53 protein-coding genes, 1 tRNA gene and 1 rRNA gene (1 of these 55 running past the window's edge) are annotated in these 56,387 nt (G+C 62.5%); 26 read left to right on the top strand and 29 right to left on the bottom strand.

Going from position 1 to position 56,387, the window contains the following annotated elements:
• Positions 1-664 carry the 3' portion of a Trk system potassium transporter TrkA gene (trkA, locus tag AB5Y91_RS16195; protein WP_025325334.1) on the top strand. 713 nt of this gene lie to the left of the window's left edge, so only the last 664 of its 1,377 coding nucleotides appear in the window; its start codon lies beyond the left edge, outside the window; its stop codon occupies positions 662-664.
• A 93-nt stretch (positions 665-757) separates the two neighbouring features.
• Entirely contained in the window at positions 758-2,200 is a 1,443-nt protein-coding gene (locus AB5Y91_RS16190) for a TrkH family potassium uptake protein (protein WP_106885271.1), read from the top strand.
• An 81-nt stretch (positions 2,201-2,281) separates the two neighbouring features.
• On the opposite strand, the gene rmuC is transcribed toward AB5Y91_RS16190, so the two are convergent.
• A complete protein-coding gene (rmuC, locus tag AB5Y91_RS16185) occupies positions 2,282-3,613 on the bottom strand; it encodes a DNA recombination protein RmuC (protein WP_368170267.1) in 1,332 nt (443 codons plus the stop codon).
• 49 nt (positions 3,614-3,662) lie between these two features.
• Positions 3,663-3,878 carry a hypothetical protein gene (locus AB5Y91_RS16180; RefSeq protein WP_025325331.1) on the bottom strand — a complete coding sequence of 72 codons (216 nt, stop codon included), beginning with the start codon at positions 3,876-3,878 and terminating at the stop codon, positions 3,663-3,665.
• Positions 3,879-4,015: 137 nt separating this feature from the next.
• Between AB5Y91_RS16180 and AB5Y91_RS16175 the strand changes: the two genes are divergently transcribed.
• Entirely contained in the window at positions 4,016-4,528 is a 513-nt protein-coding gene (locus AB5Y91_RS16175) for a ferredoxin-type protein NapF (protein WP_234691248.1), read from the top strand.
• Between the two features lie 93 nt (positions 4,529-4,621).
• Here AB5Y91_RS16175 and AB5Y91_RS16170 read toward each other — a convergent pair whose 3' ends face one another.
• The 6 genes from AB5Y91_RS16170 to AB5Y91_RS16145 all read right to left on the bottom strand — a co-directional run bounded on the left by AB5Y91_RS16170 (position 4,622) and on the right by AB5Y91_RS16145 (position 11,132).
• Positions 4,622-5,074, bottom strand: a complete 453-nt coding sequence (locus AB5Y91_RS16170) for an Rrf2 family transcriptional regulator (RefSeq protein ID WP_005326180.1) — start codon at positions 5,072-5,074, stop codon at positions 4,622-4,624.
• A gap of 287 nt (positions 5,075-5,361) precedes the next feature.
• Positions 5,362-6,201: a PfkB family carbohydrate kinase gene (locus tag AB5Y91_RS16165; RefSeq protein ID WP_368170266.1), complete on the bottom strand. Its 840-nt coding sequence runs from the start codon at positions 6,199-6,201 to the stop codon at positions 5,362-5,364.
• Between the two features lie 60 nt (positions 6,202-6,261).
• Positions 6,262-7,233, bottom strand: a complete 972-nt coding sequence (locus tag AB5Y91_RS16160; protein ID WP_368170265.1) for a LysR substrate-binding domain-containing protein — start codon at positions 7,231-7,233, stop codon at positions 6,262-6,264.
• Positions 7,234-7,388: 155 nt separating this feature from the next.
• The gene (locus AB5Y91_RS16155) at positions 7,389-8,117 is read right to left on the bottom strand and encodes a glutamine amidotransferase (protein WP_042650122.1); all 729 of its coding nucleotides are present in this window, start codon (positions 8,115-8,117) and stop codon (positions 7,389-7,391) included.
• Between the two features lie 83 nt (positions 8,118-8,200).
• Positions 8,201-9,697, bottom strand: a complete 1,497-nt coding sequence (locus AB5Y91_RS16150) for a CoA-acylating methylmalonate-semialdehyde dehydrogenase (protein WP_139744998.1) — start codon at positions 9,695-9,697, stop codon at positions 8,201-8,203.
• A gap of 103 nt (positions 9,698-9,800) precedes the next feature.
• Positions 9,801-11,132 carry an aspartate aminotransferase family protein gene (locus AB5Y91_RS16145; protein ID WP_368170264.1) on the bottom strand — a complete coding sequence of 444 codons (1,332 nt, stop codon included), beginning with the start codon at positions 11,130-11,132 and terminating at the stop codon, positions 9,801-9,803.
• Between the two features lie 172 nt (positions 11,133-11,304).
• Here AB5Y91_RS16145 and AB5Y91_RS16140 point away from each other — a divergent pair, with 172 nt between their 5' ends.
• The 7 genes from AB5Y91_RS16140 (at position 11,305) to AB5Y91_RS16110 (ending at position 17,805) form a co-directional block, all read left to right on the top strand.
• Positions 11,305-11,847, top strand: coding sequence for a cupin domain-containing protein (locus AB5Y91_RS16140; protein WP_025325324.1), 543 nt, complete (start codon positions 11,305-11,307; stop codon positions 11,845-11,847).
• Positions 11,848-12,045: 198 nt separating this feature from the next.
• Positions 12,046-13,542, top strand: coding sequence for an aldehyde dehydrogenase (locus tag AB5Y91_RS16135; RefSeq protein WP_163148952.1), 1,497 nt, complete (start codon positions 12,046-12,048; stop codon positions 13,540-13,542).
• A gap of 8 nt (positions 13,543-13,550) precedes the next feature.
• Positions 13,551-13,841, top strand: coding sequence for a hypothetical protein (locus AB5Y91_RS16130; protein WP_049828095.1), 291 nt, complete (start codon positions 13,551-13,553; stop codon positions 13,839-13,841).
• Between the two features lie 126 nt (positions 13,842-13,967).
• A complete protein-coding gene (rarD, locus tag AB5Y91_RS16125) occupies positions 13,968-14,864 on the top strand; it encodes an EamA family transporter RarD (RefSeq protein ID WP_111911672.1) in 897 nt (298 codons plus the stop codon).
• A gap of 68 nt (positions 14,865-14,932) precedes the next feature.
• The gene (locus AB5Y91_RS16120) at positions 14,933-15,736 is read left to right on the top strand and encodes a helix-turn-helix domain-containing protein (RefSeq protein ID WP_368170263.1); all 804 of its coding nucleotides are present in this window, start codon (positions 14,933-14,935) and stop codon (positions 15,734-15,736) included.
• An 82-nt stretch (positions 15,737-15,818) separates the two neighbouring features.
• Positions 15,819-16,460, top strand: a complete 642-nt coding sequence (locus AB5Y91_RS16115; protein WP_368170262.1) for a LysE family translocator — start codon at positions 15,819-15,821, stop codon at positions 16,458-16,460.
• Positions 16,461-16,695: 235 nt separating this feature from the next.
• Positions 16,696-17,805: a YeeE/YedE thiosulfate transporter family protein gene (locus AB5Y91_RS16110; RefSeq protein WP_246866507.1), complete on the top strand. Its 1,110-nt coding sequence runs from the start codon at positions 16,696-16,698 to the stop codon at positions 17,803-17,805.
• Positions 17,806-17,870: 65 nt separating this feature from the next.
• Here AB5Y91_RS16110 and AB5Y91_RS16105 read toward each other — a convergent pair whose 3' ends face one another.
• A complete protein-coding gene (locus AB5Y91_RS16105; protein WP_106885282.1) occupies positions 17,871-18,491 on the bottom strand; it encodes a LysE family translocator in 621 nt (206 codons plus the stop codon).
• Between the two features lie 101 nt (positions 18,492-18,592).
• Here AB5Y91_RS16105 and AB5Y91_RS16100 point away from each other — a divergent pair, with 101 nt between their 5' ends.
• Positions 18,593-19,489, top strand: a complete 897-nt coding sequence (locus AB5Y91_RS16100; protein WP_368170261.1) for a LysR substrate-binding domain-containing protein — start codon at positions 18,593-18,595, stop codon at positions 19,487-19,489.
• Positions 19,490-19,505: 16 nt separating this feature from the next.
• Here the strand turns inward: AB5Y91_RS16100 and AB5Y91_RS16095 are convergent, their stop codons facing one another.
• Entirely contained in the window at positions 19,506-20,165 is a 660-nt protein-coding gene (locus AB5Y91_RS16095) for a chromophore lyase CpcT/CpeT (protein WP_174218675.1), read from the bottom strand.
• Positions 20,166-20,427: 262 nt separating this feature from the next.
• On the opposite strand from AB5Y91_RS16095, the gene AB5Y91_RS16090 reads away from it, so the two are divergent.
• Together AB5Y91_RS16090 and AB5Y91_RS16085 are read left to right on the top strand one after the other, a co-directional pair.
• Positions 20,428-21,084, top strand: coding sequence for a hypothetical protein (locus AB5Y91_RS16090; protein WP_111911680.1), 657 nt, complete (start codon positions 20,428-20,430; stop codon positions 21,082-21,084).
• A gap of 75 nt (positions 21,085-21,159) precedes the next feature.
• Positions 21,160-21,609 carry an SRPBCC family protein gene (locus tag AB5Y91_RS16085; RefSeq protein ID WP_171277063.1) on the top strand — a complete coding sequence of 150 codons (450 nt, stop codon included), beginning with the start codon at positions 21,160-21,162 and terminating at the stop codon, positions 21,607-21,609.
• A gap of 232 nt (positions 21,610-21,841) precedes the next feature.
• Here the strand turns inward: AB5Y91_RS16085 and AB5Y91_RS16080 are convergent, their stop codons facing one another.
• A complete protein-coding gene (locus AB5Y91_RS16080) occupies positions 21,842-22,342 on the bottom strand; it encodes a DUF1993 domain-containing protein (RefSeq protein WP_168236183.1) in 501 nt (166 codons plus the stop codon).
• Positions 22,343-22,632: 290 nt separating this feature from the next.
• Here AB5Y91_RS16080 and ydfZ point away from each other — a divergent pair, with 290 nt between their 5' ends.
• The 3 genes from ydfZ (at position 22,633) to fabF (ending at position 24,822) form a co-directional block, all read left to right on the top strand.
• On the top strand, positions 22,633-22,830 hold the full coding sequence (ydfZ, locus tag AB5Y91_RS16075; protein ID WP_106885287.1) for a putative selenium delivery protein YdfZ: 198 nt from the start codon (positions 22,633-22,635) through the stop codon (positions 22,828-22,830).
• Positions 22,831-23,020: 190 nt separating this feature from the next.
• The gene (locus AB5Y91_RS16070; protein ID WP_213345215.1) at positions 23,021-23,548 is read left to right on the top strand and encodes a helix-turn-helix domain-containing protein; all 528 of its coding nucleotides are present in this window, start codon (positions 23,021-23,023) and stop codon (positions 23,546-23,548) included.
• Positions 23,545-24,822 carry a beta-ketoacyl-ACP synthase II gene (gene fabF / locus AB5Y91_RS16065; RefSeq protein WP_234570115.1) on the top strand — a complete coding sequence of 426 codons (1,278 nt, stop codon included), beginning with the start codon at positions 23,545-23,547 and terminating at the stop codon, positions 24,820-24,822. The genes AB5Y91_RS16070 and fabF overlap by 4 nt, the downstream gene beginning before the upstream one ends.
• A gap of 107 nt (positions 24,823-24,929) precedes the next feature.
• Here the strand turns inward: fabF and AB5Y91_RS16060 are convergent, their stop codons facing one another.
• The 4 genes from AB5Y91_RS16060 to AB5Y91_RS16045 all read right to left on the bottom strand — a co-directional run bounded on the left by AB5Y91_RS16060 (position 24,930) and on the right by AB5Y91_RS16045 (position 27,516).
• Positions 24,930-26,306, bottom strand: a complete 1,377-nt coding sequence (locus AB5Y91_RS16060; protein ID WP_368170260.1) for a DUF4397 domain-containing protein — start codon at positions 26,304-26,306, stop codon at positions 24,930-24,932.
• A gap of 298 nt (positions 26,307-26,604) precedes the next feature.
• Positions 26,605-26,892 carry a hypothetical protein gene (locus AB5Y91_RS16055; protein ID WP_111911690.1) on the bottom strand — a complete coding sequence of 96 codons (288 nt, stop codon included), beginning with the start codon at positions 26,890-26,892 and terminating at the stop codon, positions 26,605-26,607.
• A gap of 24 nt (positions 26,893-26,916) precedes the next feature.
• Positions 26,917-27,336: a BON domain-containing protein gene (locus AB5Y91_RS16050; protein ID WP_368170259.1), complete on the bottom strand. Its 420-nt coding sequence runs from the start codon at positions 27,334-27,336 to the stop codon at positions 26,917-26,919.
• A 27-nt stretch (positions 27,337-27,363) separates the two neighbouring features.
• A complete protein-coding gene (locus AB5Y91_RS16045) occupies positions 27,364-27,516 on the bottom strand; it encodes a DUF3309 family protein (protein WP_204356805.1) in 153 nt (50 codons plus the stop codon).
• A 263-nt stretch (positions 27,517-27,779) separates the two neighbouring features.
• On the opposite strand from AB5Y91_RS16045, the gene AB5Y91_RS16040 reads away from it, so the two are divergent.
• Both AB5Y91_RS16040 and AB5Y91_RS16035 read left to right on the top strand, forming a co-directional pair.
• Entirely contained in the window at positions 27,780-28,565 is a 786-nt protein-coding gene (locus AB5Y91_RS16040; RefSeq protein WP_368170258.1) for a hypothetical protein, read from the top strand.
• 289 nt (positions 28,566-28,854) lie between these two features.
• Positions 28,855-29,748, top strand: coding sequence for a LysR family transcriptional regulator (locus AB5Y91_RS16035; protein WP_368170257.1), 894 nt, complete (start codon positions 28,855-28,857; stop codon positions 29,746-29,748).
• 172 nt (positions 29,749-29,920) lie between these two features.
• Here the strand turns inward: AB5Y91_RS16035 and AB5Y91_RS16030 are convergent, their stop codons facing one another.
• The 3 genes from AB5Y91_RS16030 to uvrD all read right to left on the bottom strand — a co-directional run bounded on the left by AB5Y91_RS16030 (position 29,921) and on the right by uvrD (position 34,130).
• The gene (locus AB5Y91_RS16030; protein ID WP_368170256.1) at positions 29,921-30,736 is read right to left on the bottom strand and encodes a DUF3226 domain-containing protein; all 816 of its coding nucleotides are present in this window, start codon (positions 30,734-30,736) and stop codon (positions 29,921-29,923) included.
• Entirely contained in the window at positions 30,733-31,806 is a 1,074-nt protein-coding gene (locus AB5Y91_RS16025) for an AAA family ATPase (RefSeq protein ID WP_216944918.1), read from the bottom strand. The genes AB5Y91_RS16030 and AB5Y91_RS16025 overlap by 4 nt, the downstream gene beginning before the upstream one ends.
• 152 nt (positions 31,807-31,958) lie before the next feature.
• Positions 31,959-34,130, bottom strand: a complete 2,172-nt coding sequence (gene uvrD / locus AB5Y91_RS16020) for a DNA helicase II (RefSeq protein ID WP_368170255.1) — start codon at positions 34,128-34,130, stop codon at positions 31,959-31,961.
• A gap of 409 nt (positions 34,131-34,539) precedes the next feature.
• On the opposite strand from uvrD, the gene AB5Y91_RS16015 reads away from it, so the two are divergent.
• From AB5Y91_RS16015 to AB5Y91_RS16000, 4 genes are all read left to right on the top strand, one after another.
• Positions 34,540-35,538, top strand: a complete 999-nt coding sequence (locus AB5Y91_RS16015; protein WP_042648471.1) for a BMP family protein — start codon at positions 34,540-34,542, stop codon at positions 35,536-35,538.
• A 97-nt stretch (positions 35,539-35,635) separates the two neighbouring features.
• Entirely contained in the window at positions 35,636-37,201 is a 1,566-nt protein-coding gene (locus AB5Y91_RS16010) for an ABC transporter ATP-binding protein (RefSeq protein ID WP_111913265.1), read from the top strand.
• Positions 37,201-38,319 carry an ABC transporter permease gene (locus AB5Y91_RS16005; RefSeq protein ID WP_041206642.1) on the top strand — a complete coding sequence of 373 codons (1,119 nt, stop codon included), beginning with the start codon at positions 37,201-37,203 and terminating at the stop codon, positions 38,317-38,319. Before AB5Y91_RS16010 ends, AB5Y91_RS16005 begins: the two co-directional genes overlap by 1 nt.
• A gap of 2 nt (positions 38,320-38,321) precedes the next feature.
• Positions 38,322-39,287 (top strand): ABC transporter permease, encoded by a 966-nt coding sequence (locus AB5Y91_RS16000; RefSeq protein WP_025325295.1) that lies wholly within the window; start codon positions 38,322-38,324, stop codon positions 39,285-39,287.
• A 60-nt stretch (positions 39,288-39,347) separates the two neighbouring features.
• Here AB5Y91_RS16000 and AB5Y91_RS15995 read toward each other — a convergent pair whose 3' ends face one another.
• Positions 39,348-40,253 (bottom strand): LysR substrate-binding domain-containing protein, encoded by a 906-nt coding sequence (locus AB5Y91_RS15995; RefSeq protein WP_025325293.1) that lies wholly within the window; start codon positions 40,251-40,253, stop codon positions 39,348-39,350.
• A gap of 119 nt (positions 40,254-40,372) precedes the next feature.
• Between AB5Y91_RS15995 and AB5Y91_RS15990 the strand changes: the two genes are divergently transcribed.
• From AB5Y91_RS15990 to AB5Y91_RS15980, 3 genes are all read left to right on the top strand, one after another.
• Complete coding sequence (locus tag AB5Y91_RS15990) at positions 40,373-41,500, top strand: S-(hydroxymethyl)glutathione dehydrogenase/class III alcohol dehydrogenase (protein ID WP_163156332.1); 1,128 nt, start codon at positions 40,373-40,375, stop codon at positions 41,498-41,500.
• Between the two features lie 52 nt (positions 41,501-41,552).
• The gene (gene fghA, locus AB5Y91_RS15985; protein ID WP_368170254.1) at positions 41,553-42,407 is read left to right on the top strand and encodes an S-formylglutathione hydrolase; all 855 of its coding nucleotides are present in this window, start codon (positions 41,553-41,555) and stop codon (positions 42,405-42,407) included.
• 78 nt (positions 42,408-42,485) lie between these two features.
• On the top strand, positions 42,486-42,992 hold the full coding sequence (locus AB5Y91_RS15980) for a DinB family protein (RefSeq protein WP_368170253.1): 507 nt from the start codon (positions 42,486-42,488) through the stop codon (positions 42,990-42,992).
• A 69-nt stretch (positions 42,993-43,061) separates the two neighbouring features.
• Here AB5Y91_RS15980 and AB5Y91_RS15975 read toward each other — a convergent pair whose 3' ends face one another.
• Entirely contained in the window at positions 43,062-43,784 is a 723-nt protein-coding gene (locus AB5Y91_RS15975) for a DUF2807 domain-containing protein (RefSeq protein ID WP_368170252.1), read from the bottom strand.
• A gap of 341 nt (positions 43,785-44,125) precedes the next feature.
• Between AB5Y91_RS15975 and ovoA the strand changes: the two genes are divergently transcribed.
• On the top strand, positions 44,126-46,276 hold the full coding sequence (gene ovoA / locus AB5Y91_RS15970) for a 5-histidylcysteine sulfoxide synthase (RefSeq protein ID WP_368170251.1): 2,151 nt from the start codon (positions 44,126-44,128) through the stop codon (positions 46,274-46,276).
• A gap of 57 nt (positions 46,277-46,333) precedes the next feature.
• Here ovoA and AB5Y91_RS15965 read toward each other — a convergent pair whose 3' ends face one another.
• From AB5Y91_RS15965 to AB5Y91_RS15925, 9 genes are all read right to left on the bottom strand, one after another.
• Positions 46,334-47,305, bottom strand: a complete 972-nt coding sequence (locus tag AB5Y91_RS15965; protein ID WP_368170250.1) for a bile acid:sodium symporter family protein — start codon at positions 47,303-47,305, stop codon at positions 46,334-46,336.
• Between the two features lie 269 nt (positions 47,306-47,574).
• Positions 47,575-49,017, bottom strand: a complete 1,443-nt coding sequence (locus tag AB5Y91_RS15960; RefSeq protein WP_368170249.1) for an amino acid permease — start codon at positions 49,015-49,017, stop codon at positions 47,575-47,577.
• 166 nt (positions 49,018-49,183) lie between these two features.
• Positions 49,184-49,522 (bottom strand): tRNA-binding protein, encoded by a 339-nt coding sequence (locus AB5Y91_RS15955; protein WP_162520097.1) that lies wholly within the window; start codon positions 49,520-49,522, stop codon positions 49,184-49,186.
• Positions 49,523-49,635: 113 nt separating this feature from the next.
• Positions 49,636-51,081 (bottom strand): amino acid permease, encoded by a 1,446-nt coding sequence (locus AB5Y91_RS15950; protein WP_368170248.1) that lies wholly within the window; start codon positions 51,079-51,081, stop codon positions 49,636-49,638.
• Positions 51,082-51,184: 103 nt separating this feature from the next.
• Positions 51,185-51,640 (bottom strand): beta-galactosidase subunit beta, encoded by a 456-nt coding sequence (locus AB5Y91_RS15945; protein WP_368170247.1) that lies wholly within the window; start codon positions 51,638-51,640, stop codon positions 51,185-51,187.
• Positions 51,637-54,705 (bottom strand): beta-galactosidase subunit alpha, encoded by a 3,069-nt coding sequence (gene ebgA / locus AB5Y91_RS15940; RefSeq protein ID WP_368170246.1) that lies wholly within the window; start codon positions 54,703-54,705, stop codon positions 51,637-51,639. The genes AB5Y91_RS15945 and ebgA overlap by 4 nt, the downstream gene beginning before the upstream one ends.
• A gap of 330 nt (positions 54,706-55,035) precedes the next feature.
• Entirely contained in the window at positions 55,036-56,001 is a 966-nt protein-coding gene (gene ebgR / locus AB5Y91_RS15935) for a transcriptional regulator EbgR (RefSeq protein ID WP_139744696.1), read from the bottom strand.
• 155 nt (positions 56,002-56,156) lie between these two features.
• A 5S ribosomal RNA gene (gene rrf / locus AB5Y91_RS15930) occupies positions 56,157-56,271 on the bottom strand.
• Between the two features lie 22 nt (positions 56,272-56,293).
• A tRNA-Thr gene (locus AB5Y91_RS15925) sits at positions 56,294-56,369 on the bottom strand.
• Between the last annotated feature and the right edge of the window lie 18 nt (positions 56,370-56,387).

Raw genomic sequence — 56,387 nt, 5'->3', positions numbered from 1 at the left:
CGGGGGTGGCAACATAGGCGCCGGTCTCGCCCGCCAGCTGGAGAAGCGCTACAGCGTCAAGCTCATAGAGCGCAACCAGAAGCGGGCGGAGCAGCTCTCGGAGAACCTGGAAAACACCATAGTCTTCTGCGGCGACGCGGCGGATCAGGAGCTGCTGGCGGAGGAGCACATCGATCAGATCGACGTCTTCATCGCGGTGACCAACGAGGACGAGGCCAACATAATGTCGGCCCTGCTCGCCAAGAAGATGGGTGCCAAGAAGACAATGGTGCTGATCCAGCGCGGCGCCTACGTGGATCTGGTGCAGGGCGGCTCCATCGACATCGCCATCTCGCCCCAGCAGGCCACCATCTCGGCCCTGCTGACCCACGTGCGCCGTGCCGACATCGCCAACGTCTACAGCCTGCGCCGCGGGGCGGCCGAAGCCATCGAGGCCATAGCCCACGGTGACGAGAACACCTCCAAGGTGGTGGGCAAGACGGTGGGTGAGCTCAAGCTGCCGCCGGGCACCACCATAGGCGCAGTCGTACGGGGAGATGAGGTGCTGATCGCCCACGATCGCACCCAGATCCAGCAGGATGACCACGTGGTGATGTTCCTGGTGGACAAGAAGTACATCCCGGAAGTGGAACGCCTGTTCCAGCCCAGTCCTTTCTTCCTGTAAGCCCTCCATGCAACAGGCTACGACATCCAGACCCGGACATTTCCCAGAGGGAAGGTCCGGGTCTTTTTTCAATCAACGACCAGGTTATCTTGCATGATCAAGCTGCGTCCCATCGTCTTCACCCTCGGGCTGGTGCTATCCAAGCTGGCCCTCTTCATGTGGCTGCCCACCCTGCTGGCGCTGTTCACCGGCTCCGAGGGCTTCGTCGAGTTTCTCAAGTCCGTGCTGATCACCCACGGCGCCGCCCTGCTCTGCCTGCACCATGGGCGCAAGGTGGAGTTTCACCTCGGGGTGCGGGAGATGTTCCTGCTCACCACCTCGGTCTGGGTGGTGGCCTGTATCTTCGGCGCCCTGCCCTTCTTCTTCATCAACCACATCGACTTCACCGACGCCTACTTCGAGACAATGTCGGGGGTCACCACCACGGGATCCACAGTGCTGTCGGGGCTGGACGGCATGGCCCACAGCATCTTGCTGTGGCGCTCCATTTTGCAGTGGCTGGGGGGCGTGGGTTTTATCGTGATGGCGGTGGCCGTGCTGCCCTACCTCAACGTCGGCGGCATGAAACTGTTCCAGACCGAGAGCTCGGATTGGTCAGACAAGAGCGCGCCCCGCGCCAAGACGGTGGCCAACAACATAGTGGTGGTCTATCTGGTGCTCTCCATGCTCTGCTTCCTCGCCTACTGGGTGAGCGGCATGACGCTGTTCGAGGCGGTCAACCACGCCATGACGACGCTGAGCACCGGGGGCTATTCCACCTCGGATCAGTCCATGTCCCACTTTTCCAACTCGGCGCACTGGATTGGCACCCTCTTCATGTTCCTCGGCGGCCTGCCCTTCCTGCTCTATGTGCAAGCCCTCTCCCGCCGTGACAACAGCCTGCTCAAGGATGCCCAGGTCCAGGGCTTCTTCTGGCTAGTGGTCTGGGTCACCGTCGTCGTCACCTTCTATCTCTGGGTAAGGGACATCTACGGCTTTATGGATGCCCTGCGCATCAGCAGCTTCAACATAGTCTCGGTGATCACCACCACCGGCTATGGCCTCGGTGACTTCGGCACCTGGGGGCCGCTGACCAGCATCATCTTCATCATCTTGCTGGCGCTCGGCGCCTGCTCCGGCTCTACCGCCGGCGGGCTCAAGATCTTCCGGATACAGGTGGCCTTCGCCCTGTTCAAGAAGCAGATGCGCCAGCTGATGCACCCCTCGGGCGTCTTCCCCCAGAAATACAACGGCCGTCCGGTCAACGACGCCATCATCCGCTCCATGATCTCCTTCGTGCTGGCCTATTTCGCCATCATCTTGCTGATCGCAGCCCTGCTCGCCGCCATAGGCCTGGATCCCCTGACCGCCATCTCGGGCTCCATCACGGCGGTGGCCAACGTGGGCCCCGGCATGGGGCCCGTCATAGGCCCCAGCACCAACTTTGCCAGTCTGCCGGATACGGCCAAGTGGATACTGTCGTTCGGCATGTTGCTGGGGCGACTCGAGATCCTGACGGTGGCGGTGATCTTCTTCCCCTCGTTCTGGCGCCAATGAGACCGGAGTGGCGGATCACCATGACAAAAAGGGCAGCCCGCGGGCTGCCCTTTTTGTCTGCGTTCGACCGTCGCCCTTGCTTCAGTCGGCGGAGTCTTCCCGCTCCAGCGCGCGGTTGACCAGGGGCTCCGGCAGGGGCTTGGTGACCTCCACCCCCAGCTCGCGAAAACGCTCGACCTGGGCGATCAGGTTGCCACGGCCGTTGACCAGCCGCCCCATCGCCTTGTCGTAGCTCTCCTGCGCCTTGTGCAGGCTGCCCCCCATCTGCTGCATCTCCTCCACGAAGAGCCGCAGCTTCTCGTAGAGGCGGCCGGCCCGCTCGGCTATCTGGCGCGAGTTCTGGTTCTGCCGCTCGTAGCGCCACAGGTTCTCTATGGTGCGCAGCGCCACCATCAGGTTGGTGGGGCTCACCAGCAGTATGTTGTGATCCAGCCCGTAACGTACCAGGGAGGGGTCGGCCTCCAGGGCGGTGAGGAAGGCGGGCTCCACCGCCACGAACATCAGCACATAGTCCAGGGTGCGCACCCCGGGCAGTTGCTGGTAATCCTTGCGGCCCAGCTCGCGGATGTGGTTGCGCACCGAGGCAACGTGCTCCTTGAGCGCCACCGCCTTCTCCAGCTCGTCCTCGGCGTTGTACCAGCGCTCGTAAGCGGTCAGCGACACCTTGGCGTCTATGATGATGTCTTTGTCCTGCGGCAGGTGGACGATGACGTCGGGCTGATAGCGCTTGCCCTTGTCCACCTCGATATTGACCTGGGTGTGGTACTCGTGGCCCTCTCGCAGGCCGCACTCGGAGAGGATACGGGCCAGCACCACCTCACCCCAGTTGCCCTGCTGCTTGCTGTCACCCTTGAGGGCACGGGTCAGGGCCGCGGCCTCTTCGGTCATGCGGGCATTGAGCTCGGCGAGGCGCTCCAGCTCGAACTTGAGGCTGTGGCGCTGGGCCGTCTCCTGAGCGTGGGTCTCCCCCACCTGGCGACGGAAACCCTCGAGCTGCTCTTTCAGCGGAGTCAGCAGCAGATCCAGGCTGTTCTGGTTCAGTTCGCGGAAATTGCCGGAGTTTTGTTCGAAGATACGGTTGGCGAGGTTCTCGAACTGCTGGCTGAGGCGGGCCTCCGCCTGCTGTTGCAGTTGCAGCTTCTCGGCGCTGGCGATGCGCTCGCTGCGCAGTGTGGCTTCGGCATCCTTGAGGCGAGCGGTGAGCTTGAGCAGCAGGGCCTGCTGCTGCTCCAGCTTCTGCTGGCCCAGCATCTTCTCATCCTGCAGCTCGTCGAACCTGTCCTGCAACGCCTGATGGCGCTCCTCGGTGAGCAGTGTCTCCTCCCGGGCCGTGCGACGCCCCGCCAGCCAGCCGAGGAGCAGGGCCAGCAGACCCGCCAGCAAGGCAGGCAGCCAGGTCATCATCGGGATCATCGCCGACTCCGCCGACACAGGAAGTGCTGGACATCAACGCGTGCGGCGATCATCGGCGGCTCCGCTGGCGCAGGAAGAGTTCGAGATAACGGTTGAGCAGCAGCCAGAACAGCACATAGATGAGGTAGGCGGCCAGCACCACCCACTTGTGACTGTTGACCCCGGTGTCGAGCTCGGTGAACTCGATCTCCTTGATGCGGCAGTAGGCCCACATCAGCAGGGGGAAGATATACAGCAGAGAAGCACGCCACAGAAATAACCACATGAGTTCATCAGATCCCGCAAAAAGACTCGCCTAGCTTACACAAGGGCAACCCGGCTTGCGATCCTGGCCGGCGCTATTCTCTGGCTTGCCGGCGGAAAACTGGATAAAATTAACCCCTAATAGGTATAGGGGTGAGCATGACTCATTTTTTCTGTCGCTGGCTGACGCACGCACTGGGGGGCTCCCGCAAACCGGACATGGTTTGCCACGAGGCGCGCCCGCCCTGGGCCATCGAAGAGTCGCAATTCCTCGCTCTGTGCCGCCGCTGCGGCGAGTGCTTCAAGGCCTGCCCCAACGGCCTGCTCAAACCCGCCGACCAGCCCGAATATGTCGGCACCCCCATAGCCGGCACCCCTGTGCTGGATCTCGCCTGCGGCCAGTGCAGCTACTGCGGCAGCTGCGCCAGAGCCTGTCCCACCGGGGCGCTGGACCTGCGGCTCGGCCGCCAGGTGCAGACCCGGGTCAGGATAGAGGCGAGCTGTCAGGCCCGTAAAGGCTTCTACTGCCTGCTGTGTGAGGATGCCTGCCCCCAGCAGGCGATCAAGGCCAGCAGCGAGGGGGTGAGCGTCAACATGGCGGCCTGCGACGGTTGCGGCGCCTGCGGCCTCGCCTGCCTGCACGGAGCCATCACCCTGATCCCCCAGCTCTGACGACTCCGGCATCCCGACGCACTCACATCCGTCCCCGGCATTCATGCCAGACAGCAAAAAGGGCCCCGAGGGGCCCTTTCACCGTCATGACCCTCAGGCCATGGTCAGGATATTGTCCTGCTCGATGCCAAGCAGGTGGCACAGCCGGGTCGGATCCCGCACCGCATCCGCCAGGGTGTACTCCCCCAGCACCTCGAGGAAGGCGTTCATGGCGCGGCGCAGTATCCCCTGGATGCGGCAGCCGCCGGAGAGGCGGCAGTTCTCGCGCTTGCAGTCCACCGGGCAGAGCACGTGCTCCATGTCCATCACCACATCGCGCAGGTTGATGGAGACGGCGGAGCGACCGAGACGGATGCCACCATGCTTGCCACGTACCGTTTCGATGTACCCCTTGATGCCGAGCTGATGCACTATCTTGACCACGTGGTTGCGGGAGATGGCGAAGGTGTCGGCCACTTCCGTGATGGTCGACAGGCGATCACCGGGCTGGATAGCCAGAAAGGTCAGGGTACGCAGGGCGTAGTCGGTAAATCGTGTCAGTTGCATGGTCGCACTTGCCTCTTACTACAAGCCAGAAATCAGGACGACAGCCAGTGGCCAGAGAGGTGAGACTGCACGTGCGCCCGCACAGGTGTCGCTTCTTCAGCCGGGTCGTGGAGTGACAAGGTTAAGAGCAGCTCTGGCGGGTGTCGACGAAGATGTACATAAATCGACACTTTCTTTGATTGATCGCAAACTTGCCGGCTCGGGGCGGGGTTTTGGCCATTTCCGGCGGCTAAATTCCATCGGCAGGCAGGGGGCCACAGTCCGGCGAGCGGGCCGGTTAGAGTCTGTCAGTGGGGATGTTTCAGCCAGGTTTTCAGGGCTTGGGAAGGGATGGAACTCTCGGAGGCGACCGCGAAGGCGCCCCAGTCCACCGCGCACTGCAGGGCATCCCCCATCGCCATGCCGCGGGCCAGACCGTGGATAAGGCCGCCGGCGAAGGCATCCCCCGCCCCCGTGGTGTCGACCACGGACACCGGCCGCGCCGCCACCCGCACCTGCTCCTCGCCGTGGATGGCAACGGCCCCCGCCTTGCCCTCGGTCAGCACCAGCCATTCGAGCTGCTCCCCAGCGAGCTCCCTGGCATGCCGCCAGGGATCGCCCACCTCGGCGAGATCCGCGCGGGAGGCCACCAGCACGTGGCAGGGGCGGCGGGCCTGGCCGCCCTTGGGGTACTGGGCCACCACGAAGCTCTTGCCGAGCATCTGGCGCATGTAGCCGATGATGGCGGTGCCGGGGTAGTTCACATAGAGGCAATCCACCCCCTCCAACGGCAAGTCGCCTGGCAGATCCGGGCGGCGCGGACGCCTTAGAATGGTGCGCTCCCCGGTGGAGTCCACCAGCACCAGCAGCTCCCCCGTCTCGCCGCCAAAGCGCTCCACGTGGGAGCAGTCCAGCCCATGGCCCGCGGCCTGCTCCAGCAGCCAGTCGCCGGTCTCGTCCAGCCCGATGCGGGAGGCAATGATGACCTCATGCCCCGCCCACACCAGCCCTATGCCGGTGTTGGCGGCGCCGCCGCCGAGCCTGCGTCCCTGATCCACGTATTGCATCCGTGCCCCCGCTACCAGGGGTTCGGCCAGGGAGAGCACATGATCACAGTTGAGATTGGCAAGCAGCAGGATGCGGGACATGGGGACCTCGGCAGGGCGGGTCCGGCATCCAGCGACGCCGGACCGATGACGGAAGACGACTCAGTAGACGGGCAGCTCCACCCCGACCAGCAGCTCGTCGATGCGCGCCTGGGTCGGCTGCTGCATCACGTTCTGGATCATCTCCTTGGTGAGATGGGGGGAGAAGGAGCTGATGAAGTCATACATGTAGTTCTGCAGCAGTATGCTCTTGCTGAAGCAGAGCTGGGCCGGGCAGGGCTCGAACAGGTGCTCCAGGTTGATGGCCACCAGGCTGGGGGCATCGTGGTCGTTGGCCACCAAGGATGAGATGATGCCTATGCCGAAGCCCAGTTCCACGTAGCGCTTGATGACGCCCGCATCCATCACAGTCATGTAGTAGTTGGGGCTGAGGCCGGCCGCCTGGAACACCCTGTCCTGCACCTGACGCCCGGTGGCGCCGCTCTCGTAGCTGAGGATGGGGTACTGGCAGAGCTGCTCCAGGGTCGGTTTCTTCACCTTGGCCAGGGGGTGATCCTTCGGCACCACCAGCGACAGGGTCCAGAGGTAGGCGGGCAGCGCGATCAGCTCCTTGTCGAAGCCTATCTCGTGGGCCACGATGGAAAAATCCGAGTAACCCTTGCTGATCTGCTCCTTGGTGGCCGACATCACGGGGTGCAGGTGGAACGAGATCTTGGGGTACTTCTTGGTGAAATAGGTGACGCTTTTCGGCAGCAGGTAGCGGGCTATGGTGTGGGTGGTGTGGATGTTGAGGGTGCCCACTGTCGGATCCAGGTACTCCCGGGAGATGGCCTTGATCTTGCTCTCTATGTTGAGCATGGCCTCGGCGCACTTGATGATCTCCTCCCCCACAGGGGTGATCCTGTGCAGGTGCTTGCCGCGACGCTCGAAGATGCGCACCCCCAGCTCGCTCTCCAGCAAGCCGATCTGCTTGCTCACCCCAGGCTGGCTGGTATAGAGCGCATCGGAAGCGACGGAGACGTTGAGATTGTGGTCCCGCACCGCGATCAGATACTTCAACTGCTGTAGTTTCAAGGTTGCACCCTCACAGGCTGGCGCGGCTGTCATCAGATGGACAAGGCCGCCACAAATGGCGGCCAGTGTACCATCCGAACTCGGCATATCACCGCTTGATCCTTCATTTTGCTACAAAATCTAGCATCTGCCGGGGGGATATGACAAACGGACGCTCAGCGCACTGCGGGGCCGACCGGCAGCATGCCGAGGAACTGCAGCAGCCATTGCATCATGGTGGCCGAGTCCACTTCTCCCTCCAGGGAGGAGAGGCTGCTCTGGTAGTGCTCGTCGGGCAGCCGATCCCGCCGCCGCTCGATCAGCGCCCGGTTGTATTCCACCGAAAACTCTGGATGACCCTGGATGGCGACTATGTGATCCCCCTGCAGGAACATGAAGTTCGGGCAAAAATCGTTGCCCGCCAGCAGGGTCGCCCCCGGGGGCAACTGCTCTACCTGATCCTGGTGACTGGCCAGGATCCTGATGGTCTCCAGCCCGGGCTGCATCCAGGGTTTCGCCTCCTGCATGGGGTGAACGGAGACGCCGAGCCCCCAGCCCTTGGTGGACTTCACCACCTCTCCCCCCAGCGCCTGGGCGATCACCTGATGACCGAAGCAGATGCCGGCCAGCTTGACGTTGGCATCGTGGGCCCGGCGGATCCAGTCGCGCAGCGCCAGGATCCAGGGAATATCGCTGTAGGCATCGTGGCGCGATCCTGTGATGAGCCAGGCATCGCACTCGTTCAAGTCGCTCGGCAGCTCCCCATCGAGCGCCGACCAGACCCTGTATTCCAACGCCGGGGCCAGCGCCCGGAAGCCCTTGATAAACATCTCGGAGTAAACGGGGCCAAAACTCCCAACCAAGTCGGGGTCCAGCCGGTCACAATCGAGAATTCCCAGTCGCATCTGTTACTCCTTCACAGGGATAGCGGGACACGCCGGCGGACTCCTTCCGCCGGGCCATGCCAGGGCTAGCTGCTGCATGTTGATCATTTCATGGTCGGCATGGAGAACTCGGCGCCGGCCCGCAGGCTCTGGGGCCAGCGTGCAGTCACCGTCTTCATCCGGGTATAGAAGCGTACCCCGTCCGGCCCGTGCATGTTGAGCGGCCCGAAGATGGACCGCTTCCAGCCACCGAAGCTGTGAAACGCCATGGGCACAGGTATGGGTACGTTCACCCCTACCATACCGACCTGAACCCGAGTGGTGAAGTCCCTCGCGGTATCCCCGTCGCAGGTAAAGATGGCGGTGCCGTTGCCGTACTCGTGTTCGTTGATGAGGCGCAGGGCCGTCTCGTAGTCCGGCGCCCGCACTATGGCGAGCACTGGGCCGAAGATCTCCTCCCGGTAGATGCGCATCTCGGGGCCGACCCGGTCGAACAGACTGCCGCCGATGAAGTAGCCCTCACCGTGGCTGACACCGCGACCATCCACCACCAGACTGGCGCCCTCTGCCACCCCCTGATCCACGTAGCCACGCACCTTGGCCAGGTGCTCACGGCTGATGAGGGGGCCCATCTCGTTCTCCGGGATCGGACCAAGGCCGGGCCCGACCCGCAGTGCCTCCACCAGCGGCTTGAGCTTGGCCACCAGGGCATCGGCGGTGGCATCACCCACCACCAGGGCCACCGAGATCGCCATGCAACGCTCGCCGGCCGCGCCATAGGCCGCCCCCATCAGGGCGGAGACCGCCTGATCGAGATCCGCATCCGGCATCACCAGCATGTGGTTCTTGGCGCCGCCCAGGGCCTGCACCCGCTTGCCGTGGGCCGAGGCGGTGGCATAGATGTACTGGGCTATGGGGGTGGAGCCGACGAAGGACACCGCCTGTACCCGCGGGTCTGTCAGCAGCACGTCCACCACCTCCTTGTCGCCGTTGACCACGTTGAGCACCCCGTCCGGCAGGCCCGCCTGCTTGAGCAGCTCGGCCATGCGCAGGGCCAGGGAGGGATCCTTCTCGGACGGCTTGAGGATGAAGCTGTTGCCGCAGGCCAACGCCACCGGGAACATCCAGAGCGGCACCATGGCCGGGAAGTTGAACGGCGTGATGCCGGCGCAGACCCCCACCGGCTGCATCATCGAGTGGCTGTCCACCCCCCGGCCCACGTTGAGGGAGTGCTCCCCCTTGAGCAGATGGGGAATACCGCAGGCAAACTCCACCACCTCCAGCCCCCGGGTCAGCTCCCCCTGGGCGTCGGAGAAGACCTTGCCGTGCTCGCGGCTGATGAGGCGGGCCAGCTCGTCCCTGTGCTGCTCCATCAGCTCCTTGAAGCGGAACATCACTCGTGCCCGCACCAGCGGCGGGGTCTGGGACCAGTCGGCGAAGGCGCGCTCGGCGCTGGCGATGGCATCGAGGCACTCGGCGGCGGTGGAGAGGGCCACAGTGCCCTGCTGCTGGCCGGTGGCCGGATCGAAGATGGCGCCGAAACGCTCGCTGCGACTCTCAGTGGTTTCGCCGTCGATGAAGTTGTCGATCCTGTAACTCATAAATCCTCCGTGATGGGTCATTCGCGTCATCCTTGTGCGCGGCCGTGGGCATCAGGCACAGGAAGAGGGCGCCCGGCGGGCGCCATGCAACAAAGGGTAAGTGTCAGTCCTGGGCCTGCAGGACATCCTGCAGCAGGGTGAAGAGGTCGTCGATCTCGCTGCGCTCGATGATGAGGGGTGGCGACAGGGCGATGATGTCGCCGGTCACCCGGATAAGCGCCCCCTTCTCGAAGCAGCGCACGAACACCTCGTAGGCCCGCTTGCCCGGCGCATCCGGCATGGATTCGAGCTCTATGCCCGCCACCAGCCCGTAGTTGCGCACATCCTTCACATGCTTGCAGCCCTTGAGGGAATGCGCCGCCTCCTCCCAGTAGCCCGCCAGATCGGCGGCGCGATGGAGCAAGTTCTCGCTGCGGTAGATCTCCAGGGTCGCCAGACCCGCGGCGGCCGCCACAGGGTGACCCGAGTAGGTGTAGCCGTGGAACAGCTCGATGACGCCCTTGCCGGCGGCCATCATGTCGTCATAGATGTGGTTCTGCACCAGCACGGCGCCCATGGGGATGGCGCCGTTGGTGAGCCCCTTGGCGCAGGTGATAAGGTCGGGGATGACGTCGAACTCCTGGGCAGCAAAGGCCGAACCCAGGCGGCCGAAACCGGTGATCACCTCGTCGAAGATCAGCAGGATGCCGTGTTTGGTACAGATCTCCCGCAGCCGCTTGAGGTAGCCCTTGGGGGGCATGATGACGCCGGTACTGCCGGCGATGGGTTCGACGATGACGGCCGCTATGTTGCTGGCATCATGGAGGAAGACGATCTTCTCCAACTCGTCGGCCAGGGTGAAATCTTCCTCTGGCAACCCCTTGGTGAAGGCATTTTTGGCGATGTTGAGGGTGTGGGGCAGGTGATCTACACCCCCAAGCAGGGAGCCGAACCACTTGCGGTTGCCGGGAATGCCCCCCACCGAGATACCGCCGAAGCCGACTCCGTGATAGCCGCGCTCGCGACCTATGAGCCGGGTGCGGGTGCCCTGGCCGCGGGCCCGCTGCCAGGCCAGCGCTATCTTGAGCGCCGTATCGACGGATTCCGAGCCGGAGTTGGTATAGAAGACGTGGCCGAAGCCCTTGGGGGCTATCTCCACCAGCTGGTTGGCCAACTCGAACGGCAGAGGGTGGCCCATCTGGAACGTGGGGGCGAAATCGAGGTGGGAGATCTGCTGGGAGACCGCCTCGGCAATCTCGCGCCGACCATGGCCCGCGTTGCAACACCAGAGCCCGGCGGTGCCATCCAGTATCTTGCGGCCATCCTCTGAGTGATAATACATCCCCTCTGCCGACTTCAGGATGCGCGGCGCCGCCTTGAACTGCTGGTTGGCGGTGAAGGGCATCCAGAAGGCGGACATGTCGGAAGGGGTATTGATGTCGCTAATCGGTTTCATGGTCACCTCATCCTTAAGGCGTTTAGTAACACTTGGCTAATGCCTATTAAATTAAACACCTGAATCCATAAAAAAGGGCCTTTCATCGCCCTGCTTGGTGTCACCCCCTCGGGGTGGTATAAGATATTTAACACAATTTTAATAATAGTAAACAGTCAAGGAGTGTCTATCGATGGATATCGGTCACCGCCTCAAGGCGGTTCGCACCAAGGCGGCCCTCTCCCAGCGCGAGCTGGCCAAGCGCTCCGGTGTGACCAACGGTTTTATCTCCCAGATCGAGAAAAATCAGGTGAGCCCCTCGGTCGCGTCGCTGCGCAAGGTGCTGGAAGGCATCCCCATGTCGCTCGCCAGCTTCTTCACCGATGAGACGGAGATGGATTCCGAGGTGATCTTCCGCGCGGACGACATGCCGGATCTCGGCACCCACCCCATCAGCTATCGCCTGGTGGGCCACAGCCGGGCCAACCGCGCCATCGGCATGATGCAGGAGGTACTGCCCCCGGGCGCCGACACCGGCGACGATATGCTGAGCCACGAGGGGGAAGAGTGCGGCATCGTCATCCAGGGTCAGGTGGAGGTCACCGTCGGCGAGCAGGTACACCTGCTGGCGCCCGGTGATGGCTACTACTTCGACAGCCGCACCCCGCACCGTTTCCGCAACGTGGGGGAGCAGGAGTGCGTGCTTATCTCGGCCAACACGCCAGCCAGCTTCTGATCCCCATGGGTGACCAGGGCAGCTCGCCCCTCCACGAAACGGCCCCGCAGCCTGGGTAAAGTCCGCCGCAGATCGGGGCCTTTTCTCCGACATTGGGCAGCAAGTGTTTAATGAATTGTTACAAGATGGATTTACAAGCGGCAGGATGTTTAGCATATTGATACGCGGAGACTATCTTTGCCGGTTCAAGGAGTGAACATGAGTGACCTGACCCTGGCCCAGTGGCAACACAAGGCCGCCCATCTGACCCTGCCCTCGCAAGCCTTTATCGACGGCAGCTACCGGGATGCCGTCAACGGCGCCACCTTCGATTGCATCAACCCGGCCAACGGCCAGCTGCTGACCAAGGTGGCCTCCTGCGACGCCGCCGACGCCGAGCTGGCGGTGCAGGCTGCCCGCGCCGCCTTCGATGACAAGCGCTGGAGCGGGCTCTCCCCTAAACAGCGCAAGCTGATCATGCAGCGCTTCGCCGAACTGATGCGCCTCAACCAGGTGGAGCTGGCCCTGCTGGAGTCCCTGGACATGGGCAAGCCCATCGGCGATGCCATGGGCTATGACGCCCCCGCCGCCGCCAACTGCATCGCCTGGAACGCCGAGGCCATCGACAAGATCTACGATCAGGTCGCCCCGGTGGAAGAGTCCGCCCTGGCCCTGGTGACCCGCGAGGCGCTCGGGGTGGTGGCCGCCATAGTGCCCTGGAACTTCCCCCTGGTGATGGCCTGCTGGAAGCTGGGCCCGGCGCTGGCCACCGGCAACTCCGTCATCCTCAAGCCGTCCGAAAAATCCCCCCTCACCGCCCTGCGCATCGCTGGCATAGCGAAAGAGGCGGGCATCCCGGACGGCGTGTTCAACGTGCTGCCGGGCTTTGGCCACACAGTGGGTGAGGCGCTGGCCATGCACATGGACGTGGACTGCATCACCTTCACCGGCTCCACCAGGATCGGCAAGCATCTGGTGCAGTGCTCCGGCAAATCCAACCTCAAGCGCGCCTTTATGGAGTGCGGCGGCAAGAGTCCCAACATAGTGCTGGCGGACGCACCAGATCTGGACGCCGCCGCCAGGAGTGCCGTGGGCGCCATCTTCTACAACCAGGGCGAGGTGTGCACCGCCGCCTCCCGCCTGCTGGTGCAAAACAGCATCAAGGCGCAATTCATGGAGCGACTGCTGGCCCATGCCCGCGAGTGGATCGCCGCCAACCCGCTGGATCCCGCCACCCGTATCGGCGCCATGGTGGACGGCATCCAGATGGAGCAGGTGCTGAACTACATCGCCATCGGCCAGCAGGAGGGCGCCAGACTGCTGCTGGGGGGCAAGCGCACCCACACAGAGAGCGGCGGCTTCTATATCGAGCCCACGATTTTTGACGAGGTGACGCCGCAAATGCGCATCTTCCGCGAGGAGATCTTCGGCCCTGTGCTGGCGGTGACCGGCTTCGATACCTTGGAAGAAGCTATCGCCCTTGGCAACGACACCGACTATGGCCTGGCGGCGGCGATCTGGACGGCGGATCTCAACAAGGCGGTCAAGGGCTCCCGCGCCCTGCGCGCCGGCACCGTCTTCGTCAACAACTGGGATGGGGGCGACATGACGATGCCGTTCGGCGGCTTCAAGCAGTCCGGCAACGGCCGCGACAAGTCATTGCACGCGCTGGAGAAGTACACAGAGCTGAAAAGCACCTGGATCCAGCTCGAATAAGATCAGAAATGCCGCTCACCGATCGAATTGGGGGAGAAATCCCCCTTTTTCATTTTTACCCTTTCCTCAACGGCCTCAATCGATATAATCATCAAATAGACAAGCCCTTAAATATAAAGATAAAAATGCTGTTTTTTCTGGGAAGTGTACTGTTTCTGGTAGTGGGCCTGCCGCTGCTCTTCTTCATGCTGGGCGAGGGTGAGGCCTATGTGACCTGGGGTCCCTGGATCTCCGCCATCGCACTCATGCTGTGGCTGCTCATGGATGTAGAGAAGATCCGCCGCGGTGGCCGGCGCTGAGTCGATTCCATGCTGTAAAAATCTCGCCAAACGGCATTTATTAACTTCTTTCCCCCCAAAAGGATCGCTACACTGATTTTTTTGCGATGTTTTCCAACATCCGACTCTCCAGTGAAGGTTATCCGCATGCAGCAACAGATCCAGCGCCAGGGCATCATCTATGCCCTGTGTGCCTATACCCTTTGGGGCCTGGCGCCCATCTACTTCAAGACCATTTCCGCCGTCCCGGCCGCCGAGATCCTGACCCACCGCATGATCTGGTCCTGCGCCCTGCTGATGGTGCTGACCCTGATCGGCCGCCAGTGGCACAAGGTACAGGTCGTGCTGCGCCAACCCAAGGTGCTGCTCACCCTGGCCTTCACCTCCATCACAGTCGGCGGCAACTGGCTGCTGTTCATCTGGGCCATCAACAACGGCCACATGCTGGATGCCAGCCTCGGCTACTACATCAACCCACTGTTCAACGTGCTGCTCGGCATGGTGTTTCTGAGCGAGAAGCTGCGTCGCCTGCAGTGGTGGGCGGTGGGACTGGCGGTGATAGGTGTCGCCGTCCAGCTCATCGCCTTCGGCTCCCTGCCCTGGATAGCCCTGGTGCTGGCCTCGAGCTTCGCCATCTATGGCCTCATTCGCAAGAAGCTGGCCCTGGATGCCCTCACCGGCCTGCTGATCGAGACCATGATCATGCTGCCACCGGCGGCCATCTACCTGTGGGGATTCGCCGACAGCCCCACCAGCCACCTCACGCAAAACGACTGGCACCTGAACCTGCTGCTGATCGCCGCCGGGGTCGTCACCACGGCGCCCCTGCTCTGCTTCACCGCAGCCGCCACCCGGCTCAAGCTCTCCACCCTGGGCTTCTTCCAGTACATAGGCCCCAGCCTGATGTTCATCCTGGCGGTCACCCTCTACGGGGAAGCGCTGGCGCTGGACAAGATGATCACCTTCGGCTGCATCTGGAGCGCCCTGGTGCTGTTCAGCCTGGACGGGCTGCGCAGCGGCAAGCGGCGTCAGCAAGCCGGTTGAGAAGGCGAGCGCGCGGTCCCTGCAATAATCTACAAGCCAGGGGCCGGCTTTCGGGTTATCAATAGACCATGAGCGCCTCTCCATCCCGCATCCACTACTGGCAATCCCGGCTGCTGCCGGGGGTTGAACTCTCCCACTCCCATCACAGGGAGTTCAGCTATGGCCGCCACGTGCACCTGGACTACCACATAGGTCTGGTGCAGCAGGGCGGCCAGAAGTTCATCCACAAGGGCAGCAGCCACAACCTGGTGCGCGGCGAGCTCTCCACCGTCAACCCGGACGAGATGCACGACGGCCTCAGCCTGCTGCCGGAAGGGTACGAGGTGCGGGTGTTCGCCATAGCCCCCGAGCAGCTGGCCCGCTGGCTGCCAGACAAGCCAGAGCCCTTCTTCGACAAGGGGTTGCAGATCCGCCCCGATCTCTATCAGGGCTTCGCCCGGCTGCACATGTATCTGGATCAGCCCGAGCCCGACGCCCTGCTGGCGGAGAGCCAGCTCTTGGCCCTGCTCGGCGAACTGCTGCACCTGGCACCGGAGCGCCATGCCCTGGCGGATCCCCAGATCAGGTTCCTGCGCGACTACCTGCTGGGCCAGCTGGACGGGCACCACAGCCTGGAGGATCTGGCCGCCCTGTTCGGGCTGGATCGCTTCGCCTTCCTGCGCCAGTTCAAGAAGAAGACCGGCATGACCCCCTACGCCTGGCTCAAGCGATTGCGCCTCGAGCGCGGCAAGCTCCTGCTCGCCCGCGGCCTGCCGGTGAGCGAGGTGGCGCTTGCGGTCGGTTTCTTCGATCAGAGCCACTTCCACCATGGCTTCCGCCAGGCCTTCGGGCTGACCCCGGCGGACTACCGTCAGCAGATGCTCCCGAGCTGACCGACCCGGCTGCAATCTTTTACAAGCCAGCCCCTGCCTCCATCCCCCATGCTGCTGCCTCATCTTTGTAGCGAGGTATGCCATGTTCACCAGCCTGTTTCTGACCATAGGTCTCATTCACCTGATCGCCCTGGCGAGCCCGGGCCCGGATTTCGCGCTGATCCTGCGCACCAGCCTGCACAGGCCCACGGCGCTCGGGGCCGCGCTTGGCATCGCCATCGCCATCCTGCTCCATGCCACCCTCAGCCTCACCGGCATCAGCCTGCTGATCGCGAGCCAGCCCTGGCTGTTCCTGGCGGTGAAGGTGGTGGGCGCCCTCTATCTGGGCTGGCTCGGCTGGGGGGCGATCAAGGCGGCGCGCCGCAGTTCTGCCACTCAGGCACTGCGGGCAGGCGGGGAGCTGCAGGGCTGGAACCGGGGGTTGAGAGCCGGGATCGCCACCAACCTGCTCAACCCCAAGGCGCTGCTGTTCTTCATGGGATTGCTGGCGGCCATGGTGACGCCCCAGGTGGATGGCCTGACCCGGGGACTGCTGATCCTGGAGCTCTTCCTGCTCTCCCTGGCCTGGTTCGGGCTGCTGGCCTGGAGCCTCTCCACCGCCCGGGCCCAGCACCTGCTAAGCCGGGTGCAGCGGCCCCTGAACCTGGTCACGGGTCTGCTGTTCGGCACCGTCAGTCTCTCCATCCTGGCAGAGCTGGCCGTCGAGGCGAGCGCCTATGTCTGAGTCATGCAAACCATGCCCGCAGTAGAGCGGCTGCTCGGCCGAGTGCAACGGCCTGCTGTTCGGTAGCACCAGCCTAGTCTCTCCATCCTGGTAGAGCTGGCCGGCGAGGCGAGTGCCTATGTCTGAGGCCTTGGCCTGGCCCTGACAGCGAGATTACCCCAAGCAAGCTGGCATCGGACTCATTGTGGGATTAGGATGCACGCCTTCACCACAATAACGTTACGGATGTATCGGCATGACTCGACAATGGTCGCTCCCCATAGTGGCACTCGCGGGGGTAGCCTTGCTCTGGCTCGGCACCACCTTCGGCATGAAGTGGGCCCTGATGGCACTGATCGGCTTCGGTTTCGGCTTCACCCTCTCCTTCAGCCGCTTCGGCATAGTATTCGGCTGGCGCGAGATGCTGACCAGGCGCAACAGCTACTACGTGCGGGTGCACCTGCTCACCATCGCCATCGAGATCCTGCTGTTCACCGCCTTCCTCTCCTTCACTCATGCCCTCTTTGGCGATGCCATGGTGGGCAACGTCATGGCCATAGGCGTCCCCTTCATCGTCGGCGCCTTCCTGTTCGGCATCGGCATGCAACTGGCGGGGGTCTGTGCCACCGGCACCCTCTACTGCTGTGGCGAGGGGCAACCCCGCTTCTGGCTGGTGTTGATCTGCTACGGCATCGGCACCCTCATCAGCAACCAGTTTCGTCCCGAGCTGGAGGCCAGCTTCTCCAGCCAGGTGGTGCTTGCCAAGGATTTGACCGGCAATATCTGGAGCGGCATGCTGCTCAACCTGGCCCTGGTCGCCGTGCTCTTCCTGCTGTTTCGCAAGAGTGAATTGAAGCGCACCGGTGAGGTGAAGCCCATCTTCGGCGGCGGCAACCTGTTCTGGCGCGACGGCCGCTTCACCGTGCTGACCGGCGGCATCCTCATCGCCCTGCTCAACTCCGCCGTGGTGGCCCTGCACGGTTCGGCCTGGACCATCACGGGGGCCGTCTATGACATGGCGCTGCGCGGCGCCTCCTTGTTCGGCCTGTTCGAGGGCAACCCCAAGCTGGCCCAGCCACTCTTCATCAATCCCATGGTCGGTATGTTCTGGCTGGGGATCCTGGGAGCCGCGCTGGCCCGTTGCCTGAGCGGCGGCGGCAATCACACCCCGATCCGCATAGGCAACAGTCTGGCGGCCATCATTGGCGGTCTGCTGATGGGGATGGGGGCCATGTACAGCGCCTGCAACCTGGGCGGCTTCTTCGACGGCACGGCGTCGGGCAGCCTGCACGGCTGGGTCTGGATGCTGATGGCCCTGGCGGGCAGCATCATTGGCATACGCCTGCGGCCCCTGTTCAAACTCTGATGCAGTAACGGGATGGCGCCATCCCGCTCTTCTTCGCCAGGCGGGGTGCCCCGCCCGGCCCTCTCTCAGCCCAATGCCCTTATCAGCAGCAGGATCGCGAAGCCGGTAAACATCACCGCCGACAGCCGGTTGATGCCCCTGGCGAAGCGCTCGCCATAGCCCTGCAGTCCCACCCAGCGAAACACCAGGCAGTAGCCGCCGTGCACCACCAGCACCACGGCGCTGAAGGTCAGCGCCAGCAGCAGGCACTGGCCCAGCGCCCCCTGGCGAAAGTCGATGAACTGGGGAAACAGGCTGGTGAAGAAGATGATCGCCTTGGGGTTGAGCAGGCTGATGAGCGCCCCCTTGACGAAGCTGCGCCAGCAATCCCTATCCGAGCTTTTGCCCATCACAGGGCTCACCGCGCGCTGACGCCAGGAGTTCACCCCCAGATAGAGCAGATAGAGGGCGCCCCCCAGGGTGAGGATCTGCTGGCCCCCGGCCAGCCAGTGGGTAAACCAGATCACCGCCAGCGAGGCCAGGGTCGCTACCATCAATATCCCCACCGCCACCCCGACAAAGCCGGCGATGGCGTGGCGGCTTCCCCGGGTCAGGGTGTTGCCTATGGTGTAGATCACCGCCGGCCCGGGACTGAGCACAGTCCCCAGGGCGAGCAGCAGGTAGAGGGCGTAATAATCGAGACTCATCGCAGGGCATTTCCCGGTCGGTTGGATGCCGCCCAGTATATTGACAGCCGCTTCGCCAGCCAGACATAGTGGCGCTCGGCTTTATAAACCAGGAGTTTAGAGTGGACCGTCTGACCGCCATCGAGATCTTCGTCGAGGTCGCCCGCGCGGGCAGCTTCAGTGCCGTGGCGGACCGCTTCGAGATGACGCCGGCCATGATCGGCAAGTACATCAAATGGCTGGAGGCCAGGGTCGGCTCCCGCCTGCTCAACCGCAACACCCGCTGCCAGAGCCTGACCGAAGCGGGCAGGGAGTACCTCGGCGGTTGCCAGAGCCTGCTGCAACACTACAGGGCGCTGGAGCAGAATACCCAGGCCCACACCGGCCAGGCGGCGGGCAAGATCCGCATCAATGCCCCCATCACCTTCGGCAGCTATCGGCTGACCCCCCTGCTGTGCCGCTTCATGGCGCAGTATCCGCAGATCCGCATCGAGCTGGATCTCTGTGATCGGCTGGTCGACGTGATAGGTGATGGCTTCGACCTCATCTTCCGGGTCGGCACCCCCAAGGATGCCGCCTACATAGCCCGCCCGCTGGCCCACTCGGCCTCGGTATTCTGCGCCTCCCCGCGCTACCTGCAACGGCACGGCACCCCGCAGGAACTCGCGGATCTGGCCCGTCACCACTGCCTGGGCTTCGCCCCCTGGCTGACCCAGTCGAGCCTGGCCACTGAGTTTCCCCTCGAGCAGTTGCATCTATGGGACAGTCCCTTCGTCAGCAACCATGGCAGCGCCCTCAAGGTAGCGGCGCTGAATCATGCGGGCATAGTGCTGCAACCGCGCGCCCTGCTGAGCCAGGAGCTGGCCAGCGGCGCCCTGCTGGAAATACTGCCGGATGCCCTGCCCGCCCCGCGCCCGGTCAACATGCTTTATCCGGCGAGAGAGCCCATGCCGCTACGGCTGCGGCTGCTGATCGACTACCTCAGCGAGCATCGCCAGGCGCTGGACATGCCGCCGTGACACGGCGCCGCCCGGTTCACTCCCCCCGTTGCTTCACCTTGCGCAGGTAGAGATACCCCTCCCCCGGGCTGCCCCAGCGCTGGCGGGCGCCGTTGTCATAGGCCCTGTCCAGTAGCCTGACGCTGTTGGGGCCTATCCAGAGGTACTGCACCAGGGTAGTGGCGCCGCCAAAGTCGGTGGCACAGCTGCCGACCTTGCTGTGGCCCGCGTACTCTCCGCTGGCCTGGCGGGTCAGCCAGATCTCGCACCCCTGGCGCAGGGAGAGTTGTTGCGGAGTGAGGGAGTCGAGCAGTTCGGGCTGGCGCCAGGCGCCGGCAAAATCGGTGGCCCTCGGCATGGTCAGCTCGGCCATCAGGATGCGACCATCGGGCAGCGGGGAGAAACGGTAGATGCGCTGACGGAAGGGGCGCACCGCCCGCTCGGTCAGGAACTGCTCGGCATAGACCCAGCGAAAGGGGCCTTCCCCGGGCCAGATCTCCACCAGTCGCAGCTCGGCACTGGTGAAACGCGGGTCGTAACCGGCCTGTTCCTGGCTGGAGAACTCGCCGGTGAACCAGGAGAGCAGCGGCTCCATCTTCCCCTGCACCGGTGACGGACTGGCCACGAAGGGAACGGGGTTGGCCCACACCAGGCAGGCGTAAAACAACCCCAGCAGGGCCACCATCGGCTTTGTCATCGAATCCTTCCGAGTCGCTTGCATGGCGGCGATTATATGAGCGAACGGCGGCAATAACCTCTACCTTGATCAACTCCTCGCCAATCCGCTGAAAAATCACTGCGTTAGCGAAGAAGTACGACGCAGGACAGGGATCATGAGCGCAGCAGGGGCCATCCGCTGCGCCAGGCTTGACGGCACCTGACTGGCGCACCGGGTCTCCTTGATCTTGCCGTGGGCCGCTTCCATGCTCATGTCTCAACGTCCATCCAGAGACAGCCCCATGAACCCACCCCGTTTTTCCCCCATAGACCCCATCTCCCGCTACTCGGAGATCCTGTTCGGCCTGCTGATGGTGCTCACCTTCACAGGGTGCTTCAACGCACTCGAGGCGGGGCGCGCCGAGATCAGGGATCTGCTGATCGCCGGCATCGGCTGCAACATCGCCTGGGGCATGATAGATGCCATCGTCTACCTCATCACCACCCTGACCGAACGAAGCCGGGCCCTGCGGTTGTTGCAGCAGTTGCGCCTGCTGACACCCGGTGACGAGAGGGGGATAGCGGCGCTGCGAGACGCCCTGCCCGGCCCGCTGGCGGCGATCTGCCGCGACCCTGAACTCAGGGAGTGGCAGGTGCGCCTGCAACAACGCCCCGAGCTGGGTCAGGGGGGTGTCTGGCGCTGGAATGATCTGCTCAACAGCCTGGGGGTCTTCCTCATGGTGTTCCTCTCTACCTTCCCCGTGTTGTTGCCCTTCATCTTCATGCAGGATCCCGTGCCGGCCCTGCGCCTCTCCCACGCCATCGCCCTGCTGATGCTGATGGGGATTGGTTACGGACTCGCCCGCTATGCCGGTTCCCCCCGCCCCCTGCTGATCGGCGTGCTCTTCGCCGCCGCGGGCGTCGCCATAGTACTGGCCACCATAGCCCTCGGCGGCTGAGGGAAAGCCCGGGCAGCGGCCAACATCGCCGTGGGCGACTATTCTTGCTGCGGACCAACCGAGGAGGTATCCCTCATGACGACTGGAACTGTGACACTGCACCGCGTACTCAAGGCCCCGCCGATGCGGGTATACAGAGCCTTTATCGAGGCGGACGCCCTGGCCAAATGGCTGCCGCCCCATGGTTTCACCTGCCGGGTGGCGCACCTGGAGGCCAGCGTCGGCGGCACCTTCAGGATGGCGTTCTTCCATTTCGGCAGCGGCCACAGCCATGCCTTCGGCGGTGAATATCTCGAGCTGGAGCCGGGCAAGCGCATCCGCTACACCGACAGTTTCGACGACCCCAAGCTGCCCGGGGAGATGCGAGTCACCATCACCCTCACCCAGGTGCTGTGCGGCACCGAACTGGCCATAGAGCAGGCCGGCATACCCGCGCTCATCCCGGTCGAGATGTGCTATCTCGGCTGGCAGGAGTCCCTGACCCAGCTCGCCGCCCTGGTGGAGCCCGAGATCCCGAGCGAATAAGCCGGTGCCATCCCGGGGATGCCGGGGCCCAAAAAGCAGAGAGCCTGCCGGATGGCAGGCTCTTTTCATTCCGGCAGGGCAGCGGCTTACAACCTATCCCAATAGGCGTCATTGTCGAAGGCAGTTTGGACACAGCCAGCGCGCAGAAACCGGAGCGTACTGGAGTACGTGAGGATTTCGAGCACTGCCTGGGTTCAAAATGGCGAGTTAAATAGCCTGATGGGATGGATTCTTATTGCAGGTTCAGGCCACCCAGGTAGTCCTTCTTGCCGAGATCGACCCCGGCCTGGCGCAGCAGGGCATAGGTCATGGTCAGGTGGAAGTAGAAGTTGGGGATGCCGTACTCGTGGACGCAGCTGTGGCCGTCCATCCCCTTGCCACCGGCCCAGTAGGGGTAGTAGTGGCCACTCGCATACTGGCTGAAGTCGGCGTCCAGCTTGCTCTGCAGATAGGCGATGGTCTTGGCTGCATGAGCGCGCAGATCCGCCATTGTCTTGGGATCATCCCCCAGCACCGGCGGCTCGCTCAGGCTGGCGGTGGCCACCAGGGCGCGGGCGCTGTCGCAGCAGATCAGCACCTGTTTGCTCAGCGGCAGCATGTCGACGATGAGGCGCTCATTGAAGAAGTTCTCCACATTGAACTTCTTCGCCGCGGCGTGGGCCTCGGCCTTGGCCAGACACTGGTCCAGGTTGGTCAGCATCTTGATGAACTGGGCGGCAATTTCACGATTCATAATGGGATCCCGGTTGGTTGAAGGCAGTTAAACGAGCGGCACCACTATAACCCATCCCCTTTCCGGTTCGAGCCTGTGGCGATGAAAAGCAGAGGCGACCCGCGTGCCCTGCGACAGGCAATGGCGGCCTCGGCGAGGCCCTCTTGCCAGCGCGCCCGGCTTGCCCGCCACCCTGAGTCCCTCTTTCCCCTTTTTTTGATCTGTGACAGGCATCTCGTTTTTTCGGAGGCGTAGTCTGGGCCCGTTGTCCCCGGCACGGGCCGGGACCCACACCCGAAAAGGAGAATGCCATGAAGATCTACGATAGAAACCGCAATGTGCTGACCCTGGGCCAGCGCGTCATGATTGCTGCCACCGGCGCGGTCGACACCCTGAAGGAGGCTCACACCGACAACCTGACCCCCTATGAGGCGGAGCATGAGAAGTGCGTGCTGCTGGCAAACACCCAAGAGCGTTACGCGCCCATAGAGTTGATTAGACTAGGCTGATCCCCTTCCCCGTCACCCTACTCTTTACAATTCACCCGGCCGCCGCGCCCCAGCTGACGGCCGGGTTTCTGACTCCCAGCTTTTCCTATCCCCAAGATGTCGCCCGCCACCGGACGGCACAAGTCACTTGCATAATGGAAGTAAGGGCCGTATGGTTACTTCCATTATGCAAGTAACCTGATGACCCCAGATGCGCAAGAAGAGTCTGAGTGAACAGCAGTGCCCCATCGCCCGCAGCCTGGATCATGTCGGCGAGTGGTGGAGCCTGCTGATTATCCGCGATGCCATGCATGGCCTGTCGCGCTTCGATGAATTTCAAAAGAGCCTTGGCATCTCCCCCAACATACTGACCCGGCGCCTGACCGCCCTGGTCGAGGGGGGCCTGATGGAGAAGCGGCTCTACTCCGAGCGCCCCCCTCGCTATCAATATGCGCTCACCCCCCGCGGCCAGGATCTCAGCGCCGTGCTGATCGCGCTGCTCACCTGGGGCAATAACCACCTGGCGCCCGAGGGGGCCAGCATCCAGCTGAGGGATACCCAGACGGGCGAGCTGGTCGAGCCCATGCTGGTGGACAGGCGCACGGGTCAGGAGATTTCACCCTTGCGCCACACCCTGGTGCCAGGACCGGCCGCCAGTGACGGCATGAAGCAGCGTCTTCGCCATGCCAATGGCGTGATGAGCGGCGATAACCCTTCGAAACAGGAATCAGAATCATGAGCTCAACTCGCATCGTGGTGACAGGAATGGGAGCAGTGACCCCGCTTGGATATGGGGTGGAAACAGTGTGGCAGCGGCTGCTGGCGGGCCAGTCCGGCTTGCGCCACCTGCCGGAGGCCTTCACCGAAGGGCTGGCCGCCAAGGTGGGCGCCATGGTGCCCTCCCTGGCAGAAGATCCCCTGGCCGGATTTAACCCGGATGCAGCGGTGCCGATCAAGGAGCAGAAGAAGATGGATCGCTTCATCCTGTTTGCCATTGCCGCGGCCAAGGAGGCCCTGCTGCAAGCCAACTGGGCCCCCAGGACGGCGGCGGAGCAGGAGCGAACCGCCACCATCATCGCCTCGGGCATCGGCGGCTTCCCCGCCATCGTCGATGCGGTGCGCACCACGGATGAGCGGGGACCGCGCCGCTTGTCCCCCTTCACCATCCCCTCCTTTCTGGTCAACATGGCGGCGGGCCATGTCTCCATCAACTTCGGCTTCAAAGGGCCGCTCGGGGCACCGGTCACGGCCTGCGCCGCCGGGGTGCAGGCCATTGGCGACGCCGCCCGGCTCATTCGCTGCGGTGAGGCCGACATCGCCATCTGTGGCGGGGCCGAAGCCACCATTGACCGCGTCAGTCTGGGCGGGTTTGCCGCTGCTCGCGCGCTGTCCTCAGCCTATGCCGATGACCCCGAAGCGGCCTCCCGCCCCTTCGATGTCGACCGCGATGGGTTTGTCATGGGCGAAGGGGCCGGGATCCTGGTGATTGAATCCCTGGAACACGCCCTGGCCCGGGGCGCCACCCCCATAGTGGAGCTGGTGGGCTATGGCACCAGTGCCGACGCCTATCACCTCACCGCCGGTCCCGAAGATGGCGACGGCGCACGCCGCGCCATGATGGCGGCCCTGGCTCAGGCCGGCATTCAGGCGGCGGATGTCCAGCACCTCAATGCCCATGCCACCTCGACTCCGGTGGGTGACAGGGGGGAGCTGGCCGCCATCAAACGCGTATTTGGGGATGACAACCAGATTGCGGTGACCTCCACCAAGTCTGCCACCGGCCATCTGCTGGGCGCCGCCGGGGGCATAGAGGCCATCTTCACCGCCCTGGCCATTCGCGATCAGCGGGTGCCTGCCACCCGCAACCTGCAACAGCCCGACCCCCTCGCCGACGGCGTGGACATAGTACGGGGCGCAGCCCGTGACATGCGGATAGAGCACGCCATCTCCAACGGCTTCGGCTTTGGCGGCGTGAATGCCAGCGTGCTGTTCAAGCGCTGGCAGGGGGCCTGATCTCGCCGACGTCATCATCCTGGGACACCCAGATTTTCTGCCATAAAAAGACCCAAACTGAAGGGCTCAGTTTGGGTCAGGTTGCGAGTCGGTTGACTAGCAGAGGGTCATTTTTTGCTGCTGATGTCGTCCAGGATCAGCAGCTCAGGATCCACGCCACCGACACTGTCAGACAGGGCTGCGGCTGTCAGCACCTGACCATTGGCCAGGGTGACCGGCAGGGGACCTATGACAGGGGTCTTGTCACCCGAGGCCGTGACGGTGACCTGGTAATCACCGGCGGCAAGGGCAAGATAGCCGCTGTCTGCCTTGAAGGGCACGGCCTTGAGCGCCGGTGACGCGCCACTGATGTCAGTGCCCGCAGTCAGGTAGATATCGACTGCCGGTGCCGTGGGGGCGGCATGGAGCACCCGCAGTTGGGCCTCGGTAGCAACCACCCGTCCGGTGTCCGTCAGCAGCAAGGGCTCTATGGTTTCACCCGAGGGATCCAGCAACTGGCCCACGGCAAACAGGGAGTAGCGAACCCCCGCCTTGAGCGGCACATCGCTGGCACTGATCACCTCAGGGGTGGCGGCTCCGGTTGGCGTGACCACAAAGTCATAATCGGCGGCGGCCAGCCCCAGATACCCGGTATTCCCCTTGAAGGCCAATCCTTGCAGCGGGGCCGCTGTCGGGGCAACGCCATTCACCCAGATGTCGACGGCAGGGGCATCGGCAACGGCATGGACCACCCTCAGCTGAGCCTGTTCATCGACAGACAGGATGGGGGTGGCGCCAGTATCGCCGATGGCGAGCAACTGCACCGGACTTGGCCCCGCACCCAGATTGTCTATTGCTGCGATCAGCAGGTCAGCCCCGGCGTTGAGTGTCTGCGGGCCGGAGTCATAAACCACATCCACCGTACCCGGCAAGGTCAGCCTGATCTGGTATTCCCCTGCCGGCAGGGTGAGGGGGTCGCTGTAGGTCTTGAACGGAATATTGGCCAGCGTCGGGCTGCTCAGGGCGGCCCCCGGCGCGGTGACATGGATGTCGACCGCCGGTGCACCCGGTGCGGCATGCAGCACCTGCACACGAATATCACCGCCCGTGGGCGCCTGGTTCGGCCGCTCAATCACCAAGGGACCAAAGGCGGTATCACCGCTGCCAGCCAGTTTGCCGACTGCCAGCACGTCGTACTGAGTGTCGGGTTTCAGCTCGAGAGACACAGGACCTATGACTGTCGTCGTCGTCCCCCCTGGCAAGATGCCGTCGACCGCGACTTCGTGACTGCCAGCCGCAACCGGCTTGAGCCCGCTGCTGCTGCCATAGTCAACGGCCGTCAGGAAAGCCGCACCATCGACCCTTACATCAACCTTGGGGGCATCAGGGGCCAGATGGCTGATCCTGATGGTGGCATTGGGCGGGCTGCTGTCATTATCACTCCCCCCACAGGCTGCCAGGGTTAATCCCATGGCAATGGCTGCACAACGCTGAAACCATTTCATTTGATCAATCTCCATTTGGTAAGTGGCCAGAGTGATATGACTGTCCCGAACGATTGGATCACAGCGCTCTGTGTGATGGCGGTTGACGAGATGAAAGGAGGGATGGGCATTGGCATTCCAGGGTCAGCCAGCGACACGGGAAAAGGCGGCGTGAATGCAGGCGAGTGGTTCAGGGGGACTGATCTCGCTGGCGGGTGAACATCATCATGCTGGCTGCCCGGGCGGCGAACTCCCGGCCCGGGCGTTCGCCGACTTTTTTCATCTTGGGACACCCAGCCTCCCCCAGGGGGATCCCCGCTCACTTGAATTTCGACTGGGCCTCCGCCAGACCGCTCTTCAGATCGTGCCACATCTGATCGGCGGTCAGCTTGACCTGCTCCCAGGACTCGCCGCTCTCCCTGCCGAGCACCTCCATGCTGTCGGAGGCGGCATGCTGCCTGGCACGCAGGGCCTGGAGCTCCTTGCTCCCCTTGACCCTCATGTCGGCCGAGAGGGTCTCCAGCCTGGCTTCCAGCAAATTGATCTGGCAGCCCCACTCCTTGAGCTGGGCGCTCATTCTTTCCCGGTAGGCTTGGTGCATTTCCATCTTGTGCTCCTTGAGCAAGCGACCCTATTGGGTCGCGGTGAGGGTCAGCTGATTGACGACATTCTCGACGCCATCCACCGCCATCGCGATCGCGCTGGCCTTGTCGCTGTTGGCTTGCGAATCGGCCGTCCCGGTCAGGGTGACGACACCGCCGACGGTATCGACGCTGATCTGCAGTGATCTCAGGCCGGGCTCGCCGAGGAGCTTGGTCTTCACCTTGGTGGTGACTTCGGTGTCTGCCCAGGCCTGGGCGCTCTCGGCACCTTGCTGGCTCACCTTGTCTTCATACTTGTCGAGGGTGGCATCGACCTTCTTGCCAGTCTCGCTGGCCGCCTCATCTATGCTCTTGCCGGCCTGTTCCGCCGACCCCGGTTTGTCGCATCCGCTCAGCCCCAAGGTGCAGAGCAGCGAGATGGCGACGAGGGTTAGGTTGCTGTGTGGCATCTGTTTATTTCTCCGAAGTGAAGTTGCCTAGATCTTGCCTAGCAAGACCAGGATGAGCAGTACTGTCAGTACCAGTCCGATAACGCCGCTTGGCGCGTAGCCCCAACCCTGGCTGTGCGGCCAGCGGGGAATGGCGCCGATCAGTAGCAGGACAAGCACGATCAGCAGAACGGTCCCAATGGTCATGGCTTTCTCCTAAAGGTTGCATCTGGGCGACATAAACGACCCATCTGATAGTGCGACCCGTCCACAGGCCCGGTCTGTACGCAAACACACAGACGGGGGAGATATATGGATCTTTCCCAAGCCAGGCGGGATCGACCGGCAGACCCCTCTCCTCTTCGATTCATTACCAACAGTGAATTTTGATATCAGTTGAGTGTCATTTCAGTGAACACTCCAGCGCCCTAGACTGCTTCTCGAACCTTAACGAGGAGTCTGTTATGAATTTCCCCCATATCCCTTTGCTGGCTGGCGCCATCGCCTCGGCCATGTCTTTCAACACCTTCGCCGGTGACCTTGTCTCGGTGCAGTTCAGCGATGGTCGCCCCGCCGTCACCGGGATCGAGGCCGTCAACGGGGTGCTCAACCCCATAGGGGTCAACGTGGTCACCGTCGAGATTCCCGACGGGGCCAGGCCATTGCTCGCCGCCTCCCACAGCCGCGCGTTGACCAAAGCTGAACACGGCGCCCTGATTGCGGCCTTTAACCTGAGTCAGGGGGAGCTGCTGGAGCAGGCCAGGCTCGCAGGGCGCGAACCTGCGGTGAAAGGGGGCGGCGTCGCCACCGAAGAGACGGGTGTCGGCCCCTACCCCAAGGTCTATGACCTGATGGCGCTGGACGATCGCACCCGCAGCGCCGTGCTGGGGAAATACGGCCGCATGCATGTCAACTCCGCAGAGGATGGCACCGACATCGACGAGGTGATGACTGTGGTCAGCGGCGGCCCCTTCCGCTGGGGCTTTGCCCTCGAAGACGGCAGCATAGCCCGCTTCCAGATCGACAAGGTGGGACTTGAAGACAAGGCCGTGCGGATCAGCTATCACGGGCTGGGCATGCACGCCGGGCTGATGGACGCCAAACAGGGGCTGCTGGTGGCCTTCGCCCATGGCCCCAGGGAGTTCACCATGCGCTACCAGGCCGAGGTGCCCCACGCCCAACTGCTCGGCACCAACCCCTGGGCCGATGTCGGCATCAGCCTGCCCCCCGCTCCCGGCAAGGCGCAGTAAGCCGGTTCGAGCCATCTGGCGGCGGGGCCCGGGCCCTGCCGCCTGCTTTATGCCTGTCGGCGCGGGGCCGGGGTGCCCGGGGCTCATCACCTCTCTTCCGTCTGCGTGTCTGCCGGGCCCGCACTCCCCCGGAAGGCCATTATCCGGGCCGGTATTCCCACGGGCAGCTTTGCGTCTGGCGGCCGATGGCCGGGGATGGGGGATGGACACCCTTGGGATCCGCACTATTGTGATAAAAGTGCGCAATGATGGCGCCATCATTTACCAGTAGTGAATTAACGGGGGCAGGATGAACAAGATCACGGCGCTGAACGTCTTTCGCCGGGTGGTGGAGATGGGCACCTTCAGGGCGGCGGCGGACGACCTGCGCCTCTCCCAGGCGGCGGTCAGCAAGAACATCAACGAGCTGGAAGCCTTTCTCGGCATTGCGCTGATCAACCGCACCACCCGGCGGATGAGCGTCACCGAATCGGGCATGGCCTACTACGGCCAGATATGCGCCGTGCTGGACAGCCTGGACGCCGCCGACCAGTCCATCATGGCCGCCTCCTTCACCCCCAGGGGCAGGCTGAGGATCGGCATGCCCATGTCCTACGGGCTGATCCGCCTCAACCCCCTTGTCTGCGAGTTCCAGCACCGCTACCCGGAAATCAGCATCGAGGTGATCCTGAGCGACGCCTATATGGATCTGGTGGATCAGGGGCTGGACGTGGTGATCCGGGGGGCCGGCACCCTGGAGGACTCCACCCTGCGCGCCAAACCCCTGTGCGAGGTGCGGCGAGTGCTCTGCGCCGCCCCCGACTACCTCGAGGAGGCAGGCCAGCCCTCCCACCCGGAGGATCTCAAGAGCCACAACTGCCTGCTCTACAGCCTCTCGTCCTCCCCCAACAAGTGGTTCTTTACCCGGGACGCGGAGAGCGTGGCGGTGGAGTTGAAGCCTGCCAGCTTCTGCGCCAACAACGGCATAGCCCTGAAACAGGCGGCCGTGCAGGGGCTTGGGGTGATCCTGGTGCCCAAAGAGTTTGTGTCGAGCGAACTGGCGGACGGCACCCTGGTTAAACTCATCCCCGACTGGCAACCCGACCCCCACGCCCTGTTCGCCGTCTACCCCTTCCACAAGGAACAGTCCCGCAACGTGCGGCTCTTTATCGAATTTATCGTCAAGGCGTTTCAGTTGAGGTGAGCCAAACAGGTGGGAGCCTGAGGCCTGAGCCTCTCGGCCACGACATAGACAACCCAACTGTATGGCGGCGTGTAGGTTCGATTAGCGAAGCGATGGCCCTTTTTGATATCGACGACCAATCTCGCTACGACATGTGCAAAAAGATGGGTGTCCGAGATTTTTCTAGAATTCTTTAAATTCCCATACGACCCCATAAAGGCTCAAGGTCAGCAGGTAGCGGAAGGGTTCGCAGAAGAGCTTTCATACGTACATCCTCCGACTTTTGCCCAAGCAATTGATTCAATGCTTGGTGCACAACCATTGGATAAAACTTTTTAGCATACAGATGCTTAGTGAAAAGTTCATGATGAGCCAATGCCAAGTATTGCTGCTCCAGCTCATCAACCGTATTGGCAATTTGTATTGGATCAAGCCCATCAAGCCAAGCTTGCAAGATTTGCTCTAGCACTTGGCGATTTGGAACGTCTTGGGGATCATCAAGAATTGTTCCTCGGTGGTCTGGTCGACGCATCCGCTGGTATAGAGGGTTAACCACGTGCCATAGAGCAGCATGCCGAGTCCACGCCTCTAATGATCTATTGATCGCTGCATTTAGGTCAGCTTGCCTATTCGGCATCTTTAAGCGTTGCACTTCAGGTAATGCAGCCCAGATTTCGTCAGGCACGATCAAATAGCTTTCGATGCAAAATCGTGGCAATACGAATAAATTGACGTTTTGTTGTGATGCTTGTTGCACATCGGCATCAGTCCACTCATCTCGGTCAATTATCCCCAGCCAACCTGGTTCTTTGCCGAGTATTTCAATTACCTTAGATTTACCATGCGCAGCAATCACAACCCAATGTTGTTCCCAGTTAGTACTTTTTTTGGTAAGAAACGCACTGAACACATGTACATCATCCTCACCCTCAACAAGTAGTACTTGTTTTCCTGTTTGGGCGATCTGTTGTGTTTTGACATTGGCAATGAACTGGTCAATTTTGCTCATTCAGCCCCCAGCTCAATTCGCTTACCGTTTAGTTCATAGCGTTTCCAGATTTCAGGCTGATGAGATGTAATCAGCAACTGACCCTGCTTGTCAGATACCAATTGTTCAAGGCAGGACAACATACTACTGACCAATGATGGATGTAGATACAGATCTGGCTCATCGATCATCACTACACAACCGTTCTCCCCCCAGCGCTCCAACACATATATCAGGATCAAGACCTGATGTTCCCCTGCACTCAAATCATCCATCGAATGCACCACTCCACGCAGACCTTTTACCTTTACCCGCAGGCGGTTTTCGCCCGGCTTAATATCGGGTTCAATTTCCTTACCTTGTAAGAATTCATTTAGACGACGGATTACTGCATGAAAAGTATGTAGCTGTGTTGTTTTCAAAGAAATCAGTGACGCTTCCAGTTGGCCTTTCCAGTCTTCGGTTGCCAAATAACGTGGGAGCCAGCGGCTAGCTGGATCATCTGCCACTACTCCACCCACCCCACGACGTGGGCTGACCCAACGACGTTCTTCTGCGTCCAGATAAATCAAATTTGGGAAGCTGGATTTCTCAAAACTTAACACCATTTTACGTCGTGCCAACGCCAAATTTTCTAACCACTGACCTGTTGGAATCAGTAAATCCCGCTTAGGTGCTCCTGGTTTACCAGTACGACTGACTGACTCACCGATCCACTGAACTTCTGGCAATTTAGCCTGCACCTGCCCCACCCAAGTCGTTTCGCCAAAAATGACTCCCAGCAAACCAGCTTGTCCTGTGTGAGGGTTAGGTACATCTGGAATATCAGACAACACCACCGCACAGCCTCCCCAGCGTTGTAGCCATTCTCTTGTGTGTGCATTTTTAGGAAGTGGCTTTCTCCCATCGAGCCAATCCCCCAACGCTAACCAAAGCATTGCTACAGCTCGCAGTACCGTTGACTTCCCACAACCATTTGGCCCAGTCAATAAAACATTGTGCTCAATATCATCTGACCAATCATTAATTAGACTGATTGGTTGATCAATCAGCGGGCCTACTTCAGAAAATAAAAGCTGCTGTATTTTCATTTCGTTATCCCTAGCCTGTAACTTCTACACACAGTAATCCCACAAAATACTGGGGAGAAGAAAATTAACCTATAATGGCTACCCCATGATTTGCAAGCTATCTGAACTGTCTTGTTGATTAGGTCTGCTCACCTTACAAATAAGCCCCCATCTTACAGCACCTCAAGACGGGCATACGCCGTCACCAGCCACTTGGCGCCGACGTCATCGAACTGGATCTGTACCCGGCTCTGCTGGCCGACCCCTTCAAAGTTGAGCACTATCCCTTCCCCGAATTTCGGATGGAGCACCCGCTGGCCGAGTTTGATGCCGCTGGCGTCGAAGCTCTGTTGCACCTCGTTCTGGCTGAAGCGGCCGTACTGGGTCGGACGGCTGACCTGAGTGCGCAACCGGATCTCTTCCAGACACTCGGCGGGCATCTCGCGGATAAAGCGACTCGGTTTGTGGAACATCTCGCGGCCGTAGATGCGGCGGCTCTCGGCATAACAGATGTAGAGCTTCTCCATGGCGCGGGTCATGCCGACGTAACAGAGGCGGCGCTCCTCTTCCAGGCGGCCCGACTCCTCGGTGGATTGCTGGCTGGGGAACATGCCCTCTTCCACGCCGACCAGCAGCACCAGGGGGAACTCCAGCCCCTTGGCGCTGTGCAGTGTCATCAGTTGCACCGCATCGGCGTACTCGTCCGCCTGATTCTCGCCGGATTCCAGCGCCGCGTGGGCGAGGAAGGCGGAGAGATCGCTCATGTCTTCCAGCTCGTCAGGGCGCTGGTACTGGCGGCAGGCGGTGACCAGTTCGTCCAGGTTCTCTACCCGCGCCTGGGATTTCTCGCCCTTCTCCGCCAGATACATGGCCTTGAGGCCGGAGTGCTGGATGGCGATATCCGCCTGCTGGTGCAGGGGCAGCATGCCGACCTGCTCTTCCAGCGCATCGATGAGATCTACAAAGCCGCGCACCGCGTTGCCGGCGCGACCGGTCAGCACCTTGTCATTGAGCAGCGTCTTGGCCGACTGCCACAGGTTCTGGCCCTGATCCCGGGCGTTGTTGCGCAATATCTCCAGGGTGCGATCGCCTATGCCCCGGGTCGGGGTGTTGACCACCCGCTCGAAGCTGGCGTCATCGCCTCTGTTGTTGATAAGGCGCAGGTAGGCCATGGCGTCCTTGATCTCCTGGCGCTCGAAGAAGCGCAGGCCGCCGTAGATGCGATAGGGCATGGCGTCCTGCATCAGCGCCTCTTCCAGCACCCGGGACTGGGCGTTAGAGCGATAGAGGATGGCGCAGTCGGCGAGCAGGCCGCCCTTTTCCTTCCAATCCTTGAGGCGGCCGACCACGAAGCGGGCCTCGTCCACCTCGTTGAAGGCGGCGTACAGGGAGATGGGATCCCCTTCTGCCCCCTCGGTCCACAGCTCCTTGCCGAGCCGCTCCGAGTTGTTGGCGATGACGCAGTTGGCGGCTTTCAGGATATTGGCGGTGGAGCGGTAGTTCTGCTCCAGGCGTATGGTCTCGGCCCCCTGATAGTCGGTCAGGAAGCGCTGGATGTTCTCTATCTTGGCGCCGCGCCAGCCGTAGATGGACTGGTCATCGTCGCCGACGATCATCACCTTGCCGGACTCCCCCGCCAGCATCCGCAACCAGGCGTACTGGATGCCGTTGGTGTCCTGGAACTCGTCCACCAGTATGTTCTGGAAGCGATCCCGGTAGTGCTCGAGGATGTGGGGCCGATTCAGCCACAGCTCGTGGGCGCGCAGCAGCAGCTCGGCAAAATCCACCAGCCCGGAGCGATCACAGGTCTCCTGGTAGGTCTTGTAGATCTGCTGATAGGTGCGGGTGACGGGGTCGCCGTAGAGGTCGATGTCGCCGGGGCGCAGCCCCTCGTCCTTCTTGCCGTTGATGTAGCCCATCACGGCGCGGGGGGCCCAGTGCTTCTCGTCGAGGTTGAGCGCCTTGAGCACCCGGCGGATGAGACGGTACTGGTCGTCGGAGTCGAGGATCTGGAAGTCCTGGGGCAGGCCCGCATCCAGATGGTGGGCCCGCAGCAGGCGGTGGGCGATGCCGTGGAAGGTGCCTATCCACATGCCGCGCACCCCGTCGCCGATCACCTTCTCGACCCGGCCGCGCATCTCGGCCGCCGCCTTGTTGGTAAAGGTCACGGCGATGATGGAGAAGGGTGAGCAACGCTCCACCTGCATCAGCCAGGCGATACGGTGCACCAGCACCCGTGTCTTGCCCGAGCCGGCGCCCGCCAGCACCAGCAGATTGCTGCGAGGGGCCGCCACCGCGTCTCTTTGCTTGTCGTTGAGCCCGTCGAGCAGGGTTGAAACGTCCATCACCACTCCTGTTTATTTATACAGGCGGCGATTATACGGCCTGAGCGGCCAGAGACCAAGTCGAGGTGCGGCGCCTGCGCGCCCCTGCCAACAGAAGCGACCTGGCCCCATGATTTGGTGCCGATAGAAACCACTTTTTTCATCGTCAGAGGAAAACGCTTGCGCATAACTTCATGAATAGAAACATAAATGTCGTTTGACACCTATTAATCGCAGCATTTAACTCTGCAAACAAACCTAAAAACAAACACTTATAAAGCAATTTGCTTATATTTCAAACCGTTAACGCAAACGTTTTTCCTCTATGATCCCCTTGACCCACAGGCTGGCTCACTTACAGTTAGCCAGCGTGCTTTATGACCTGCCAAGACAGGTTGTGGACCCTCACATAACAATCAAGGATACGATCGTGACTAAAGTGCTCAAGCTGGCCACCGTGGCCGCCCTCACCCTCGCTGCCCTTTCTGCCCAGGCAGCCTCCGAGCCCGCCGTCATCTATGACACCGCTGGCAAATTCGACAAGTCCTTCAACGAAGCCGTGTTCCGCAACGGCGTCGAAGTCTACAACAAGGACAAAGGCGTCAAGGTCAAGGAGTTCGAGCCCCAGAACGAAGCCCAGCGCGAGCAGGGCCTGCGTCGTCTGGCCAGCCGTGGCAACGGCCCCATAGTCGCCGTCGGCTTCAACATGGGTTCTGCGGTAGAGAAGGTTGCCACCGAGTTCCCGAACACCCAGTTCACCATCATCGACATGGTGGTCGACAAGCCGAACGTCCAGTCCCTCATCTTCAAGGAGCATGAAGGTTCCTTCCTGGTGGGTGCCCTGGCGGCCATCGCCTCCAAGACCGGCAAGGTCGGCTTCGTGGGTGGCATGGACATCCCGCTGATCCGCAAGTTCCAGTGCGGCTATGAGCAGGGCGCCAAGTACATCAATCCGAAGATCGACGTCTATCAGAACATGACCGGCTCCACCCCGGCCGCCTTCGCCGACCCGGCCAAGGGTGCGGAACTGGCCAAGTCCCAGTTCGCCAAGGGCGCCGACGTTGTCTATGCCGCCGCCGGCGGTACCGGCATTGGTGTCTACCAGGCTGCCAAGGACGAAGGCAAGCTGGCCATCGGCGTGGATTCCAACCAGAACCACCTGCAACCGGGCACCATGCTGACCTCCATGGTCAAGTCGGTCGGTCTGGCCGCGTACAAGAGCTGGGATGATTCCGCCAAGGGCAGCTGGAAGCCGGGTATCCAGTCCCTGGGTCTGGCCGAAGGCGGTGTTGACTGGGCGCTGGACGAGAACAACGCCAAGCTGATCACCCCGGAGATGAAAGCCAAGGTCGAAAGCATCAAGGCCGACATCATCGCCGGCAAGATCAAGGTGCACGACTACATGAGCGACAACTCCTGCAAGTACTGATACTGCAAGTACTGAGTCTCTGCTACGACTCTCAACCCAGACCGGCCCGCACGGGCCGGTTTTTAGTCTCTACTTCATGACCCGCAAGGACTGCATCATGGACCAGACAGATCGCTATGCCATCGAATTAAGAGGTATCGATAAGCGGTTCGGCGAAGTGTACGCCAACAAGCAGATCGACCTTCAGGTTCAAAAAGGCAGCATTCACGGCATAGTCGGCGAAAATGGCGCCGGCAAGTCGACCCTGATGAGCATCATCTACGGCTTCTATCACGCCGACAAAGGCGAGATGCTCATCGACGGCAACCCCTTCAAACCCCATGGCTCACAAGATGCGATTGCCGCAGGCGTGGGCATGGTGCACCAGCACTTTATGCTGGTGAACAACTTCACCGTGCTGGAGAACGTCATCCTCGGCGCGGAAAACGGCTGGCACCTGGGCAAGAGCCTGGCGGCGGCCGAGAAACTGCTCGGCGAGCTGGCCCGGGACTATGGTCTCGAGGTGCCGCTGCACGAGAAGATCGAGGATCTGCCGGTGGGCCTGCAACAGCGGGTCGAGATCCTCAAGGCGCTATATCGCGGCGCCCGCATCCTGATCCTCGACGAACCCACCGGGGTGCTGACCCCGCAAGAGGCGGATCACCTGTTCGAGGTGCTCAAGAAGCTGCGGGATCAGGGCGCGACCATCATCCTCATCACCCACAAGCTGAGGGAGATCCTGGCCATCACGGATCAGGTCTCCATCATGCGCCGGGGCGAGATGGTGGCCCACGTCGCCACCAAGGACACCGACAAGGAGCAGCTCGCCGAGCTGATGGTGGGCCGCAAGGTGCGCCTCAAGGTCGACAAGGGCACAGCCCAGCCGGGCGAGGCCAAGCTCAAGGTCGATGGCCTCTCTTACGTCGATGACGCCGGGGTGGAACGGGTCAAGTCCGTCAGCTTCGCGGTGCGGGCCGGGGAAGTGGTCGGCATCGCCGGGGTCTCCGGCAACGGTCAGTCCGAGCTGCTCAGTCTGCTCGGCGGCATCCTTCAGCCCAGCAAGGGCAGCTTCACCATCTCGGGTGACGCCCAGAGCCACGAGGTGAGCCTGACCCATCCGGCCGATCCGGAGCGGGTACGCAACTTCGGCCTCGGCCACATTCCCGAAGACAGGCACAAGATGGGGCTGATCAATCGCTTCGAGGCGAAAGAGGCCTTCATCCTCGGTTATCACCGCCGCCCCCAATACAACAAGGGCTGGCTGCAGGACAAGGAGGCGATCCGCCAGGATTGCCAGGCCAAGATGGAGAAGTGGGACGTGCGCCCGCCGAGTCCGGAACACAAGACGGCGAACTTCTCCGGCGGCAACCAGCAGAAGCTGGTGATCGCCCGGGAAGTTGAGCAGGACCCGGATGTGCTGCTGGTCGGTCAGCCGACCCGGGGCGTCGACATCGGCGCCATCGAGTACATCCACCAGCAGATCATCGCCATGCGCGACAAGGGCAAGGCGGTGCTGCTGGTGTCGGTGGAGCTCGACGAGATCATGAGCCTGTCCGACCGCATCCTGGTCATCGCCGATGGCCGCATCGTCGGCGAGCTGGACGGTGCCAAGGCGGATGAGCGCACCATAGGTCTGATGATGGCGAACATAGTGCCTGACGAGATTGCCAAGGAGGCCCACTGATGAGCCAAGTACGTATTCCTGCCTGGATCTCCGTGGGCGTGCTGCCCGCGGTCAATATCCTGCTGGCCTTCCTGGTGTCGGCCATCTTGTTCTATTACCTCGACATCAACCCGGTCGATGCCGCCGAGATCATGTGGTACGGCGCCTTCGGCACCGGCGAGGGGATAGGCTTCACCCTCTACTACGCCACCGGCTTCATCTTCACCGGTCTGGCGGTGGCGGTGGCCTTCCACGCCGGTCTGTTCAACATCGGCGGTGAGGGCCAGGCCTATATCGGCGGCCTGGGCGTGGGGCTGGTCTGTCTGCTGCTCGGGGACGTGCTGCCGTTTGCCCTGCTGCTGCCGCTCGCCATCATAGCCGGTGGCCTGTTCGGTGCGGCCTGGGCCTTCATCCCGGCCTGGCTGCAAGCCAAGCGGGGCAGCCACATCGTCATCACCACCATAATGTTCAACTTCATCGCCGCCTCCCTGATGGCCTACCTGCTGGTCGACGTCTTCAAGCCGCCAGGATCCATGGCCACAGAGAGCAAGGTGTTCGCCGTGGCGAGCTGGCTGCCGAAGATGAGCGAGCTGGCGGCCGGTTTCGGTGTGGAGATGCCCAACAGCCCCCTCAACATCAGCTTCGTCTGGGCGCTGATCTGTGCGGCCCTGGTGTGGGTCTTCATCTGGCATACCCGCTGGGGCTACGAGATCCGCTCGGTGGGGGCCAGTCAGAGCGCCTCCGCCTATGCGGGCATCTCCTATCCCAAGGTGGTGATCCTGGCCATGGTGATCTCCGGCATGCTGGCGGGCTTCTTCGCCCTCAACGTGCTGCAGGGTGAGCTGCACCAGATCAAGCTCAACTTCGTGGAAGGCTTCGGCTTCACCGGCATAGCGGTGGCCCTGATGGGTCGCAACCACCCGGTCGGCGTCATCATCGCCAGCCTGCTGTTCGGCTTCCTCTATCAGGGTGGCGCCGAGCTCAGCTTCGAGTTCGGGGTGGATCGCAACATAGTGGTGGTGCTGCAGGGTCTGGTGATCCTGTTCTGCGGCGCCCTTGAGCACATGCTGCGTCCGCGCATCGAGCAGGCCTACCTGGCGTTTGCCAACCGCTCAACCGCACAAGTGAAGGGAGTCTGATCATGTTCGAAATGCTGATCCTGATGCTGGACGCAACCATACGTACCGCGCCGCCGCTTATTCTGGCGGCCATGGCGGGCATGTTTTGCGAACGCTCCGGGGTGGTCAACATAGCCCTGGAGGGCAAGCTGCTGGCGGCGGCCTTCGCCAGTGCGGCCGCGGCCGCCGTTTCCGGTTCCGCCTGGATTGGGCTGGGTGCCGGGGTGGGGGTTTCCATCCTGTTCGCCCTGCTGCACGGCTTCGCCACCATCACCCACCGGGGTGATCAGGTGGTGAGCGGCATGGCCATCAACATACTGGCGGCCGGTCTGACCGTCACCCTGGGCCGTTACTGGTTCGATCAGGGCGGCCAGACCCCGGCGCTCTCCGGTGATGCCCGCTTCGCCCCCATCGACCTGCCCTTCGCCAAGGAGCTCTATGACGTGCCCGTCATCGGCCAGCTCTACAGCGAGCTCCTGAGCGGTCACTCCCTGCTGGAGTACGTGGCGTTCGCCGCCGTGCCCCTGGCCTGGTGGGTGCTGTTCCGTACCCGCTTCGGCCTGCGGCTGCGGGCGGTGGGCGAGGCCCCGGCGGCGGTGGATACCGCAGGTATCTCTGTGGTGCGGATGCGCTACACGGCGCTCATCATAGGCGGTCTGCTGGCGGGGATCGGGGGCACCTATCTGGCGGTGGCCCAGACCGCCCAGTTCATTCCCAACATGAGCGCGGGCAAGGGCTTCATGGCGCTGGCGGCGCTGGTGTTCGGCAAGTGGCGTCCCTGGAATGCCATGGCGGCCTGTCTGCTGTTCGGCTTCCTCGACGCCGTCGCCATCCGCTTGCAGGGGGTCAGCATCGGCGACTTCCCGATCCCGGTGCAGGCGATAGAGGCGCTGCCCTACATACTGACGGTCTTCCTGCTGGCCGGCTTCATCGGCAAGGCGGTGGCCCCCAAGGCGCTCGGCACCCCCTACGTCAAGGAACGGGAATAGCACTCCCGCCCAAACAAGAAGGCCCGCACCAGCGGGCCTTCTCTTTTTCGGGCGACGGGCTCAGCCGATGGGGCGCACCAGCGCCGGCTGGGCGGGATCGCTGAGCCGCTCGGCCAGATAGTCCACCAGCAGCCGCACCTTGGGGGAGAGGTGGCGGTTATGGGGATAGAGGGCCCAGATCCCCTCCTGCGGCGCCCGCAGCTCCGGCAGCAGTTCGATAAGCTCCCCCCGGGCCAGGTGCTCGCTCACGTAGTAGTCCGGCAACTGGATGATGCCGATCCCCTTGAGCGCCGCGTCCAGCAGGGCGTGGCCGCTGTTGCAGTGGAGCAGGCCGCGTACCCGCACGCTGTGGGGTTTACCGTCCAGGGTGAAGTGCCACTCGTCGCCATTGCCCACCAGGCAGTGGTGGCGGGCCAGCTCCGAGAGGCTGTTGGGCATGCCGTGGCGGGCGGTATAGGCGGGGGAGGCGCACACATAGGGCACCCGCTGCGCCAGCTTGCGGGCCACCAGAGTCGAGTCCTTGAGGTGGCCGAGGCGGATCGCCAGATCGAACCCCTCGTGCACCAGATCCAGCAACTGGTTGGTGAGGTTGAGGGTCACCTCCAGCTGGGGGAAGCGCACCATGAAGTCGTTCACCAGGGGGGCTATGCGGCTCTCGCCGTAGGAGACGGGAGCCGTGATGCGCAGGGTGCCCTGTGGCACCGCCTGATGGCGCCCCAGTGCCAGCTCCGCCTCGTAGAGGTTGTCGAGCAGCTGGCGGCAGTGGCGAAAGTAGATCTCGCCGAGCTCGGTGAGCCGCACCTGGCGGGTGGTTCGCAGCAGCAGCTTGGCCTGCAGCCTGTCTTCCAGCTGCGCCACCTGGCGGCTCACCTGAGCCACCGAGACCCCGAGCTTGCGCGCCGCCGGGGTAAAGCCCCCCTGCTCCGCCACGCTGACAAATTCACAGACCCCTTCCCAGCCGAACATTATTACCTATGTGTAAAAGTGATTTGATACTTAGCCTTATTATCACCAAATCGGCGGGAAACTACACTGAATGTCCGAACCCATTTCAGTTCACCCACACAACCACGAGGACATCATTCATGGCACAGGTTCAAAGCATCAAGTGCAAGGCCGCCATCGCCTGGGGCCCGGGCCAGCCCCTCTCCATCGAAGAGGTGGAGGTCATGCCACCCCAGGCCGGCGAGGTGCGGGTGCGCATAGTCGCCACCGGCGTCTGCCACACAGATGCCTTCACCCTGTCCGGCGAAGATCCGGAAGGTGTCTTCCCCTGCATCCTGGGCCATGAGGGGGGCGGCATAGTCGAGTCCGTCGGCGAGGGCGTCACCAGCGTCAAGGTGGGGGATCACGTGATCCCGCTTTATACCCCCGAGTGCGGCGAGTGCAAGTTCTGCAAGTCCGGCAAGACCAACCTGTGCCAGAAGATCCGCTCTACCCAGGGCAAGGGTCTTATGCCGGACGGCACCACCCGCTTCTCCAAGGACGGCCAGCCCATCTATCACTACATGGGCACCTCCACCTTCAGCGAATACACAGTGCTGCCCGAGATCTCCATCGCCAAGGTGGACCCGGCCGCCCCGCTGGAAGAGGTCTGCCTGCTCGGCTGCGGCGTCACCACCGGCATAGGCGCCGTGATGAACACCGCCAAGGTCAAAGAGGGTGAGAGCGTCGCCATCTTCGGGCTGGGGGGCATAGGCCTCTCCGCGGTGATCGGCGCCCGCCTGGCCAAGGCCGGCCGCATCATCGCCATCGACATCAACGAGAGCAAGTTCGAGCTGGCCCGCAAACTCGGCGCCACCGACTGCATCAACCCGAACGATTACGACAAGCCCATCCAGGAGGTGATCGTCGAGATGACCGATGGCGGCGTCGACTTCTCCTTCGAGTGCATCGGCAACGTCAAGGTAATGCGCGCGGCGCTGGAGTGCTGCCACAAGGGCTGGGGCGAGTCTGTCATCATAGGGGTGGCCGGTGCCGGTCAGGAGATCAGCACCCGTCCCTTCCAGCTGGTCACAGGCCGGGTCTGGCGCGGCAGCGCCTTCGGCGGGGTGCGCGGTCGCAGCGAACTGCCGAGCTATGTGCAGCGCTACATGCAGGGGGAGTTCCGGCTGGACGACTTCATCACCCACACCATGCCGCTGGAGCAGATCAACGAGGCCTTCGATCTGATGCACGAAGGCAAGAGCATCCGCACCGTCATCCACTACTGATCCCATCACAGCCCCGCCCATCGATGAATGGGCGGGGCAGAGGAGTCCTTCGATGAATCTGGACATTATCAGCAGCAACAAAAGCTTCGGTGGCTGGCACAAGCAGTACCGCCACAGCTCCACAGTGCAGGGCTGCGAGATGCGCTTCGCCATCTACCTGCCGCCCCAGGCCCTCACCGGCCAGAAGGTGCCCGTGCTCTACTGGCTCTCCGGCCTCACCTGCACCGACGAGAACTTCATGCAGAAGGCGGGGGCCCAGCGCATCGCCGCCGAACTCGGCATCGCCCTGGTGGCACCGGACACCAGCCCGCGCGGCGAGGGGGTACCGGACGATCCCGGTTACGATCTCGGCATGGGGGCCGGCTTCTATGTCAACGCCACCCAGCACCCCTGGCGGGATCACTACCAGATGTATGACTACGTCACCCGGGAGCTGCCCGAGCTCATCGAGACCCACTTCCCGGTCTCCACCAGGCGCGCCATCAGCGGCCACTCCATGGGGGGCCACGGGGCGCTCATCGCCGCGTTGCGCGAACCCGGCCGCTACCGCTCGGTGTCGGCCTTCAGCCCCATCAGCCACCCGAGCCGCGCCCCCTGGGGCCAGAAGGCCCTCGGCGCCTATCTCGGCAACAATCCGCTGCTGTGGCAGGAGTGGGACGCCTGCCAGTTGCTGCGTCACCACGACAGCCAGCCCCTGCCGACCCGGGTAGACGTGGGGCTGGACGATCCCTTCCTGGCGGAGCAACTCGGCATAGACGCCCTGGCCGAGATTGCAACCGCCAAGGAGTGGCCCCTGGCGCTTCATCGCCATGCCGGCTATGACCACAGCTACTACTTCGTGGCGAGCTTCATCGAGGAGCACCTGCGCTTTCATGCCAGCCACCTCGGCGAGCTGGCCCAGGGCTGACCAGGGGCCAGACAGGCCCCCATGGTCGCCCGCCCCTCATCAGCGGGCTGCCATAAACAAGGGAACAGGGAGACAAGGATGACGATCTTCACCACGCTGCTGGCCATGCCGGACCAGTTCGCACGACTGCTGGCACAGGTGCCCGCCGACCAGCTGGACTGGGAACCCGCCAACTGGGCCGGGACCCCAGCCGAGCGCTTCAGTGCCCGGGGGCACCTCTGCCACCTGCTGGACATAGAGACCCAGGGCTATCAGCTGCGCTTTCGCCGCACCCTGGAGGAGAGCCTGCCCGCGCTGGCCTCCCTCGATGGCTATCAGCTGGCGCGAAACAACCAGTACCCGTTGCAGGATACCGCGGTGCAGCTGGACCGCTTTCGTACCGCCCGCCTGCAGACAGTGGACTGGCTCAAGGCGCTGCCCTCCAGTGCCTGGGCGCGGCGCGCCCGCTATGGCGACTATGGGGAGGTGACCCTGGACGGTCTGGTGCGCCTGCTCGTCAGCCACGACCACCAGCACCTCGCCGGCATGCAGTGGCTGTTGATGCGGCTCAACGCGGATCTGCGCCTCGCGCTGCCTCTCGAGTGAGGCGCGCCGCTCCTAACCCCTTATGAAAAAAGGCCCCGCCGGGGCCTTTCTCATCTTGGAACATTCGGCTCAGCTCCCCTGCCGGTTCACCAGACCCGAGCCCGCTATCTCGCTCTTGAGCTCGGGATCCCCCCAGTAGCTGACCGAGCCAGAACCGGCGATCTCTATCTTGAGCCGCGACTTGGCACGAACCTCAACCTCGCCACTGCCGGCGATACTCACCTCGACCTCCTCGCTGGCGAGCCCGGCGCCCTTGACGCCACCGGCTCCGGCGATGTTCAGCTCCACCACCCGGACGGAGCCCTGCCCCAGATCCAGGTTGCCCAGACCGGCGATGTTGCCCTCCAGCCGGTTCAGCTCCAACCCGCTGGCGACTATGTCACCCGTGCCAGCAACCGACAGCACCAGCTCATCCCCCTTGAAGTCACGCAGCTCGCCATTGCCGGTGCCAGCCAGCGCCAGCTCATGGAGCTCGGGCAGGGTGATGGTGATCTCCAGCGGCTCGGTGGGGGCCAGCCGATAGCCCTCCTTCACCTCTATCTCCAGCTTGTCGCCCTGCTCGGTCAGCTCCAGGTAGGGCAGCAGGTTCCCCTGCCCCCGGATGTGGATGCCCCTCGCCTCCCCCGCCACCAGATGGATGTTGGCGGGCACCCCGGCCAGCACCCGGGTCACCTCCCGGCCCAGGGGGTGCTGCTGCTCCACCAGGGCCCCGGCCCCGCTCACCTTGACATCGTCCTGCCAGCTGCAGCCACTCAGCCCCAGGGCCAGCACGGCTCCCATCATCCAGTTCATCGCCACTCTCCTCGTTGTGTGTTGGCAAACGCGCCCCCTTGGTCCACGCAGCCTGGTGAAGGGGCGATTGCAAACCACATGCCAGAGGGTCAAGCCTATGATTTTCAACTTAAAATCAGATTCAACGCTCACGCCCCCTTCATGTTTGAGAGCCATTCAGACCATAAGTTGGTCAAACTCACCATGCCCGAACGGGGGGAGACCGCCCGCAGGCAGGGCCAGCCGCCGCCGGGAGAGGGAAGTTTTTGGTTGCCGCCCCGGTCTGTTGAGCCAATAGTGATACCTTGTGCGTATAGAGCTCTCCACCTAAGCATTTGTCACTGCCAACAAGGAGTCAGAGCGTGACCCAAGTCAGCCATCCATTCGCCAGCCCAGAGGGCCTGCCAGCCCCGACCCGCACCCTGCTGCTCGGCGGCGACGATCCCGAGCACAAGCGCCGCGAGCTGCTCGACTACTTCTGTCAGACCTTCGATCTCTATGACAGCCTGTTTGACTGCCTGGCCGATGAGCGGGCCTGGTTCAACAAGGCGATCCCCCTGCGCCACCCCCTCATCTTCTACTACGGCCACACCGCCGCCTTCTTCGTCAACAAGCTGCTGGCGGCCAACCTCATCGACCGGCGCCTCGATCCCCGCATCGAGGCCATGGTGGCCATAGGGGTGGACGAGATGAGCTGGGACGATCTGGACGAGACCCACTACGACTGGCCTGCGGTGGCCGAACTGCGCGACTACCGTGGCCGCGTGCGCGCCCTGGTGTGTGATTTCATCGAACGTATGCCGATCGCACTGCCCATCGACTGGCAGAGCCCGGCCTGGGTCATCCTGATGGGGATAGAGCACGAGCGCATCCACCTGGAGACCTCCAGCGTGCTGATCCGCCAGCTGCCCCTGGCCTGGGTGCAGCCGCAGCCCTATTGGCCCGCCTGTACCCAGGCCCGCCACAGACGCGACCAGGTGCCCGCCAACAGCCTGCTGCCGGTGGCGGGAGGTCGGGTGCGCCTCGGCAAGCAGGACGCCACCTACGGCTGGGACAACGAATATGGCGAGCGCCATATCGAGCTGGCCCCCTTCCAGGCCAGCCGCATGCTGGTGAGCAACGCCGAGTACTTCGACTTCGTGCAGGCGGGCGGCTATGAGACCCGGGCCTGGTGGGACGACGAGGGCTGGGGCTGGTGCCAGTATGCCAAGGCGCGCATGCCCAGCTTCTGGGTCGGCGACCCCAACGAGCCCGAGCAACTGCAACTGCGGCTGATGACAGAGCAGGTCCCCCTACCCTGGGATTGGCCCGCCGAGGTGAACCAGCTGGAGGCCGCCGCCTTCTGCCGCTGGAAGGCGGCCCAGACCGGCCTGCCCATACAGCTACCGAGCGAGGGGGAGTGGATGCTGCTGCGCGAGCAGCTGCCCGGGGATCAGCCGGACTGGCTGGAAGCCCCCGGCAATATCAACCTGGCCCGCTTCGCCTCCTCCTGCCCGGTGGATGCCTGCCCCCAGGGCGGCTTCTTCGATCTGGTGGGCAACGTCTGGCAGTGGACCAGCACCGCCATCGACGGCTTCGAGGGGTTCAAGGTGCACCCGCTCTACGATGACTTCTCCACCCCCACCTTCGATGGCAAGCACAGCCTCATCAAGGGCGGCAGCTGGATAAGCACGGGCAACGAGGCGCTCAAGTCGTCCCGCTACGCCTTCCGCCGCCACTTCTTCCAGCATGCGGGCTTCCGCTATCTGGTCTCACGCTATCAGGAAGCCATCACAGTGAACCCTTATGAAACCGACGCCCTGGTGGCGCAATACCTCGACTTCCAGTACGGCCCGACCCATTTCGGGGTGGCCAACTACGCCCAGACCCTGGCCAGCCTCGCCAGCGAGCTGTGCAGCCGCCATGAGCGGGCGCTGGACATCGGCTGCGCCACCGGCCGCGCCAGCTTCGAGCTGGCCCGCCACTTCCAGCACGTGGACGGGGTGGACTACTCGGCCCGCTTCATCGACGTGGCCCTCGCCCTCGCCAGCCAGGACAGCTTCCGCTATGCCCTGCCCCTGGAGGGGGATCTGGTGGAGTATTGCGAGGCGCGCCTCTCCAGCCATGATCTCGGCCGCGAGCAGGCCGAACGGGTCCACTTCAGCCAGGGGGATGCCTGCAACCTCAAGCCCAAGTACGAGCACTACGATCTGGTGCTCGCCTCCAACCTGATCGACCGGCTGCGGGAGCCCGCCCGCTTCCTGCGGGACATTGCTCCCAGACTGCGCAGCGGCGGCCTGCTGGTGCTCACCAGCCCCTACACCTGGCTGACCGACTACACCCCCAAGGCGAACTGGCTCGGCGGCATCCGGGAGAACGGCGAGGCCCTCTCCACCCATCAGGCGCTGCAACGGCTGCTGGCGGCGGAGTTCGAGGAGCTGTGCCCGCCGCGAGACGTGCCCTTCGTCATCCGCGAAACCGCCCGCAAGCACCAGCATACGGTGGCCCAGCTCACCGTCTGGCGCAAACGCTGAGGGGGCGGCAAACGAAAGAGGGAGGCCCATGGCCTCCCTCTCTTTTTGCCCAAAGGCTTATCTCTCCTGGACCTGGGGCAGGGGCTCCTGCTCGCGGTAGCGACGGGCCAGCACGGCGCACACCATCAGCTGGATCTGGTGGAAGATCATCAACGGCAGCACCATGACCCCGACGCTGGCGGCCGGGAACATGACGTTGGCCATGGGCACCCCATTGGCCAGGCTCTTCTTGGAGCCGCAGAAGACGATGGTGATCTCGTCCGCCTTGTTGAAGCCGAGGCGGCGGCTGATCCAGACGTTCCAAGCCAGCACCAGCGCCAGCAGCACGCAGCTCAGCAGCACTATGCTGGCCAAGTCATACCAACCCACCTGATGCCAGATCCCCTGCACCACGGCCTCGCTGAAGGCCACATAGACCACCAGCAGGATTGAGCTCTGATCCAGCTTGCCGATGAGCGGCCGGTGGCTGTCGACCCAGCGGCCGATGAGGGGGCGCGACAGGTGGCCCACCACGAAGGGCAGCATCAGCTGCACCATGATGGCCTGGATGGAGTGCCAGGTGTCGACCCCCTCCCCCTGAACATTGATCATCAGCCCCACCAGCACAGGCGAGAGGAAGATACCGAGTATGCTGGAGGCCGAGGCGCTGCACACCGCCGCCGACACATTGCCGCCGGCCATGGAGGTGAAGGCGATGGCCGACTGCACTGTGGCGGGCAGGGCGCACAGATAGAGGAAGCCGAGATAGATGGCCGGGCTCAGCCACTGGGGCACCAGCGGGGTGAGCAAGAGCCCCAGCAGCGGGAACAGCAGGAAGGTGCTGGCCATCACCACCAGGTGGAGCCGCCAGTGGCCGAGCCCCGCCAGCAGGTTCTGGCGCGACAGCTTGGCGCCATGCATGAAGAAGAGCAGCGCCACCGCCAGCTTGGTCAGCAGCGCGAACCAGACGGCCACCTGGCCCTCGCAGGGGAAGAAGGAGGCCAGGGCCACCACCAGAATCAGCACAGAGGTAAAGGGATCCAGACGCACGGGGAGTCTCCAGGGAAAGCGCGTCCCGCACCGGATGGGGGACGACAGGGCACAGGAGGGCCATCCTCTGACGGCGACCCTCGATACGAAACCCCAGCTTACCCCGAACACAGGGAGGCGCAAAGTTGAGCGACGGCCCAAGTATTCAGTGAAATTAAACGAGTTGGTTTTTAGCGCTTTAAAACTAAACACCCAAGGCGGCCATGGCGGACCGGAGAGACAAAAAAACGGGTGGCCAGAGGCCACCCGCGCTGCACCACAGCCGGCATTCAGATCTGCCGGGCCAGGGTGTCGTCCCCCACCTTGCCCCCGGCGGCCAGCTTGCGGGCCTGACGCTTCTCGAAGCGGGAGATCCACCAGTAGGCCAGCGCCGAGAAGACGGCCGTCATGAAGACGTTGATGAAGAAGGCGCGCACCAGATCCACCCCGGCCGGGAAGGCGGAGGCACTCATGCTCACCACGAAGATGGCGATCAGCACAGAGACCACGCTCATGCCGAAGGTGCGCGATCCCATGCGGAACTCGCGGGGGGTGTCGTCGTGTTTCCAGCGGAAGACGAAGTAGGCCACCATGATGAAGATGGGCGGCAGCATGGCGGTACCGGCGGTGAGGTTGATGGCGGTGTTCATCATCTGCTGCACCGATTCGGAGCCGAAGCCGTTGACCACCAGCATCACGAACACGAAGACAAACTGCCACCAGGCGGCGCGCACCGGCACCCCGTGCTCGTTGAGCTGGGTGGTCTTGTCGCCATAGACGCCCTGGGGGATCTCGGAGAAGTGGATCTTCACCGGCGCCGAGGTCCACATCATCATGGAGCCGAACATGGCGATGAAGAGCACCACCCCGACCGCGCGGCCGACCAGCGTCTCGGATAGCCCGAAGTACTGCGCCATGCCGGTGAAGATCTCCACCATGCCGCCGGCGTAGGTGAGGCTTTCCCGCGGCACGAAGACGTTCACCAGCAGGGAGCCCAGCGCATACATGGCACCTATGACCACACCGGCGATGATGATCACCTTGATGAAGGACTTCTGGCCGCCCTTGACGTCATTGAGGTAGGCCGCCGCCGTTTCGGCACCGCCCGCCGCCTGGAAGATCCAGCACATGATGCCGAGGGTCGCCCAGTTGACGGTGGGGGTCATGGCTTCCAGGGTGATGGGCTGGGCCGCCACATGGTCGCCGCCGAGGGCCATCAGGGCGCCCAGCACATAGATGGCGAACAGGGCGAAGACGCCGTAGGCCACCAGTTCGGCAATCTTGCCGAGCCAGCTCGCCCCCTTGGTGGAGATATGGGTCGCCGCCGCAAACAGCGCTATGGAGATGATAGAGGTGACGGTCGGCGAGAAGCTGTACTCATACCCCAGCATGGCGTAGGAGGCGTAGGCGATGACGTTCGGCAGCAGGGAGACGAACCAGAACAGGTTGACGAACCAGTAGAGAAACGATCCCAGATAGGCCATACGGGTGCCGAGGGGTTTCTTGAGCCAGTCGTACATCCCCGACTCGGAGTCTTTATTGGCCGAGACGAACTCGGCGATGATGAAGACGAAGGGGATGAAGTAGACCAGGGTGGCCAGCAGGAAGATGGGGGCTGAGCTGAGCCCCAGCTCTATGTTGTTGTTGACGATATTGCGCACGTTGAACACGGCGGCAAAGGTCATCGACAACAGGGCAAACTTGCCTATGGTGCCGCGTACTGAATCAGACATATGTCCTCCAATGGACTCGCGCTCCCTGCGGGTAACGCTGTGACTCTGAATGTGTTCGGCAAGGGTCTGTCGGCCCCGCCATTTACTCTCTTGTTATGATCGGACCGCCAGGGCGGCCTCGTTGGCAAACCGGCGCCGCCCTGCGGCACCGGCACTCAATCGGGGTTCAGACGATGGGGGTGCCCGGCGCCATCGGCACGCGAGGCTGCAACAGCACGCTCTGGCTCTCGTCCGGGGTCTCGGCGCAGAGCAACATGCACTCGGAGCGCTCGCCGCGCATCCTGGTGGGCTTGAGGTTGGTCAGCACCACCACCTCGCTGCCCAGCAGCTCCTCTTCGCTGTAATGGGGCACCAGGCTGGTGACCGTCTGCAGCGGCCGCTCGCCCCCCACGTCGATCTGGACGATATAGAGTTTGTCGGCCCCGGGGTGGCGCACCACCTCCAGCACCTTGCCCACCTTCATCTCGACCCGTTTGAATTCGGCAAACTCGATCGTCTCGCTCATTCCTTTCTCCTTGTGTTCGGTTCTTGCGCTCAAGGGAGCAACGGATAACGGGTGGCCGCAGCCACCCGGTTGATCTCTCCTGGCCACGGGGGCCGGTTTGGTCAGGGTTATCGTCAGGATGCCCGGACGGAAATCTGGCTGGTCGGCTGGGCCTCTTTCACCCGTGCGTCAGCACTCAGGGAGGCTTCGTAGCGGTTGTACTTCCACCAGGCGAAGCCGAGGAAAATCACGATCCCGCCGACGTTGTAGAAGATGATGGTCATGATGTCGGCGCCGGTCGGGAAGGTGGAGGCGAGGAAGCCCACCGAGAAGATGGCGATCAGCACAGAGACCACGGCGATACCTGTGGTGCGCGACCCCATCTTGAAATCACGCGGCAGGTGATCCAGCTTCAGGCGCAGATTGAGGTAGGCCAGCATGATGAAGAGCGGCGGCAGCATGGAGGCGGCGGCCGTCATGTTGATGACGGTGTTCATCAGATCCTGCGCCGTGTTGGAGCCCAAAGTCGGGATCAGCATCAGGGGCAGCACTATGAGGTATTGGATCCAGGCAGCCCGGGCGGGCACGCCGTTCTCGTTCAGCTCGACCGTCTTCTTGCCGAAGATGCCGGCCGGTATCTCGGAGAAGAAGATCTTCACCGGAGTGGCCGTCCACATCAGCAGGGAGCCGAACATGGCGGTAAAGGAGACCAGACCCACGAAGCGATTCATCAGGATCTCAGGCAAGCCGAAGTAAGCCGCCAGCCCCTCGAATACCTGCACCGAGCCGCCGGTGTATTTCAGGGTGTCGCCGGGCACGAAGACGTTGATCAAAAGCGATGCTATGGAGTAGAGCACCCCGATAAAGAGCCCGGCGATGATGATCACCTTGACGAAAGATTTGGAGCCCCCTTTCACGTCATTGACGTAGACAGCAACCGACTCGGCGCCACCGGCTGCCATAAAGATCCAGGTGGTGATACCCAGGAAGGCCCAGCTGAAGTCGGGGACCATGGCCTCTACCGTGATGGGGTCGGCCGGTTGTACACCACCGACTAACGCCACACCTGCCAACAAGATGTAGGAGAGGGTCAGCAGCAGCATCAGGGACGAGGTCACCGAGGTGATGGGGCCCAGCATCTTGGCGCCGTTGGTGGAGACATAGGTGGCAAAGGCGAACAGCACCATGCTCAGGCCAGTAGTCGCCAGCGGGGTGAAAATGTATTCGTAGCCGAGGAAGGCATAGGAGGCGTAGGCAATGACCCGCGGCAGCAGAGAGGTGAAGAAGAAGAGGTTCACGAACCAGTAGGTGTAGGCGGAGATAAAGGCCCAGCGCCCGCCGAGAGAGCTCTTCACCCAGGCATAGACACCGGCTTCGGAGTTCTTATTCAGTGACACGAATTCCGCAATGATCAGACAGAACGGAATGAAGTAAAAAATGGTGGCCAGAAAGAACATGGGGGCCGAGGCCAGACCGATCTCGATGTTGTTGTTGATGACGTTGTTGAAGCTGAATACCGCCGCGAAGGTGAGCGACAGCAGACCAAACTTGCCTATCGTATTCCGTTTGGAATCGGACATGGTGCATCTCCAGACCTGTAGTTATTTCCGCGAAAGGGCGGGGCATGGGTTGTAGGGTGAGCCCCGCCCTTCCGGCTTTTATCAGTGCAGAACCGGCGGCTTGTTATTTGTTTTTGAAGTAGCCGCCTTCGACCGTGACCTTGATGATCAGCTTGCGCACAGGGGCATCGCCGACGAAGCGATAAGCCTCGTCGTTCTCGAAGATCACCACCTGACCGTTGCCGACCTTCTGGCGCTCACGGACCTCGCCAGCCAGCCACTCGCGATCCGTGGTGTCGTCATAGGCCTGCTCGACTCGCAGATCCGGCTTGGCAGCCCACTCCACCGTCTCTTCCCCTTCGAGGTAGTAGTGAACGTCGAAGTAGCGGCGTTGCCCCTCGAACAGTGAGGTGGCCGGGCTGGCCCCCTCCTGCAAGCGGTAGGTGAGGGAGTCACCTATGGAGTGGCAGATGCCGGGCTTGAGGTTTGGCAGGTTGTTGATGGCCTCCACGCAGCGGCCCCACTTCTTGCCCTCCCGGTAGATGTTTTTGAACAGGGTCAGGTTGCCTAAGGTGATCATGCGAGCGTCCTCCCGCCGTTGATGCTGAGATCGATCCCGGCCAGGGCGGCCGGATTGAGGTTGCCACGGGCGATGGGCAGCAGGGTCAGGCCGAAGCTGAAGGGCTCGAAGCGCACCCGCCAGGAGTCCAGTACCTCGGAGCCCCAGGAGTTGGAACCCAGCCCCAGCACCTTGTGATCCAGATTGAGGGTGAGATAGCCACTCGGCTCCAACTCGTTGATGTGCTGCGCCCCGTGGATATGTTCCCAGCTGTAGGGCCAGACGCTCAGGTTGATGGGGGCATCGGGCCGCACGTAGAGACCGGCACCGTGACGGTTGGTCAGGGTCGCCCAGCGCACCTGCTGGCGGTTGCCGTTGTCTTGCGGGAAGGGGTAGTGCTCCCACATCTCGCCCACAGTGCTCTGGAAGCAGTCGATCCAGTTGCTCTGGCGGCTGTCCTGGTAGTTCTCACCCGGGCCCATGCCGAAGTAGTGCACCCGATCGAGGTCCTGGCGGATCCCCAGCTCGAAGCCGATCTTGGGAATGATGTCGTCATAGCCGCCGTAGGGCTGGCCGGACAGGGCCACATGCAGCTGGCCGTTCGAGCTCAGGGTATAGACGTAGCGGCAGCGCATGCCGAAGTCGAACACCGGCGGCGCGATCAGGCTCTCCACCGTCACCTCGACCGCGTCACCCAGCTGGCGCCAGCTCAGAGTGCGGAAGTGCTCCTGCATGATCTGCAGGTGGTTCGGGTGCCACAGGCTCTCGTACTCCTGCTTGTGGTTGTCGATCATCGGCTTGAAGAAGGTGAGGCGCGGCGCCCGCTCGAGAAGCTCATTGCCATCTTGCTGCCAGCTCACCAGCTTGCCGTCGAGGCGCGAGAAGCGCAGGGCAAAGCCGCTGCCGCTCAAGGTCAGCGCGAGACGCTCATCGGCAATCTGCAGCGCAGTAGCGTTGGGATTGGCAAAGGGCTGCAGTTGGCGAGTCGATGCCTTCAGCTGGAACTGGTACTGGCCCAGCTCGTGCTCCGCCGCGCTGTAGCGGGTGGCGGTGGCCTTGATGACCCGCAGCTGGACGAAGGTTTCCCGCCCATCGAGGGATGGCAGATCGAGTTGCAACTCGGTGGTGGCACCGGGGGCAACCCCTTCCAGACGGAGCTGCTGGCTGGCCAACAGCTCGCCCTCGGCCTTCACCTCGACCAGCAGACGGATGTCGTCGAGATTGGAGAACCAGTAGCGGTTTTCCAGCTCAAGCTTGCCGCTCGCCAGATCCAGCGCCCGCACCTTGACCGGGCAGATCACCTGCTTGTATTCGCGCAGGCCAGGCCCCGGGGTCTGATCCGGATAGATGAGGCCATCCATGCAGAAGTTGTAGTTGTTGGGGTAGTCGCCGTAGTCGCCGCCGTACTTGTAGACGGCGCGGCCCTGCTCGTCCTGATCCAGGATGCCGTGATCGCACCACTCCCAGATGTAGTGACCCTGAATGTGGGGATGACGGTCGAACACCTGCTGATATTCGCTCAGGCCACCCGGGCCGTTGCCCATGGCGTGGGCGTATTCGCAGATAATGCGCGGCTTCTCCATCGGGAACTCGCCAAAGCTGTTCATCTGGGAGACGCGCGAATACATGGTGCTCACCACATCCACCACCTCGGCATCGCGATCCTCTTCGTAGTGCACCAGCCGGGTCGGGTCGATCGCCTTGCAGCGCTGGTACATGGATCTGATGTTGCAGCCGTAGCCGGACTCGTTGCCCAGGGACCAGATGATGATGGAGGGGTGGTTCTTCTGGGCGTGAACATGGCGCTCGATCCTGTCCACGAACACAGGCTCCCAGAAGGGGTCGTCGGTGATGCGGCTGAGATCGCCGACGTTGGCAAAGCCGTGAGTCTCCACGTCCGTCTCCGCCATCACGAACAGACCGTACTGGTCGCACAACTCGTAGAAGCGCGGGTCGTTCGGGTAGTGGGCGGTGCGCACCGAGTTGAGGTTGTGCTGCTTCATCAGCACTATGTCCCGCTCCACTCTATCCATGCCGACCGCGCGGCTCTTGAGGTGGTCGTTGTCGTGGCGGTTCACCCCGTGCAGCTTGAGGTAGTGGCCGTTGACGTAGAAGAGGCCATCCTTGACCTTGATGTCACGCACCCCGACCCGCTGGGGGATCACCTCCAGCAGCTCGCCTCGCTCGTTATAGAGCGACAGCTGCAGCTGGTAGAGGTAAGGATCTTCGGCACTCCAGAGATGGGGGTTCGCCATATCCAGCGTGAAGCGGCAATCACACTTGCCATCGATGGCGAGATGGTCGAGCGAGCCGCTGGCGATCTCGCTGCCCTGATCCAGCAGGGACCAGGCCAGACGGTGATCACGAGTTGGCGCCCCCAGATTCTCCAGCTGGATATCGCAGCTCAGGGTGGCGCCGTCGTCGGCCAGCTCGGTGCGGATGAAGAAGTCCTGCACATGGACAGCCGGTTTTCCCACCAGATAGACGTCGCGGAAGATCCCCGCCATCCACCACATGTCCTGATCTTCGATATAGGTGGAATCGGCCCACTGCATCACCCGCACCGACAGCAGGTTCTCGCCGGTGTTGGCATGGGCACTGATATCGAACTCGGCGGTGAGGCGGCTCCCCTTGCTGAAGCCGACATAGTGGCCGTTCACATAGACCTCAAAGTAGGTCTCCACTCCGTCAAACTTGATGATCACCTGCTCTCCGTCCCAGGCCGGGCTCAGCGTGAAGCTGCGCTGATAAGCGCCGGTGGGGTTGTTGCTCGGCACGAAGGGCACGTCGATGGGGAAGGGAAAACCCTCGTCTGTGTACTGCAGATTGCCGTGCCCTTCCATCTGCCACATGTTTGGCACTGTGATCTGGCCCCAGCCGCTCATGGGGCTGTGATAGAAGTCTTCCGGCACCAGCAGGGGGTGCGCAAAGTAGTGGAACTGCCACTGACCGCTCAAGGAGAGGAAGCGACGGCTCAGCTCCCGCTGCATGGTGGCCGCCAGCCCGTGATCGGTATAAGAGAAGAAGTAGGCGCGCGGAGCCAGCCTGTTTTCACCAACGAATTGGACGTTTTCCCAGTTATTCACATGTCCTCCCGGAACAAGACAACTTTGACTGAGTAAACTCTAGATAAACATTTACTAAATATCAGGTAATGATCGGTAAACTTTTAACCCCATCACACAAGATGGCTGGATTTGTGAGCGAGATCAGAAGCAGAAGATAAAGGGAGAGAGAGCTGCCTGGATGGCATGAATATTGACGAAGCGGGAATGAGTGAAGCAATTACCTATATATAACAATGTTATACGGAATAACGGGGACAGGGTGAAGCACGGGAAGGTAACACAGGAAGGTAAATAGAGGGGCGCGCCACCTGGAGTGGCGCGACTACAGAACATCTTTTTTTACTAAAATTATCGAGTGGTACCACGCAGGGTCAGGCGGCTGGGAACCAGCACCCGCAGCGGCACTTCCCGCTCATCCCGCAGCCGTTCGACCAGCAAATTGACTCCCTGGGAGCCCATCAACTCGGAGTGGATCCGCACCGTGGAGAGCGGCGGGAAGGTGAACTTGGCGGTCGGGATGTCGTTGACGCTGATGAGCTCGATCTGCTGGGGAATCGCCAGTCCCTTCTCGTGGATGGCTCTCAGCACACCTATGGCGATGGAGTCTGAGGCGACGAACAGGGCACGGGGCCAGTCTCCCGCCAGCATCTCTTTCGCCAGCCGGTAGCCGGAGGCACTGGAAAAGTCGCCGCGATAGAGGTCGCTCTCCTGCACCACTCCCAGCCGCTGACCGTAGTCGAGGAAGGCCAGCTCACGGAGATCCGGCGCCTCATCCTGACCCCCTATATAGCCGATGCGGCCATGCCCCTGGGCGATGAAGAAGTCCACCACCTGCTGGCTGATAAGCGCCAGATCCACGTCCACGGAGTCAAATTCCCCCTGGGAGCGGCAATCCACGAACACCAGCTGGGCAGAGAGAGAATGGAGCGCAGCCAGCCGCTCCTCGGGCAGATGGCCGATGACCATGATGCCGTCGACGGCGGAGAGCTCACGCCCCTCGGCGCCGTTGTAGAAATGGGTTAGCTCTATGTTGAAGCGGGCGCACTGGGTCTCGATGCCGTAGCGAATGGCGAGATAGTAGGGGTCGTTGACCTCGGTGCTCTGCGGATAGGCATAGACCGCCAGAAAGTGCAGCTTGCTCTTGTGCACCCCTTTGCGGGCGCTGCTGGTCTTGTACTCCAGCCGCTCGGCAATCTCGAAGATCTTCTGTCTGGTCTCTTCCTTGACGCTCAGCGTCGGATCTTCATTGAGCACCCGCGACACAGTGGCCTGGGACACCCCCGCCTCCTGTGCAATTTCCTTCAACGTGGCCATGCATACTCCTCTGGCGATGACTCCCGACAATACCTGACCAAGAGTAACGGGCAAGCCGCTGACAGCCCAGCATTTTTACTAAAAGAAGCCAGCCTGGATCGAAAAAATCCCAAAGCAAAAAGGCCTCCCGAATGGGAGGCCTCTTCTAAATAGGTGCCTGACAGTGTCCTACTCTCGCATGGCGAATGCCACACTACCATCGGCGCTACCGCGTTTCACTTCTGAGTTCGGCATGGGATCAGGTGGTTCCACGGCGCTATTGCCGTCAGGCAAAAGCTGTATTACTTAATAATGGTGCTGATACCCAGAGTCGAACTGGGGACCTCATCCTTACCAAGGATGCGCTCTACCAACTGAGCCATATCAGCACACTAACCGGTAAAGAC

It is taken from the genome of Aeromonas sp. R4-3, assembly GCF_040908275.1.
Classification (GTDB): domain Bacteria; phylum Pseudomonadota; class Gammaproteobacteria; order Enterobacterales; family Aeromonadaceae; genus Aeromonas; species Aeromonas rivipollensis.
This window is presented reverse-complemented; position numbering and strand designations above follow the sequence as displayed.

Bases quoted from the DNA above. Each gene is read 5' to 3' on its own strand.
- AB5Y91_RS16190 (WP_106885271.1), top strand. From the start codon at position 758: ATGATCAAGCTGCGTCCCATCGTCTTCACCCTCGGGCTGGTGCTATCC.
- rmuC (WP_368170267.1), bottom strand. From the start codon at position 3,613: ATGATCCCGATGATGACCTGGCTGCCTGCCTTGCTGGCGGGTCTGCTG.
- AB5Y91_RS16180 (WP_025325331.1), bottom strand. From the start codon at position 3,878: ATGTGGTTATTTCTGTGGCGTGCTTCTCTGCTGTATATCTTCCCCCTG.
- AB5Y91_RS16175 (WP_234691248.1), top strand. From the start codon at position 4,016: ATGACTCATTTTTTCTGTCGCTGGCTGACGCACGCACTGGGGGGCTCC.
- AB5Y91_RS16170 (WP_005326180.1), bottom strand. From the start codon at position 5,074: ATGCAACTGACACGATTTACCGACTACGCCCTGCGTACCCTGACCTTT.
- AB5Y91_RS16165 (WP_368170266.1), bottom strand. From the start codon at position 6,201: ATGTCCCGCATCCTGCTGCTTGCCAATCTCAACTGTGATCATGTGCTC.
- AB5Y91_RS16155 (WP_042650122.1), bottom strand. From the start codon at position 8,117: ATGCGACTGGGAATTCTCGATTGTGACCGGCTGGACCCCGACTTGGTT.
- AB5Y91_RS16150 (WP_139744998.1), bottom strand. From the start codon at position 9,697: ATGAGTTACAGGATCGACAACTTCATCGACGGCGAAACCACTGAGAGT.
- AB5Y91_RS16145 (WP_368170264.1), bottom strand. From the start codon at position 11,132: ATGAAACCGATTAGCGACATCAATACCCCTTCCGACATGTCCGCCTTC.
- AB5Y91_RS16140 (WP_025325324.1), top strand. From the start codon at position 11,305: ATGGATATCGGTCACCGCCTCAAGGCGGTTCGCACCAAGGCGGCCCTC.
- AB5Y91_RS16135 (WP_163148952.1), top strand. From the start codon at position 12,046: ATGAGTGACCTGACCCTGGCCCAGTGGCAACACAAGGCCGCCCATCTG.
- AB5Y91_RS16130 (WP_049828095.1), top strand. From the start codon at position 13,551: ATGCCGCTCACCGATCGAATTGGGGGAGAAATCCCCCTTTTTCATTTT.
- rarD (WP_111911672.1), top strand. From the start codon at position 13,968: ATGCAGCAACAGATCCAGCGCCAGGGCATCATCTATGCCCTGTGTGCC.
- AB5Y91_RS16120 (WP_368170263.1), top strand. From the start codon at position 14,933: ATGAGCGCCTCTCCATCCCGCATCCACTACTGGCAATCCCGGCTGCTG.
- AB5Y91_RS16115 (WP_368170262.1), top strand. From the start codon at position 15,819: ATGTTCACCAGCCTGTTTCTGACCATAGGTCTCATTCACCTGATCGCC.
- AB5Y91_RS16110 (WP_246866507.1), top strand. From the start codon at position 16,696: ATGACTCGACAATGGTCGCTCCCCATAGTGGCACTCGCGGGGGTAGCC.
- AB5Y91_RS16105 (WP_106885282.1), bottom strand. From the start codon at position 18,491: ATGAGTCTCGATTATTACGCCCTCTACCTGCTGCTCGCCCTGGGGACT.
- AB5Y91_RS16095 (WP_174218675.1), bottom strand. From the start codon at position 20,165: ATGACAAAGCCGATGGTGGCCCTGCTGGGGTTGTTTTACGCCTGCCTG.
- AB5Y91_RS16090 (WP_111911680.1), top strand. From the start codon at position 20,428: ATGAACCCACCCCGTTTTTCCCCCATAGACCCCATCTCCCGCTACTCG.
- AB5Y91_RS16085 (WP_171277063.1), top strand. From the start codon at position 21,160: ATGACGACTGGAACTGTGACACTGCACCGCGTACTCAAGGCCCCGCCG.
- AB5Y91_RS16080 (WP_168236183.1), bottom strand. From the start codon at position 22,342: ATGAATCGTGAAATTGCCGCCCAGTTCATCAAGATGCTGACCAACCTG.
- ydfZ (WP_106885287.1), top strand. From the start codon at position 22,633: ATGAAGATCTACGATAGAAACCGCAATGTGCTGACCCTGGGCCAGCGC.
- AB5Y91_RS16070 (WP_213345215.1), top strand. From the start codon at position 23,021: ATGCGCAAGAAGAGTCTGAGTGAACAGCAGTGCCCCATCGCCCGCAGC.
- fabF (WP_234570115.1), top strand. From the start codon at position 23,545: ATGAGCTCAACTCGCATCGTGGTGACAGGAATGGGAGCAGTGACCCCG.
- AB5Y91_RS16060 (WP_368170260.1), bottom strand. From the start codon at position 26,306: ATGAAATGGTTTCAGCGTTGTGCAGCCATTGCCATGGGATTAACCCTG.
- AB5Y91_RS16055 (WP_111911690.1), bottom strand. From the start codon at position 26,892: ATGGAAATGCACCAAGCCTACCGGGAAAGAATGAGCGCCCAGCTCAAG.
- AB5Y91_RS16050 (WP_368170259.1), bottom strand. From the start codon at position 27,336: ATGCCACACAGCAACCTAACCCTCGTCGCCATCTCGCTGCTCTGCACC.
- AB5Y91_RS16040 (WP_368170258.1), top strand. From the start codon at position 27,780: ATGAATTTCCCCCATATCCCTTTGCTGGCTGGCGCCATCGCCTCGGCC.
- AB5Y91_RS16035 (WP_368170257.1), top strand. From the start codon at position 28,855: ATGAACAAGATCACGGCGCTGAACGTCTTTCGCCGGGTGGTGGAGATG.
- AB5Y91_RS16030 (WP_368170256.1), bottom strand. From the start codon at position 30,736: ATGAGCAAAATTGACCAGTTCATTGCCAATGTCAAAACACAACAGATC.
- AB5Y91_RS16025 (WP_216944918.1), bottom strand. From the start codon at position 31,806: ATGAAAATACAGCAGCTTTTATTTTCTGAAGTAGGCCCGCTGATTGAT.
- uvrD (WP_368170255.1), bottom strand. From the start codon at position 34,130: ATGGACGTTTCAACCCTGCTCGACGGGCTCAACGACAAGCAAAGAGAC.
- AB5Y91_RS16010 (WP_111913265.1), top strand. From the start codon at position 35,636: ATGGACCAGACAGATCGCTATGCCATCGAATTAAGAGGTATCGATAAG.
- AB5Y91_RS16005 (WP_041206642.1), top strand. From the start codon at position 37,201: ATGAGCCAAGTACGTATTCCTGCCTGGATCTCCGTGGGCGTGCTGCCC.
- AB5Y91_RS16000 (WP_025325295.1), top strand. From the start codon at position 38,322: ATGTTCGAAATGCTGATCCTGATGCTGGACGCAACCATACGTACCGCG.
- AB5Y91_RS15995 (WP_025325293.1), bottom strand. From the start codon at position 40,253: ATGTTCGGCTGGGAAGGGGTCTGTGAATTTGTCAGCGTGGCGGAGCAG.
- AB5Y91_RS15990 (WP_163156332.1), top strand. From the start codon at position 40,373: ATGGCACAGGTTCAAAGCATCAAGTGCAAGGCCGCCATCGCCTGGGGC.
- fghA (WP_368170254.1), top strand. From the start codon at position 41,553: ATGAATCTGGACATTATCAGCAGCAACAAAAGCTTCGGTGGCTGGCAC.
- AB5Y91_RS15980 (WP_368170253.1), top strand. From the start codon at position 42,486: ATGACGATCTTCACCACGCTGCTGGCCATGCCGGACCAGTTCGCACGA.
- AB5Y91_RS15975 (WP_368170252.1), bottom strand. From the start codon at position 43,784: ATGAACTGGATGATGGGAGCCGTGCTGGCCCTGGGGCTGAGTGGCTGC.
- AB5Y91_RS15960 (WP_368170249.1), bottom strand. From the start codon at position 49,017: ATGTCTGATTCAGTACGCGGCACCATAGGCAAGTTTGCCCTGTTGTCG.
- AB5Y91_RS15955 (WP_162520097.1), bottom strand. From the start codon at position 49,522: ATGAGCGAGACGATCGAGTTTGCCGAATTCAAACGGGTCGAGATGAAG.
- AB5Y91_RS15950 (WP_368170248.1), bottom strand. From the start codon at position 51,081: ATGTCCGATTCCAAACGGAATACGATAGGCAAGTTTGGTCTGCTGTCG.
- AB5Y91_RS15945 (WP_368170247.1), bottom strand. From the start codon at position 51,640: ATGATCACCTTAGGCAACCTGACCCTGTTCAAAAACATCTACCGGGAG.
- ebgR (WP_139744696.1), bottom strand. From the start codon at position 56,001: ATGGCCACGTTGAAGGAAATTGCACAGGAGGCGGGGGTGTCCCAGGCC.